At 57.5% G+C, this 57,671-nt stretch carries 51 protein-coding genes; 31 read left to right on the top strand and 20 right to left on the bottom strand.

Annotated features, from left to right (window positions below; translation table 11 throughout):
* Window positions 1-71: 71 nt before the first annotated feature.
* Together Q1K07_RS16910 and Q1K07_RS16905 are read left to right on the top strand one after the other, a co-directional pair.
* Entirely contained in the window at window positions 72-977 is a 906-nt protein-coding gene (locus Q1K07_RS16910) for an NAD(P)-dependent oxidoreductase (RefSeq protein ID WP_300313613.1), read from the top strand.
* Window positions 974-2,566, top strand: a complete 1,593-nt coding sequence (locus Q1K07_RS16905) for an aldehyde dehydrogenase family protein (RefSeq protein WP_300313611.1) — start codon at window positions 974-976, stop codon at window positions 2,564-2,566. The genes Q1K07_RS16910 and Q1K07_RS16905 overlap by 4 nt, the downstream gene beginning before the upstream one ends.
* A gap of 51 nt (window positions 2,567-2,617) precedes the next feature.
* Here Q1K07_RS16905 and Q1K07_RS16900 read toward each other — a convergent pair whose 3' ends face one another.
* Window positions 2,618-3,559 carry a LysR family transcriptional regulator gene (locus Q1K07_RS16900; RefSeq protein WP_300313607.1) on the bottom strand — a complete coding sequence of 314 codons (942 nt, stop codon included), beginning with the start codon at window positions 3,557-3,559 and terminating at the stop codon, window positions 2,618-2,620.
* A gap of 275 nt (window positions 3,560-3,834) precedes the next feature.
* Here Q1K07_RS16900 and Q1K07_RS16895 point away from each other — a divergent pair, with 275 nt between their 5' ends.
* A complete protein-coding gene (locus Q1K07_RS16895; protein WP_300313604.1) occupies window positions 3,835-4,833 on the top strand; it encodes an MBL fold metallo-hydrolase in 999 nt (332 codons plus the stop codon).
* A 26-nt stretch (window positions 4,834-4,859) separates the two neighbouring features.
* Window positions 4,860-5,867 carry an NAD(P)-dependent alcohol dehydrogenase gene (locus tag Q1K07_RS16890; protein ID WP_300313601.1) on the top strand — a complete coding sequence of 336 codons (1,008 nt, stop codon included), beginning with the start codon at window positions 4,860-4,862 and terminating at the stop codon, window positions 5,865-5,867.
* A gap of 111 nt (window positions 5,868-5,978) precedes the next feature.
* On the opposite strand, the gene Q1K07_RS16885 is transcribed toward Q1K07_RS16890, so the two are convergent.
* Window positions 5,979-6,398, bottom strand: coding sequence for a VOC family protein (locus tag Q1K07_RS16885; RefSeq protein ID WP_300313599.1), 420 nt, complete (start codon window positions 6,396-6,398; stop codon window positions 5,979-5,981).
* A 152-nt stretch (window positions 6,399-6,550) separates the two neighbouring features.
* Window positions 6,551-7,300, bottom strand: coding sequence for an NAD(P)H-dependent oxidoreductase (locus Q1K07_RS16880; protein WP_300313598.1), 750 nt, complete (start codon window positions 7,298-7,300; stop codon window positions 6,551-6,553).
* Window positions 7,301-7,655: 355 nt separating this feature from the next.
* Here Q1K07_RS16880 and Q1K07_RS16875 point away from each other — a divergent pair, with 355 nt between their 5' ends.
* From Q1K07_RS16875 to Q1K07_RS16860, 4 genes are read left to right on the top strand one after another with little or no spacing between them, the layout of a single operon-like run.
* Window positions 7,656-8,561, top strand: a complete 906-nt coding sequence (locus tag Q1K07_RS16875; RefSeq protein ID WP_300313597.1) for a LysR family transcriptional regulator — start codon at window positions 7,656-7,658, stop codon at window positions 8,559-8,561.
* A gap of 57 nt (window positions 8,562-8,618) precedes the next feature.
* Window positions 8,619-8,978 carry a YciI family protein gene (locus tag Q1K07_RS16870; RefSeq protein ID WP_300313594.1) on the top strand — a complete coding sequence of 120 codons (360 nt, stop codon included), beginning with the start codon at window positions 8,619-8,621 and terminating at the stop codon, window positions 8,976-8,978.
* A complete protein-coding gene (locus tag Q1K07_RS16865) occupies window positions 8,975-10,183 on the top strand; it encodes an RNA polymerase sigma factor (RefSeq protein WP_300313592.1) in 1,209 nt (402 codons plus the stop codon). The genes Q1K07_RS16870 and Q1K07_RS16865 overlap by 4 nt, the downstream gene beginning before the upstream one ends.
* 55 nt (window positions 10,184-10,238) lie before the next feature.
* Window positions 10,239-11,336: a patatin-like phospholipase family protein gene (locus Q1K07_RS16860; RefSeq protein ID WP_300313590.1), complete on the top strand. Its 1,098-nt coding sequence runs from the start codon at window positions 10,239-10,241 to the stop codon at window positions 11,334-11,336.
* Window positions 11,337-11,382: 46 nt separating this feature from the next.
* Here the strand turns inward: Q1K07_RS16860 and Q1K07_RS16855 are convergent, their stop codons facing one another.
* Window positions 11,383-11,958, bottom strand: a complete 576-nt coding sequence (locus Q1K07_RS16855) for a Smr/MutS family protein (RefSeq protein ID WP_300313587.1) — start codon at window positions 11,956-11,958, stop codon at window positions 11,383-11,385.
* A gap of 199 nt (window positions 11,959-12,157) precedes the next feature.
* Between Q1K07_RS16855 and prmB the strand changes: the two genes are divergently transcribed.
* From prmB to phaC, 5 genes are all read left to right on the top strand, one after another.
* Window positions 12,158-13,111, top strand: coding sequence for a 50S ribosomal protein L3 N(5)-glutamine methyltransferase (gene prmB / locus Q1K07_RS16850; RefSeq protein ID WP_300313585.1), 954 nt, complete (start codon window positions 12,158-12,160; stop codon window positions 13,109-13,111).
* 57 nt (window positions 13,112-13,168) lie between these two features.
* Entirely contained in the window at window positions 13,169-14,254 is a 1,086-nt protein-coding gene (gene aroC, locus Q1K07_RS16845) for a chorismate synthase (protein ID WP_300313582.1), read from the top strand.
* 143 nt (window positions 14,255-14,397) lie between these two features.
* A complete protein-coding gene (locus Q1K07_RS16840) occupies window positions 14,398-14,811 on the top strand; it encodes a hypothetical protein (RefSeq protein WP_300313581.1) in 414 nt (137 codons plus the stop codon).
* 192 nt (window positions 14,812-15,003) lie between these two features.
* Complete coding sequence (locus tag Q1K07_RS16835; protein ID WP_300313576.1) at window positions 15,004-15,480, top strand: phasin family protein; 477 nt, start codon at window positions 15,004-15,006, stop codon at window positions 15,478-15,480.
* A 102-nt stretch (window positions 15,481-15,582) separates the two neighbouring features.
* Entirely contained in the window at window positions 15,583-17,421 is a 1,839-nt protein-coding gene (gene phaC / locus Q1K07_RS16830) for a class I poly(R)-hydroxyalkanoic acid synthase (protein ID WP_300313573.1), read from the top strand.
* Between the two features lie 90 nt (window positions 17,422-17,511).
* Here phaC and lnt read toward each other — a convergent pair whose 3' ends face one another.
* The 5 genes from lnt to miaB form a co-directional block, all read right to left on the bottom strand.
* A complete protein-coding gene (gene lnt / locus Q1K07_RS16825; protein WP_300313570.1) occupies window positions 17,512-19,050 on the bottom strand; it encodes an apolipoprotein N-acyltransferase in 1,539 nt (512 codons plus the stop codon).
* 62 nt (window positions 19,051-19,112) lie between these two features.
* Window positions 19,113-19,979 carry a transporter associated domain-containing protein gene (locus tag Q1K07_RS16820; RefSeq protein WP_300313567.1) on the bottom strand — a complete coding sequence of 289 codons (867 nt, stop codon included), beginning with the start codon at window positions 19,977-19,979 and terminating at the stop codon, window positions 19,113-19,115.
* Entirely contained in the window at window positions 19,976-20,455 is a 480-nt protein-coding gene (gene ybeY / locus Q1K07_RS16815) for an rRNA maturation RNase YbeY (RefSeq protein WP_300313564.1), read from the bottom strand. Before ybeY ends, Q1K07_RS16820 begins: the two co-directional genes overlap by 4 nt.
* Window positions 20,452-21,555, bottom strand: coding sequence for a PhoH family protein (locus tag Q1K07_RS16810; RefSeq protein ID WP_300313560.1), 1,104 nt, complete (start codon window positions 21,553-21,555; stop codon window positions 20,452-20,454). Before Q1K07_RS16810 ends, ybeY begins: the two co-directional genes overlap by 4 nt.
* Before the next feature lie 109 nt (window positions 21,556-21,664).
* Window positions 21,665-23,008 (bottom strand): tRNA (N6-isopentenyl adenosine(37)-C2)-methylthiotransferase MiaB, encoded by a 1,344-nt coding sequence (miaB, locus tag Q1K07_RS16805; RefSeq protein WP_300313557.1) that lies wholly within the window; start codon window positions 23,006-23,008, stop codon window positions 21,665-21,667.
* Window positions 23,009-23,787: 779 nt separating this feature from the next.
* On the opposite strand from miaB, the gene Q1K07_RS16800 reads away from it, so the two are divergent.
* Window positions 23,788-24,363 (top strand): TIGR04211 family SH3 domain-containing protein, encoded by a 576-nt coding sequence (locus Q1K07_RS16800; RefSeq protein ID WP_300313707.1) that lies wholly within the window; start codon window positions 23,788-23,790, stop codon window positions 24,361-24,363.
* Window positions 24,364-24,376: 13 nt separating this feature from the next.
* Window positions 24,377-25,012, top strand: coding sequence for a thiopurine S-methyltransferase (locus Q1K07_RS16795; RefSeq protein WP_300313555.1), 636 nt, complete (start codon window positions 24,377-24,379; stop codon window positions 25,010-25,012).
* Between the two features lie 25 nt (window positions 25,013-25,037).
* Here the strand turns inward: Q1K07_RS16795 and Q1K07_RS16790 are convergent, their stop codons facing one another.
* The 5 genes from Q1K07_RS16790 to cysP form a co-directional block, all read right to left on the bottom strand.
* The gene (locus tag Q1K07_RS16790; protein ID WP_300313552.1) at window positions 25,038-25,625 is read right to left on the bottom strand and encodes a YajG family lipoprotein; all 588 of its coding nucleotides are present in this window, start codon (window positions 25,623-25,625) and stop codon (window positions 25,038-25,040) included.
* A 214-nt stretch (window positions 25,626-25,839) separates the two neighbouring features.
* A complete protein-coding gene (locus tag Q1K07_RS16785; RefSeq protein ID WP_300313549.1) occupies window positions 25,840-26,934 on the bottom strand; it encodes a TOBE-like domain-containing protein in 1,095 nt (364 codons plus the stop codon).
* Window positions 26,931-27,758, bottom strand: coding sequence for a sulfate ABC transporter permease subunit CysW (gene cysW / locus Q1K07_RS16780; protein WP_300313546.1), 828 nt, complete (start codon window positions 27,756-27,758; stop codon window positions 26,931-26,933). Before cysW ends, Q1K07_RS16785 begins: the two co-directional genes overlap by 4 nt.
* Window positions 27,758-28,615, bottom strand: coding sequence for a sulfate ABC transporter permease subunit CysT (gene cysT, locus Q1K07_RS16775; RefSeq protein ID WP_300313544.1), 858 nt, complete (start codon window positions 28,613-28,615; stop codon window positions 27,758-27,760). The genes cysW and cysT overlap by 1 nt, the downstream gene beginning before the upstream one ends.
* 104 nt (window positions 28,616-28,719) lie before the next feature.
* The gene (gene cysP / locus Q1K07_RS16770) at window positions 28,720-29,742 is read right to left on the bottom strand and encodes a thiosulfate ABC transporter substrate-binding protein CysP (protein ID WP_300313541.1); all 1,023 of its coding nucleotides are present in this window, start codon (window positions 29,740-29,742) and stop codon (window positions 28,720-28,722) included.
* A gap of 266 nt (window positions 29,743-30,008) precedes the next feature.
* Between cysP and rpe the strand changes: the two genes are divergently transcribed.
* The 3 genes from rpe to Q1K07_RS16755 all read left to right on the top strand — a co-directional run bounded on the left by rpe (window position 30,009) and on the right by Q1K07_RS16755 (window position 32,040).
* Window positions 30,009-30,707, top strand: a complete 699-nt coding sequence (rpe, locus tag Q1K07_RS16765; protein ID WP_300313539.1) for a ribulose-phosphate 3-epimerase — start codon at window positions 30,009-30,011, stop codon at window positions 30,705-30,707.
* A gap of 62 nt (window positions 30,708-30,769) precedes the next feature.
* Window positions 30,770-31,054 (top strand): GIY-YIG nuclease family protein, encoded by a 285-nt coding sequence (locus Q1K07_RS16760; RefSeq protein WP_300313536.1) that lies wholly within the window; start codon window positions 30,770-30,772, stop codon window positions 31,052-31,054.
* A 122-nt stretch (window positions 31,055-31,176) separates the two neighbouring features.
* Window positions 31,177-32,040, top strand: coding sequence for a mechanosensitive ion channel domain-containing protein (locus tag Q1K07_RS16755; protein WP_300313533.1), 864 nt, complete (start codon window positions 31,177-31,179; stop codon window positions 32,038-32,040).
* A gap of 90 nt (window positions 32,041-32,130) precedes the next feature.
* On the opposite strand, the gene Q1K07_RS16750 is transcribed toward Q1K07_RS16755, so the two are convergent.
* Complete coding sequence (locus tag Q1K07_RS16750) at window positions 32,131-33,432, bottom strand: NAD(P)/FAD-dependent oxidoreductase (RefSeq protein WP_300313530.1); 1,302 nt, start codon at window positions 33,430-33,432, stop codon at window positions 32,131-32,133.
* Between the two features lie 230 nt (window positions 33,433-33,662).
* Between Q1K07_RS16750 and Q1K07_RS16745 the strand changes: the two genes are divergently transcribed.
* From Q1K07_RS16745 to trpC, 5 genes are all read left to right on the top strand, one after another.
* Entirely contained in the window at window positions 33,663-34,328 is a 666-nt protein-coding gene (locus Q1K07_RS16745) for a phosphoglycolate phosphatase (protein WP_300313527.1), read from the top strand.
* A 281-nt stretch (window positions 34,329-34,609) separates the two neighbouring features.
* Window positions 34,610-36,094 (top strand): anthranilate synthase component I, encoded by a 1,485-nt coding sequence (gene trpE, locus Q1K07_RS16740; protein ID WP_300313705.1) that lies wholly within the window; start codon window positions 34,610-34,612, stop codon window positions 36,092-36,094.
* Between the two features lie 341 nt (window positions 36,095-36,435).
* On the top strand, window positions 36,436-37,017 hold the full coding sequence (locus Q1K07_RS16735; protein ID WP_300313524.1) for an aminodeoxychorismate/anthranilate synthase component II: 582 nt from the start codon (window positions 36,436-36,438) through the stop codon (window positions 37,015-37,017).
* Window positions 37,018-37,052: 35 nt separating this feature from the next.
* Window positions 37,053-38,072 (top strand): anthranilate phosphoribosyltransferase, encoded by a 1,020-nt coding sequence (gene trpD / locus Q1K07_RS16730; RefSeq protein WP_300313522.1) that lies wholly within the window; start codon window positions 37,053-37,055, stop codon window positions 38,070-38,072.
* Between the two features lie 89 nt (window positions 38,073-38,161).
* Complete coding sequence (trpC, locus tag Q1K07_RS16725) at window positions 38,162-38,962, top strand: indole-3-glycerol phosphate synthase TrpC (RefSeq protein WP_300313519.1); 801 nt, start codon at window positions 38,162-38,164, stop codon at window positions 38,960-38,962.
* A gap of 115 nt (window positions 38,963-39,077) precedes the next feature.
* Here trpC and Q1K07_RS16720 read toward each other — a convergent pair whose 3' ends face one another.
* Complete coding sequence (locus tag Q1K07_RS16720) at window positions 39,078-42,263, bottom strand: FAD-binding and (Fe-S)-binding domain-containing protein (protein WP_300313702.1); 3,186 nt, start codon at window positions 42,261-42,263, stop codon at window positions 39,078-39,080.
* A 219-nt stretch (window positions 42,264-42,482) separates the two neighbouring features.
* Between Q1K07_RS16720 and serS the strand changes: the two genes are divergently transcribed.
* Window positions 42,483-43,757: a serine--tRNA ligase gene (serS, locus tag Q1K07_RS16715; protein WP_300313516.1), complete on the top strand. Its 1,275-nt coding sequence runs from the start codon at window positions 42,483-42,485 to the stop codon at window positions 43,755-43,757.
* Between the two features lie 83 nt (window positions 43,758-43,840).
* Here serS and Q1K07_RS16710 read toward each other — a convergent pair whose 3' ends face one another.
* Together Q1K07_RS16710 and trxA are read right to left on the bottom strand one after the other, a co-directional pair.
* Entirely contained in the window at window positions 43,841-44,644 is an 804-nt protein-coding gene (locus tag Q1K07_RS16710; RefSeq protein ID WP_300313410.1) for an SIMPL domain-containing protein, read from the bottom strand.
* Window positions 44,645-44,821: 177 nt separating this feature from the next.
* Entirely contained in the window at window positions 44,822-45,145 is a 324-nt protein-coding gene (trxA, locus tag Q1K07_RS16705; protein ID WP_149284054.1) for a thioredoxin, read from the bottom strand.
* A 267-nt stretch (window positions 45,146-45,412) separates the two neighbouring features.
* On the opposite strand from trxA, the gene cysB reads away from it, so the two are divergent.
* A complete protein-coding gene (cysB, locus tag Q1K07_RS16700; protein WP_300313405.1) occupies window positions 45,413-46,384 on the top strand; it encodes an HTH-type transcriptional regulator CysB in 972 nt (323 codons plus the stop codon).
* A gap of 130 nt (window positions 46,385-46,514) precedes the next feature.
* On the opposite strand, the gene Q1K07_RS16695 is transcribed toward cysB, so the two are convergent.
* On the bottom strand, window positions 46,515-47,135 hold the full coding sequence (locus Q1K07_RS16695) for a phosphoadenosine phosphosulfate reductase family protein (protein ID WP_300313402.1): 621 nt from the start codon (window positions 47,133-47,135) through the stop codon (window positions 46,515-46,517).
* Window positions 47,136-47,252: 117 nt separating this feature from the next.
* Window positions 47,253-48,653 (bottom strand): aminodeoxychorismate synthase component I, encoded by a 1,401-nt coding sequence (pabB, locus tag Q1K07_RS16690; RefSeq protein ID WP_300313399.1) that lies wholly within the window; start codon window positions 48,651-48,653, stop codon window positions 47,253-47,255.
* A 207-nt stretch (window positions 48,654-48,860) separates the two neighbouring features.
* On the opposite strand from pabB, the gene Q1K07_RS16685 reads away from it, so the two are divergent.
* The 6 genes from Q1K07_RS16685 to Q1K07_RS16660 all read left to right on the top strand — a co-directional run bounded on the left by Q1K07_RS16685 (window position 48,861) and on the right by Q1K07_RS16660 (window position 57,348).
* Window positions 48,861-49,625 carry a GntR family transcriptional regulator gene (locus Q1K07_RS16685; protein ID WP_300313396.1) on the top strand — a complete coding sequence of 255 codons (765 nt, stop codon included), beginning with the start codon at window positions 48,861-48,863 and terminating at the stop codon, window positions 49,623-49,625.
* A gap of 127 nt (window positions 49,626-49,752) precedes the next feature.
* Window positions 49,753-50,646 (top strand): methylisocitrate lyase, encoded by an 894-nt coding sequence (gene prpB, locus Q1K07_RS16680; protein WP_300313393.1) that lies wholly within the window; start codon window positions 49,753-49,755, stop codon window positions 50,644-50,646.
* Window positions 50,647-50,727: 81 nt separating this feature from the next.
* Window positions 50,728-51,855, top strand: coding sequence for a 2-methylcitrate synthase (gene prpC / locus Q1K07_RS16675; RefSeq protein ID WP_300313389.1), 1,128 nt, complete (start codon window positions 50,728-50,730; stop codon window positions 51,853-51,855).
* Between the two features lie 147 nt (window positions 51,856-52,002).
* Entirely contained in the window at window positions 52,003-54,609 is a 2,607-nt protein-coding gene (acnD, locus tag Q1K07_RS16670; protein ID WP_300313387.1) for a Fe/S-dependent 2-methylisocitrate dehydratase AcnD, read from the top strand.
* Window position 54,610: 1 nt separating this feature from the next.
* Complete coding sequence (gene prpF / locus Q1K07_RS16665; RefSeq protein ID WP_300313384.1) at window positions 54,611-55,813, top strand: 2-methylaconitate cis-trans isomerase PrpF; 1,203 nt, start codon at window positions 54,611-54,613, stop codon at window positions 55,811-55,813.
* Window positions 55,814-55,866: 53 nt separating this feature from the next.
* Complete coding sequence (locus Q1K07_RS16660) at window positions 55,867-57,348, top strand: bifunctional 2-methylcitrate dehydratase/aconitate hydratase (RefSeq protein ID WP_300313381.1); 1,482 nt, start codon at window positions 55,867-55,869, stop codon at window positions 57,346-57,348.
* The last annotated feature ends 323 nt before the right edge of the window (window positions 57,349-57,671 follow it).

Raw genomic sequence — 57,671 nt, 5'->3', positions numbered from 1 at the left:
GGCCTGGGGCCCCTGTGCCTGAATTCCGGCACTGGCGGCTCGCCTCAGACAAGCACAAACCAGGAGTTAGCATGAAGATCGTTGTAATAGGTTTGGGTCAGATGGGCGGTAACATGGCGCTGACGCTGCATGCCGCCGGGTTCGAGGTTCTGGGTACGGATGTCGCGGAGAATGCGCGCAACAGCATGGCATCGCGAGGGCTCGCGGTGATCAGTCCGGAGGATGCGCTGCCAGCGGCGGATGTCTATCTGCTGTCATTACCCACGTCAGCGCATGTTCGAGAGGTGATCGAGTCCTCTCCCGGAATACTGCGGCAGGCGCCGATGGGCAGCGTGATTGTCGATACTTCGACCAGTGATCCGGTGGTCACCCGGGAGCTGGCAGGGAAGGTGATCGAGGCAGGTCTGGCCTGGCTCGATGCCCCGGTCAGCGGAGGGCCGGCAGGGGCTGCAGCGGGAAGCCTCGGCATGCTGTTGGGTGGAGAGGAGGCAACCATCGAACGCGTCGAGCCCATGCTCAAGGTGATGTCTGCGCGCTACACCCATGTGGGCGCAGCGGGTAGCGGGCATGTGGTCAAGCTGGCCAACAACTACCTGTGCGCAGCACATCTGCTGACAACGGCCGAGGCTGTCGCGTTGGCACAACGGGCCGGCGTGGAACCTGAGGCTTGCCTGGCGGGGCTGAATAGTGGCTCGGGGCGCAGCGCTGTCAGCGAAGTCAACTTCCCCAAATGGATTATTTCCGACGCCTTTGACTCTGGTTTCACCACGGGCCTGATGCGCAAGGACCTGCGTCTGGCGCGCGACGCTGCCATTGGCCAGGGGCTGTCGCTGGATCTGCTGAGCCAGGTGGTGGAACGCTGGCACGCCGAGAGCGACGATTTGCCCGACAGTGCTGATTTCAACCATATCACCGATGCGATTCTGCGCCTTGCCGAAGGTAATGAAGCATCATTCCGCCAGGAGGACGTGCAATGAATTCTCCCAGCGATGTTCTTAACAGCGACGTTCTTAACAGCAATACTCTTAACCGCCAGGCAATAGCGCGTGTTTCCGAACTATTGGCTGCACTGGAAATGCAGGCGGAGACGCCGTTGACCAACTGGGTCAATGGGGAACTGGTGGCCGGGCAGGGGGAGGCCATTGAGCTGCTCGATCCTGTGACGGGGCTTCCCCTTGTCGCATATCGTGATGCAGGGAGAGCGGTGGTCGAGCAGGCGGTGGAAGCTGCAGCCCGTGCCCAGCAGGAGTGGATGGCGCTGACAGCCAGTGAGCGTGGACGACGCATGATGGCTGCGGCTGGGGCGTTACTCGGGTATGAGGAGACGCTGGCACGGCTGGAGAGTGTTGTGGCGGGCAAGCCCATCCGTGACTGTCGCGGTGAGGTCAACAAGGTCCGCGAGATGTTCGAATACTATGCCGGCTGGTGCGACAAGCAGCATGGTGAAGTGATTCCGGTACCTACGTCTCATCTCAACTATGTGCGTCCTGTACCTTATGGTGTTGTCGGCCAGATCACGCCTTGGAATGCACCGATGTTCACCTGCGGCTGGCAGCTGGCTCCGGCCATTGCGGCGGGTAATGGAGTGGTGCTCAAGCCCTCTGAGATGACCCCTTTCTCGTCGGTGGTGATTGCTATGCTGCTCGAGCGTAGTGGGTTGCCCAGGGGACTGATCAATATCGTCAATGGTGTGGGACCGACCACAGGGGCCGCGTTGACCGGCAACCCTGGCATCAGCAAGCTGGTCTTTGTCGGTTCGCCGGAGAGCGGTCGCCGTATCGCTCAGGCGGGGGCAGAGCGTCTGGTGCCGAGTGTGCTGGAGCTGGGGGGAAAGTCTGCCAATATCATCTTCGCCGATGCCAGGCTCGACGACGCCGTGGCTGGTGCGCAAGCTGCCATTTTCGCCGCTGCGGGGCAGAGTTGTGTGGCAGGCTCCCGGTTGCTGGTACAGAGGGAAGTCCTCGATGAGGTCTGCAAGCGTCTGGCACGCGCGGCCGGAGAGATAACGATCGGGCTGCCTGGTGATGATGCCACCCTGATGGGGCCGGTGCAGAACGCAAAGCAATATCAGCACATTACCTCAATGCTGGAGACGGCGCAGCGGCAGGGTGCACGAGTACTGTGTGGCGGGAAGCGTCCGGAGACCCTGCCGTCAGAGGCCACTGGCTATTATCTGGCCCCGACCGTGCTTACCGATGTCACCGAAGATATGGCCATTGCTCAGGAAGAAGTCTTTGGTCCAGTGGTGGTAGTCATGCCATTCGATAGCGAGGAAGAGGCAGTACGCCTGGCAAATGCTACTCGCTTTGGGCTGGCCGGGGCGGTATGGACTCAGGATCCCGCTCGCGCCCACCGGGTGGCTGCTCGTCTGCGTGCCGGTACGGTATGGATCAACAGTTACAAGGCGATCAATGTCATGTCACCGTTTGGTGGCTTTGGCGAGAGTGGGTTTGGTCGTTCCAGCGGCGTCGAAGGACTCAGGGAGTACACGGTTGCCCAGAGTGTCTGGGTGGAAACGGCGACATCCGCCAGCGTGGCCATGGGTTATGGCAATGGCGTAGGCTGATGAGTGGTCCTGTAGCCAGGTTCGGTTGACCTGGCTGCAGGTTTGAGCGGATCAGGAGTGTGTGGCGTTGATGCCTGCTTCAGTTCGTGAGTTGAAGGCGCGCATCCAGCGTTCCAGGTGACGCAGCAGTTGCAGCCCTGCCTTGGGCATGCGCCGACCGACTCGTGTGACGATATGGGCATGAGCCTGGAGAAAGCGTTCACAGTCCACGCTACGGGCAACGAGCAGGCCGTCCTCCAGCTCCCTGGCTGCTGCGAACGCGGGCAGTAGCGTGAGAGTCAGTTCGGAACGGGCGGCATGCTTGAGCACGGAAAGTGAGTTGGTCTGCATGCTGACCTGGTGGCGAAGACCGGCTTCCCGGAAGCCTTCCTCGACCAGTTGGCGAACCCCATGGCCAGTACGCCACAGCGCCAGAGGGTGCTCGCTGAGCGTGGTCAGGGACAAGGTGTCGCCTGTTGCTGTCAATGGGTGCGTCGGGGACATCAGCGCCACCAGCGGCTGGCGGCTGGAGTGCCAGAAGCGCAACTTGGGGTGGACTCGCTCGTGGTACATCAGCCCGATATGGGCCTCGTCTTCGACGACGGCATCAATGATTTCACTGGTGCTTCCCGTATTCACATCGAGGCGTACGCCTCGATAACTCTCGGTAAAGGTACGTAGCGGCGTATCGATCAAGTCACCGACGAAGCCTTCGCCGACGGTCAGTGACAGGTGACCGGTTTCCAAGCGTTGGTATGCATCAAGCTCTTCACTGAAGGCGTCATCAAGGGCTGAGCGTTTGCGGCAGTAAGCCAGCAGCATTTCTCCCACTGCCGTCGGAACCACGCCATTGCGTGAGCGCTCCAGTAATGGAGCGCCGAGAGCTGTCTCGATCAACGCGAGCTGGCGGCTGACGGCAGAAGGGGCGATATCCAGGCGTGTTGCGGCCTGACGCACAGACCCCGCCTCGATTGTCACCTGGAAGTAGACCAGCCGTTGGTGGGGAATATCCATGTGATGTTCTCTGATTGCCCAAGCGATGAGTGTACTGGTCTCTTGGTCAGTTTTCCTGATAGGTGATGCTGGCGAGGTGCCTCCGTTCCATCTCACCCGCTTCGTGTGCCATGCCTGTGCAGCTTGCCTGGATAGGGGGGAAGGACAGGCAAGAACAGGAAAACTGTGCTATCCCTTCGCAGGCGAATAAAGGAAACGCGGAATAAATGGCGTGACCTGTTTCTCATGATGTCACTTCTCTCGGTGACACTGAATTCTCTGGACGGGATCCTCCAATGACCAAGCTTCTGATGGATAGGCCTTGTCGTTCCTTGTTGCTGGCAATAAGTGCTGGCTGTGTGACGTCGTCAATGATGGCGGCCTCCGTCGCCAGTGCGGCACCCCCTGAGCAGCGTCATGACCAGGTCGCGGGCTGGTTTCGCATGATGGTCGGTGGAGATGAGATCACGGCGCTATACGACGGCTATGTCGGTATTGATACCGCGCTGCTGTCCGGCCTCGATCAACAGCAGATTCGTGAGCGTCTGGATAGCCTGTTCATCGATAGCGAGAACGGTGTGCAGACGGCGGTCAATGCTTTCCTGGTACACACCGGGGAGCACCTGGTGCTGGTGGATGCCGGGTCTTCGGCGTGCTTTGGGCCGACCCTGGGGCATGTGCCCGACAATCTGCGCGCTTCCGGATACACGCCTGAAGATATCGATACCATCTTGATGACGCACCTGCATCCGGATCATGTCTGTGGCCTGACAGACAGTGAAGGCAATGCCATCTATCCCAATGCTGAATTACGTGTCAGCCAGGCGGATGCAGATTACTGGTTGAGCGAGGAGCAGGCGGCGGCCGCCCCTGAAGATGCTAAAGGCTTCTTTGAGATGGCCCGCAATGCTGTCGCTCCCTATCAACAGGCAGGGAAGCTTGAGACCTTCCAGCCGGGAGACGAACTGATGGACGGTGTGTCGGCACAGGATACTTCTGGACACACTCCTGGGCACACCAGTTTCCTGTTCCAGGACGAAGATGAAGACATGCTGGTATGGGGAGATGTGGTCCACAGTTACGGGGTGCAGTTTTCCGATCCCAGCGTGGCCATCGAATTCGATAGCGACCAGCAGCAGGCGATTGCCGCTCGTCAGGCGGTATTGTCAGCGGCTGCGAAGGATCAGCACTGGGTGGCCGGGGCACATATGCCGTTCCCCGGCATCGGTCATGTGATTCGTGATGGCGAGGGCTATCGTTGGTTACCAGTGGAGTATGGTCCTGTCAGTGAATGACATAGGCATTCAGGGAGAAACGAAGAATGAGAGTCGTGACCCTCAAGGCCCCAGGCGGGCTCGATAATCTGGTGGTGGAAGAGCGTGAGGCTCCGGGAGAGCCGAGGCCTGACGAGATTCGTGTACGTCTGCATGCCAGCTCGCTCAATTTTCATGACTACGGTGTCGCCATTGGTGCCATTCCCACTGCGGATGGTCGTATTCCGATGGCGGATGGAGCCGGGGTCGTCGAGGCAGTGGGTGCAGGCGTGACGGATTTTTCGGTAGGCGATGCCGTGGTGTCGACATTCTTTCCAACATGGTTGGAAGGACCTGCGCGTGTCGGTGATTTTTCCACTACCCCGGGGGATGGCGTCGATGGCTATGCTCTGGAAAGCGTGGTGCGCCCGGCGACCTGGTTCACGCATCAGCCCAAGGGCTATTCCCATGAGGAATCTGCCACGTTGACCACGGCGGGCCTGACCGCATGGCGAGCCCTGGTTGCTGATGGCGGGCTCAAGGCCGGAGACACGGTGCTGGTGCTGGGAACGGGAGGTGTCTCGATCTTTGCTCTGCAGTTCGCAAGGATGATGGGAGCGCGTGTGATCGGCACGTCTTCATCGGAGGAAAAACTAGAGCGGCTCAAGGCCATGGGGGCCGAGCATGTCATCCATTATCGTCAGGAGCCCGAGTGGGGGCGCAAGGTAAAGGAAATCACCGCGGGCGTCGGTGTCGATCATGTGGTCGAGGTGGGGGGCCCTGGAACCTTGCCGCAGTCCATCGAGGCAGTGCGCATTGGTGGGCATATTTCACTGATAGGTGTACTGACAGGGCGGCAAGGAGACATTCCTACCGCCAAGCTGATGGCCAAGCAGGCGCGCTTGCAGGGGCTGATCGTTGGCAGCCGGCGTCAACAGATGGAAATGATCCAGGCCATCGAAGCCTGTGGCATGAAACCACTCATTGATAGCCGCTTTGCTCTGGAAGAAATTGCTGCAGCCTTCCGTCATCAGGAATCTGGCAAGCATTTCGGCAAGATTTGCCTGAGCTGGTGACAGACCGCAGCAATGACAGTGGCTTTCAGCGCCTGGAACACCAGGCGCTGGAAACATGAGGTCAGGGCTTGTCTTGAAAGTCGGTGAGCGTAGGCACCTGTCAGCCAGGCCCTAGGCCTCTTTCTCGCAGTTGACCATCCAGGCAACGCCAAAACGGTCCGTCAGCATACCGAAGCGCTTGGCCCAGAAGGTTTCTTCCAGCGGCATCTGTATGGTGGCGTTGTCGGATAGCGCCTGGAACAGTCGCTCAGCCTCTTCGGGGGTATCGACGCCCAGTGTCAGGCTGATGCCTTTGATGCCTTCGAAGGGAGCAGGACATTCAGGCGCGACATCCGACCCCATCAAGACATGGCCATCGACCACCAACCGGGCATGCATGATCATTTCCCGGGAAGCGACGGATATCTGTTCATCATCGGGGGCCTCTGAATAGGGGAGCATGGCAACGATCTCGCCACCGAGGGTGCGCTGGTAGAACTCGAAGGCTTCGCGACAGTTGCCATCGAAGGTCAGGTAGGCATTGAGCAACATGAGTCTTTCTCCTGAGGTAAATGACATTAGGTAAAGGGCATCTTCATTCGACATCATGATGTCGAATGAAGATGCGTGGATTCGACAACACTCGAAACACGTCCTGTGATATTGCTCAATCGTGTCTACAGAGAAACACAGACTTCCTTGGCTCAAGGGCGCCAGGCCAATGGATGATCCGCATTGAGCACACCATCTTCATCCCAGTCGCTCCAGCCACTGAAAGGAATAGGGGCGTCACTGCCGAGCCGCTTCAGGCGGCGTATCCAGCCTGCCTTCTCATCTTCCAGGTGGGCGCGAAATTCGCTCTCGTCCTGATAGCTGACACCACTGCCCTGTATACCGTAGATGACATGCGGCGGTAGCACCGTCATACCTAGGTAATACAGTGAGCAATGCAGAGGCCACAGCAATGTTGCCATGTCGCCGCCGCGGCCATGACGAGTGAAAGCAGGTGCCGGTGAACCGGCAGTCAGAGAGGCCATCACTCGCTTGCCAGAAAAATAGCCACGGTCGTAACGCATGCTGCCGGAATAGGTGCCGCCATAGACCATGACACGGTCGAACCAGCCCTTGAGCATGGCGGGCAGTCCATGCCACCACAGCGGAAACTGCAGAATCACTAGATCGGCGCGTTCGATACGCTGGAGCTCGCGTTGTACGTCGCTGGGCAGAGTGCCTGCCTGAAATGCCTGGCGTTGTTCGGTCAGGGGCAGGAAACGATCAGGCTCGATGCGTTGTAGATAGTGTGCTGGATGCTCGACAGGATCGAAGCTCTCGGCATAGAGGTCCGATACTTCCACTTGATGGCCGAGATCTTCCAGGGTGGAGACTGCCAACTCTCTCAGGGCGCCGTTGAAGGATTGGGGCTCGGGATGGCAGAACACGATTAGAACCTGCATGACATGACTCCGCTATGGAAACTCTGCATAAATGTCTGCGCTACTCAATCACTGGGCTATAGCCGCCATCCATGGCGGCTACCCTTCGGGCCATCCTGAAGGATGTTCTAATTCGCTCCCGGCGAATTGGTGCGCGGTGCTCACCATCCTCACCTATACCCCATAGGCTCCAGTTGTTGTGCTCCGGGCGCCTTGCGACCCACATGGATGTGGGAAGTGCGATGGTTCGTCGGGAACGAACATAGCCGCTTGAGTATGCTCGTCGATTTATTTAGTGGTTCCCTGAGAATGGTCAGTACAGGCTAAGCTGTGCAGTAAAGAACGGGAATTGCATAGATATGCCAATGGAGTTTGCATGAATGAACAGCTGCGTTGGGACGACTTGCGCATCATTCAGGCCATTGTCTCAACGGGGACGCTGGCCGGAGCAGGACGTCGGCTCGACACCAGTCATGCCACGGTATTCCGGCGCTTGAATGCGATTGAGGCCCGCTTGGGCGTCGCGCTGTTCGAACGTTCCAGGATGGGGTATGTGGCTACTTCTGCAGGGGAGGACCTGTCGGCGGTGGCGGCGCGTGTCGAAACCGAGATCATCGCAGCAGAGCGGCGTGTTGCAGGGCGTGATTTGCGTCTTTCCGGCAGCGTAAGGGTGACGACAACGGACACGCTGATGATGGGGATATTGTCGCCATGTCTCGCGGACTTTCGTGCCGAGCACCCGGATATTGCGCTGGAAGTTGCGATTTCCAATCGGCTGTTCAATCTTTCCCAGCGTGATGCGGATGTAGCGATTCGCCCTTCTGATTCACCACCGGAACACCTGGTTGGGCGCCGGGTCGGACGTATTGCCCAGGCGGTCTATGGCCGAAGGGATCTACCCGCCAAGGATTTCCATGATGCCGACTGGGTTGGCCCGGATCGCCACCTCGGCTATGCCGCGCTGGAGCGCTGGATGACGAGAGCCGGTGTTACCGAGCGTTGCTGTTATCGCGTCGATACCTTGCTTGGCATGCTGGCAGCGGTTCGGGATGGCCAGGGGCTGGCGGTATTGCCTTGCTACCTGGCAGATGCCGAACCATCACTGTGCCGGTTTGGCGAGCCTATCCATGAGCTTGCCACCGATCTGTGGCTATTGACGCACCCTGACTTGCGCCGGGTGGCACGTGTCCGTGCCTTCATGACTTTCATGGCCGATGCTTTGGCAGCCCGGTCGATGCTGCTCGACCTAGATGTCGATTCTCTGGGGCTTCATTCGAAATAACAGTGAGGCACAGCCAAGCTGGGCCAGCTACTTTTCGAATAGCAAGGAGGGATGATCATGCAATACATGCTGATGTGCTGTATTGAGGAATCACTTTGGGAGGCATTGCCAGAGACTGAGCGGGCTGAAGTCATGGAGGATTACAACATCCTGATTCAGGACATGGTGACCAGCGGGACGTATCGCGGTGGTGCGCGTTTGCAGTCGACGGTCAGCGCGACCACTTTGCGCCAGCGCAATGGAGAACTGACGATGGTGGATGGGCCTTTTGTCGAAAGTCGGGAGCAACTGGGTGGCTTTCATGTGGTGGAATGCCGTGATCTTGACGAAGCACTGGCCCTGGCACGGCGTATCCCGCCACTGCGTGTCGGAGGGGCGGTGGAAGTGCGGCCGGTGGATCCGGCGTATCGGCTGTGAACCTGGACACGCTCTACCGGCGTGAGTATGGGCACCTGCTGGCCGGACTGATTCGCCGCTTTGGTGATTTTTCCCTGGCCGAGGATGCGCTGCAGGCTGCCTTTGAGGCGGCAATGGTCCAGTGGCCCAAGGAAGGGCTTCCAACAACGCCGGTATCCTGGCTGTCGGCCACGGCGCGGCATAAAGCGCTGGACCAGTTGCGTCACCGCCAGATGCGCGAGCGCAAGTCGAATGAACTGGTCAGTCATATTGAACTGCTGCTCGCAGGTGACCCTGATGAGCCGGAACCTCTGGACAGCCTGCGGCTGATGTTCACCTGCTGCCATCCAGCTCTGGGGCGACCGGCGCAGGTTGCCTTGACGCTGCGCACACTCGCCGGATTGACCACCGAGGAAATTGCTCGGGCTTTCATGGTGCCAGTGCCGACACTGGCCCAGCGTCTGGTGCGAGCCAAGGCCAAGATTCGCGATGCCGGCATTCCGTTTGACGTGCCCGATGGTGATGCCCTGAGCGAGCGCCTCGACTCGGTATTGGCCGTGATCTACCTGATATTCAACGAGGGCTACGCCGCCAGCCAGGGGGAGCGCGTGGTGCGGGATGACCTGTGCCGACAAGCGATAGAGCTGGGGCGCCAACTGGTAGGGTGGCTGCCGGCAGAAAGCGAGCCGCGTGGCCTGCTGGCCTTGATGCTGTTGCACCACTCGCGGCGGGATACTCGGACCGATGAGGCAGGGGATCTGGTACTGCTGGAGGATCAGGACCGGTCACGCTGGGATAGCGAAGCAATCGAGGAAGGCATGGCCCAGATCGGCCTGGCAATGCACAGCGCCGTTCTGGGGCCCTATACATTGCAAGCGGCCATCGTTTCTCATCATGCCAGGGCAGCAACGGCGGAGGAAACGGATTGGCGGCGTATTGCAGCGCTCTACAGCCTGCTTTATGGCATGCAGCCGAGCCCTGTTGTGGCACTCAATCGTGCTGTGGCAGTGGCCATGGCCGATGGCCTGGAGCAGGGGCTGGCTCTGCTCGATCAGGTTCATTTGACAGACTATCACCTGCTGCCGGCCACCCGCGCTGATCTGCTGCGTCGTCTTGGGCGTTTGCCTGAGGCCGCCGAACAATATCGTCAAGCCCTGAGCCTAGTGACTCAGGAGCCAGAGCGACGTTTCCTTGAGCGGCGCTTGGCGGAAGTCACGGGAGGCTGAGAGAATGATTGGACTAGCCTGATAAGCAGGTCTGATTGCGATCAAGGAGGATGGAATGATCCAGGTACATCGGCAGAGCTATCCTTCTTCGGTTTCCGGCAAGCGTATTGCGCTGACCCTGGGGAGTGGTGGCGCACGTGGCTATGCCCACATAGGCGTGATCGAAGAACTGCTGGCACGGGGCTATGAGATCACCGCGATCGCCGGTTGTTCCATGGGCGCGCTGATCGGGGGGATCTATGCCGCCGGACAGCTTGAAGCCTATCGCCAATGGTCGGAGGAACTGAGTACCTTCGGCGTGCTGCGCCTGCTGGATGTGACCTTCGGTTCCATGGGAGCCATGCATGGCAAGAAGGTCATGGGCAAGATCGAGTCATTCATCGGCGATATCCAGATCGAGGACCTGCCGATTCCTTTCACTGCTGTTGCCACTGATCTGGTGCGCCAGCGTGAGGTGTGGTTTCAGCGAGGTTCCCTGCTCAAGGCTATCCGAGCATCCATTGCCATCCCCGGGGTGTTCACGCCGGTAGAAGATGAGGCTCGTTTTCTGGTGGACGGAGGATTGCTCAATCCCCTGCCGATCCTGTCCACGGTATCTGAAGAAGCCGACCTGATGATGGCCGTCAATGCGACAGCCATCAATGCAGCGAATGTGACGCTTCGGGATTTACTGCCCGAAGAAAATGCCGAGGCTGAATCCAGCTCAAATTCCCGTTCAAGGTCATTTGCAAAGTCCAGTGCAAAGCGCCTGTTTCTTGGAGAGCTTCGTCGAAGTGGGCGGCATGACCCCTTGAAGGAGGCGAGTGATGATGTCGAGGCGCATGAGCTAAATGATGATGAGAAGGAAGAAGCCACCCATCGGCTATTGGCTTCGGTGCGTCGTACCGCTGAGGCTGACCGTGCCGAACGCGGCGTAGTGGCGTTGGGCAAGAAGGAGTGGAGTCGGTTGGCGATGATTCTGATGTCCTTCGATGTCACCCAGGCTGCGCTGGCACGCTACAAGATCGCTGGGTGTCCGCCGGATATTCTGGTGGAGATACCCAAATCAGTATGTGGATCCTTTGAATTCCATCGTGCCCATGACCTGATTCGCCTGGGACGCCACTTGACCAGCCAGGCGTTGGATCGCCTGGAGCGCTATACGGACGGTTGATGGAAGTGTGCCTGATAAGCAAGCGTCAGTTCGCTGGACTGATGGCTTACCGGGTTGAGCGGCGCAGCAATATGTATACCGCACCTGTGCCGCCGTCAGCATCGGTAGCGGAGCAGAAGGCGAGAACGCTGGGCCACTCCCGCAACCACGCATTGACATGGCTCTTGATCACCGGGTAATCGGTGGTGGCCCCCCAGGCCTTGCCATGTACCACCAGCACACAGCGCTGCCCTGATGCATAGCTATCACGCAGGAAACTTTCGAGCTCGACGCGTGCCTCCTCCAGGGTATAGCCATGCAGGTCGAGTCCTGCTTCCCAGGAAATTTCACCGCGCTTGAGCTGACTGCGGGTGCGATAAGGCAGATCGGGCAGGGCGAAGTCGAGATATTCCGATGGGCGCACGGCTTCAACACGCCCATCGGAAGTACGACCTGTGACGCTGTTGTCAGCACTGAGGGCAGCGGCACGACGTGCCGCTGCTGCGGGATCCTGCTCACCATCGGCACGGCGGCGCTTGCCAGTATCAGCCTGGTTGGTCTTGATGCGTCGTACGCCAGCCTGTTTCAGGGCCTGACGAAAGGCATTGATGTCATCATCGGGCGGAGGCTGGTGTCGACTCATGGGCAATGCTGAACTGGGTTTTGGCAGGGCTGCACAGTATAACGTGGCAAGGTGGCGGCGATAACCGCTTCTTTGCGGACTCTTCCGTTCGTACAGATTGCGTACGAGAACAGCAATCGTGCAGGGTTTTCGCTACAATCTCGAACGCGGTCGGGCTAGCTGATCGCTTATCGTTAACCCTATCGACAGGATTGCCCCCTTGGCCGATACCGCTTCCAATGCCTCTACGCTGGTGCTCGATGACAAAGCCCTGGCCGAAGGCCTGATCACTCTGCGCGATTGCTTACGCTGGGCCACCAGTGAATTCCATCTGGCCGGCCTGACATATAGCCATGGTACGGACTCTGCCTGGGACGAAGCTGTCGCCTTGATACTCGGTGCCCTGCACTTGCCCTGGGACGTGGATCCCAGCGTGCAGGAAGCGCGTCTGTTGCCGATGGAGCGGGAGCGTATCGTCTCCCTGGTTCGCGCACGTATCAGCGACCGTCGACCGCTACCCTACCTGCTGGGCGAGGCATTCTTTGCTGGCTTGAGCTTTGCGGTGGATGAACGCGTGCTGATTCCGCGCTCGCCCATTGCCGAACTGATCGAAGATGGCTTCCAGGCCTGGTTTCCCGAGGAGCCGCCGGCACGCATTCTGGACCTGTGCACGGGTTCTGGCTGTATCGGTATCGCCGCGGCCCATTACTTGGCGACAGCTGAATTGGACCTGGCGGATATCAGCCAGGATGCGCTGGCCGTGGCCCGGGCCAATATCTCCCGCCATGATGTAGGACGCCGAGTACGTGCAGTGCATAGCGATGTCTTCGATGGCCTGCAAGGGCAGCGTTATGACCTGATCGTATCCAACCCCCCGTATGTCGATGCGCGTGATCTGGCCAACATGCCGGCAGAATTTCGTCATGAACCAGGGCTGGCGTTGGGGGCAGGAGATGATGGCTTGGATATTGTGCGTCGCATCCTGCGCGAGGCTCGTGAGCACCTTACGGATCGTGGTGTGCTTATCGTCGAGGTGGGCAATTCCGACCACCACCTGGAAAAGGCCTTTCCTGAAGTGCCTTTCCTGTGGCTCGAATTCGAGCGTGGCGGCCAAGGGGTGTTTGCCCTTACCGCTGATGAACTCGACGCCCATGAGGCGTCCTTTGCTTCCTGAAATGGCTCCCTGAAACCTGTTGATGAGAAATTCAGGCCGAACGACTGAGGAACGCCCATGTCTGGCAATACTTTCGGCAAGCTGTTCACTGTAACCACCTTCGGCGAAAGCCATGGTCCTGCACTGGGGGCTATCGTCGATGGTTGTCCCCCGGGCATGCCTCTGTGTGAGGAAGACCTGCAGCATGACCTGGATCGCCGTCGTCCGGGAACATCCCGTCATACCACTCAGCGTCGCGAACCGGATCAGGTAAGGATTCTGTCTGGCGTATTCGAAGGTGTCACCACCGGCACACCGATTGGCCTGCTGATCGAGAATACCGATCAGCGCTCCAAGGATTACGGCAAGATCAAGGACCAGTTCCGGCCAGCGCATGCGGACTATACCTATCATCACAAGTACGGTATCCGTGATTACCGAGGCGGAGGGCGTTCGAGTGCCCGGGAGACTGCCATGCGTGTGGCAGCTGGAGCCATCGCCAAGAAGTACCTGGCTGCCCAGGGCATCCAGGTGCGTGGTTACATGAGCCAGCTGGGTGACATTGCCATCGAGTTGCGTGACTGGGAGGCGGTGGATAGTAATCCCTTCTTCTGCCCTGATCCTGACAAGCTGCCGGAACTCGAGGCCTACATGGATCAACTGCGGCGTGATCAGGATTCGGTAGGGGCTCGCGTGACTGTCGTAGCCGAGGGCCTGCCGCCTGGGTTGGGTGAGCCGATCTTTGATCGCCTGGATGCTGAGTTGGCCCATGGGTTGATGAGCATCAATGCAGTGAAAGGCGTCGAGTTCGGCGATGGCTTTGGTGTCGTGACTCAGCGCGGCAGTGAGCATCGCGATGAGATGACCCCTGAAGGCTTCCTGTCCAACCATGCTGGCGGTGTGCTGGGGGGAATTTCCAGTGGTCAGACGCTTATCGCTCATCTGGCGCTCAAGCCAACTTCCAGCATCACCATTCCCGGACGTTCCATCGACGTGCATGGAAATCCCGTGGAAGTGGTCACCAAAGGTCGCCATGATCCCTGCGTTGGCATTCGTGCCACTCCCATCGCCGAAGCGATGATGGCGTTGACCCTGATGGATCATCTACTGCGTCATAGAGCACAGAATCTGGAGGTAGAAGTGTCGACTCCGCGCCTACGCTAGGTCATTCTGAAGACGAGTCATTCCAGATACGCAGTCAGTCTTGCCAGACTGGCTGTAATGGACTGCTACACTCAGGGTACCGGGATACAAGTCCAGATGGCCGGTACTATAGACCGGTACCATAGGTAGATGAAGAGGCCGCCATGAAGATCAATGTCGAGTTCGACCTCACCCCCGAGGAGTTTCGCCAGGCGCTGGGCCTGCCCAACATCGAGGCATTCCAGCAGGATCTGCTTGACCGGATTCAACGCCAGATGGAATCCGGAGTGGAAGGCTATGATCCAATGAGCCTGATGCAGCCTTTTCTCCAACAGCCCGCATTGCAGCAAGGGCTTTCCCAAGGGCTGGCCAGCTTTGGCAACTATCAGAAAATGATGCTCGATATGCTCACCCAGGCAGCCAGTCGTGCCCGTACGAGCAGTCACGAAAACCATGAGGATGATACTGCCACAGACGACAGTGCCGCCAAGGCAGCATCGGCGAGCCGATCCTCAGCCTCGGCCAGTTCTCGCACCAAGCGCAGCAGCTCGACACGTAGCAGGAGCAGCAAGTCCTGATACGCAAACTGGCAGTGATATGGAGGCTGTCAAGGAAGGGCTCGGGATTTGGCTCCTGTCATGGAATTGTCATTGCGGGTATGCCAGACTGAAGTTTGCTGCGATGCAGCACAATCATTTCCCTGATGGTTCACGACTTGACCGATTGCAATCCCACAGGCCATTACCACTTGATATCAGGAGGATAAGGCCATGCAAGACAAGGTATTCGAAAACTTCAATGAGCAGACCCGTCAGTTCTTCGAGCCGATGCGCAAGCTCAATTCCCTGATGCTCGACAATATGGAAAAGTTGTCGCAGCACCAGATGGAATCAATGAAGCGCTATAGCCAGATGGGCACCGAGCGCATGCGCGATGCGACAGAAATTGCCGATACTGAGGGACTGCGCGACTTCACTACCCGCCAGGCTGAGATGCTCAACGAGCTGTCCTCGCAGATGCTGGAAGATGCACGCACCATGAGTGAGATGAGCCTGGAGTTCAAGGCTCAGCTCGAAGCCTTGCTTGCCGAGTCCGGCCAGGCGTTTGTCGATCAGGTTTCCCAGATGGGCAATCAGGCCAGCGAGGTCGCCCAGCAGATGGGAGAGCAGGCCAGTGAAGCCGTCCAGAAGGCAGCCCCGAAATCCAGCCCTGCACGCGCTTCCAGTCGTCGCAAGACATCTTCCTGAGCACAATTTCTGACTCGCAGGCAGAACCGATGCGACAGGGAGGTTGCGTCGCGCAGAATTCCATCAACAAGAACCCAGCTTTCGTGTGTGCAGGAGGTGGCAATGTTGTCTGGTGACCCGAAGATGTCACAGGATGCAGCTCAGGAGTGGAGCGACCAGTTATCTGCCTTTGGTGAGCAGTATCAGGCACTGATGGAAGACATGCTGGGCCGCATGATTCCCAGTGAAGCAGCCGATGCCGTACTGGAAGATATCCGCAACAGCTTTCAGGCGGGGGCAGAGTCGCTGATGAACAATCCGACTCTGCTGTGGGAAACACAAACCAAGCTACTGCAGGACCAACTGGCGCTGTGGCAGCAATCCATGCAAGTGGCTAATGGGGAAAGCGCTGGAGTATCCCTGGCACAGCCACCGAAGGGAGATCGTCGTTTCAAGGATGAGGCCTGGACCACCGAGCCTGCTTACAACGCCATCATGCAGCAGTATCTGCTGTTCTCCGAGACAGTGGAAAGGCTGGTCGGACGCCTGGAAGGCATGACGCCGGGCGACAAGCGCAATCTGTCGTTCTATGTGCGGCAGATGGTCAATGCCATGTCGCCCACCAACTTCGTTTCCACCAACCCGGAAGTCATGCGCAAGACGCTGGAGACACGAGGCCAGAACCTGGTCGATGGCCTGGCACGCCTGCGGGAAGACCTGGCCAACTCCGCAGAAGGCCTCAACGTTACCATGACCGACCGCAAGGCCTTCGAAGTCGGCAGGAATATCGCCATCAGCCCTGGTGCGGTGGTGATGGAAAATGAATTGATTCAGCTGATCCAGTACACACCGAGTACCGAGAAAGTCTTCAAGACGCCATTGCTGATCATCCCGCCGTGGATCAACAAGTACTATGTGCTGGACCTGCGCCCCGAGAATTCCATGGTCAAGTGGCTGGTTGACCAGGGGCACACCGTATTCCTGATTTCCTGGCGCAATCCGGGACCTGCCCAGAGTGACCTGACCTGGGCAGACTATATGCAGTTTGGCCCTATTGCGGCGCTGGAAGGTATTGAGCAGGCGACAGGCGAGAAATCGGCCAATTTCCTGTCCTACTGCATTGGTGGAACCCTGGCGGCTTCTACTCTGGCTTATCTGACCAGTACTCGTCGTGGACGCAAGGTCAAGTCCGTGACCTATATGGCGACGCTGCAGGATTTTCGCGACCCGGGCGAGATTGGTGTCTTTCTCAGCGAGCCTGTATTGCAGGGTATCGAGTCCAAGCTGGAGAGGGATGGCTACCTGGATGGGCGGGTGATGGCCTATTCCTTCAATCTGTTGCGCGAGAATGATCTGTTCTGGTCGTTCTATGTCAGTAACTATCTCAAGGGGGAAGAGCCGGCAGCCTTCGATCTGCTGTACTGGAATACCGATGGCACCAATCTGCCGGCAGGAACCCACGGTTGGTACCTGCGCCACCTGTACCAGGAAAATCGCCTGGTCGAGCCGGGTGGTGTGGAGCTTGATGGGGTCAAGATCGATCTGCGCAAGGTCTCTACCCCAAGCTACTTCGTTGCGACCCGGGAAGACCATATTGCCAAATGGAACAGCAGTTACTACGGTGCATTGCTGCCTAAGGGGCCGGTCACGTTTGTCCTTGGAGGATCCGGTCACATTGCCGGAATCGTCAACCCTCCGCACAAGAACAAGTATGGCTACTGGACCAATGATGAGCTGCCGGAGAGCCACGAGGCATGGATGGCGGGAGCCGAAGCCCATGAAGGGTCCTGGTGGCCACACTGGCAGGAATGGATGATCGGTAACGGCTATGTCGATGCAGACAAGATGGTGGATGCCCGCCAGCTGGGGGATGGGGAGCTTCCGCTGCTGGAGCCTGCCCCTGGTCGTTACGTCAAGCAGAGCATTCCTGACGTGTTGGGGGAATCAACGCAGAACGGGTGAATTTGACGCATAACAAAGCCCGGACTCTGGTAGCCAGAGTCCGGGCTTTTTACGTTGGGACCAGTCAGAAGTCCGTCGATGGATTTGGCTTCAGGGCTTGTCGTATCCGGACGGAGGTTGTGCTGATGAACCGGTCTTGGCAGTACCAGAGCGGCGGTAGATCAATCCCGGCAGCACCATCAGGGCCGCGAGGAGCCACACTGGCCAACTCCCGGTGCGAGTGAAAGGCGTCAGTCCTTGCATGGCCTGTACCTGACCGTCGAGGCGGGCAGTTTCGAACTGGGGCGCCTGGTCGAGGATATTGCCCTGGTCGTCGATGATGGCGGTGATGCCATTGCTGGTGCCACGAATGACGTAACGACCATTTTCCAGTGCGCGCAGGCGAGCCATTTCTAAGTGCTGGTGAGGGCCAAGGGAGTCACCGAACCAACTGTCGTTGGACACGGTGAGCAGAATGTCTGACTGACGAGCACGGCTGGCCACCAAGTCGGAGTAGATGATCTCGTAACAGATGGCGTTGCCGAGGGTGTAGCCTGCAGCATGAATCGGCGCTTGTTCGCCTCTTTCCGGGGTCATGGCTGGCATGGGCAGGTCGAAGAAGGCAATGGCCCCGCGCAGCAGATTCTCCAGTGGCAGGTATTCACCGAAAGGCACCAGGTGGGCCTTGCGGTAGTGGCCACTGGCATTACCCATGCCTACCACGGCGTTATAGAAATTGCCGTTCTCGTCACGCTGCAGGATGCCGGTGATCAGGGCGGTATCCGGGGACAGTGCCGCCTGGGCACGAGCCAGGACGGGTTCGGCCTGGTCCTCGAACATGGGCAGGGCGGCTTCGGGCCATATCACCATGTCTGGAGTGTTGCCGTTCCTGTCTCCCTTGACACCGAGCTGGGTGGTCAGGCCGAGATAGGTATTGACGGCCTCGCGCTGGCCCTCGGCACTCCATTTGATTTCCTGTGGCAGATTGCCTTGCAGCAGGCTGACCTTGAGGGGCTCGCCCTTGTCGGTGGTCCAGTGGTTCGGCAGCGCCAGGGGAATCAACCACGCGACGGCCAGTGGGGCGAGAGCCAGCCAACGGCCACGACACGCTTGTACGAACAGGGCACCGCTCAGGGCGACAACCAGAGAAAGCAGGTAGACACCACCAATGGGAGCCAGGCTGGCCAGAGGTGAGTTTACCTGGCTGGTGCCAAGCAGCAGCCAGGGAAAGCCGGTGAACAGCCAGGTACGCAGCCACTCCATCAGCACCCAAGCGCCGGCAAAGGTGAGCACGCTGAGACGTTGGCCGCAGAAGCGACGATACAGGCCGAGGGGGACTGCAATGAACAGTGCCATGCAGACCACGAACAGGCTGGTCAGGAAGAAGGCCAGGGGTGCGCTGGTGTAGCCGTACTCGTGGATCGAGACGTATACCCAGGATGCCCCGGTGCCGAACAGGCCCAGGCCGTACATCCAGCCGCGTAAGAAGGCTTGACGACCGTTTTGGCGAGAGAGACCTGCATACATCAGGGCAGCTGCAACAGGAGCCAGCCACCAGTGGGAAAAGGGGGCAGAAGCCAGGGTTGTCAGGCCACCGGCAATGATGGCGGCGGCGTAACTGGTCCGGCCGCTGAACAGACGCTCCAGCATGTGGATCCATCCTCAAGAAAGTGGGGCGAGTGAGAATAGACCGTCACCTGGACGGTCTTGGGTCATTCGTCGTCGGCGGGAGCTGCAGGCTCCATCTCGAGTAGACGAATGCGACGATTATCGGCGTTGAGCACAGTGAAGCGCCAGTTGCCGATGGTGGCGTGTTCGCCTCGGCTGGGCAGATGGCCGAAACGCTGCATGACCAGGCCGCCGAGGGTATCAAACTCATCGTCGGGGAAGTGAGTGTTGAAGCGCTCGTTGAAATCCTCGATGGGCGTCAGGGCGCGGACGGCATAGCGATTGTCGCCCAGATCGCGGATATCCACTTCCTCATCGATATCGTGTTCATCTTCAATGTCGCCAACGATTTCTTCGAGGATGTCTTCAATGGTAATGATGCCCGCGGTGCCACCGTACTCATCCACCACAATGGCCATGTGATTGCGAGTATCGCGGAATTCCTTGAGCAGACTGTTGAGGCGCTTGGATTCCGGCACGAACATGGCCGGACGCAGGACTTCTTCGAGCTTGAAAGGAAGGGCGTTGTCTTTGTTATGGAGCAGTGGAAGGAGGTCCTTGACCAGCAGGATACCTTTGACTTCATCCAGGTTCTCGCCAATGACCGGATAACGAGAATGCGCCGTTTCCAGGATGATCGGAAGGTAGTCTTCCAGAGGCTGGTCGATTTCGATGGCGGTGACCTGGGAGCGTGGGATCAGGACTTCACGAACCTGCTGATCGCTGATGTTGAGCGCGCCCTCGATGATGGTCAAGGCATCCTGTTCAAGCTTCAGCCGGTTGGCAGCTTCGCGCAGGAAGTCACGGAGCTCATCACGCGAGCTGGGTTCATCACTGTCGCTGGAAAGGGCGCTGAAGAGTTTTTCGAGCCAGGACCTGCTGCCCTGGCTACTCGATCGGTCTTCGCTCATGCGTTGGTTCTCTCGTCCTCACTTGCATAGGGGTCGGCGATGCCTAAGCCGGCCAGGATCTCTCGTTCAAGGCCTTCCATGTGCTCGGCCTCGTCGTCCTCGATATGGTCATACCCCAGCAGATGCAGGGTGCCATGTATTACCATATGAGCGTAGTGCTGAGTCAGGGTCTTGTCTTGTTCCGTGGCCTCCAGGGCAACCACTGAATGACAGATGATCAGATCGCCGAGCAGTGGCAGTTCCAGACCTTCAGGTGCTTCAAAGGGGAATGACAGCACATTGGTTGGCTTGTCCTTGCCACGATAGTCGCGGTTCAGGCTCTGGCTCTCATCATTGTCCACGAAACGTATCGTAAGTTCTGCATCCTGCTGATCCGGGTGTCGGGTGAGCACAGCATTGACCCAACGCTCCAGGCTAGCCTGGTCCGGCAAATCGGTCGCAGCAGTGGCGACCTGGCGGTCGACCGTCGCACTCACGATGATGCTTCCCTGGATGAGTTGCTGGCCTGTTCCTGGCGCTCGTTTCTCTTCTCTTGGGCCGCAGCGGCACGCTGTTGTTCCCGAGCCTCTCGCCGGGTGCGTTCCTCGGCTTCCTGGTCGGCTTCGAACAGCTCGTAGGCCTCGATGATGCGCTGAACCAGTGGGTGGCGCACAACATCCTTGGAAGCAAAGTGAGTGACTCCGATGCCAGAGGTATCCTTGAGCACGTCGAGTACCTGGATCAGTCCTGAGTGTTGTCCACGAGGCAAGTCCACCTGGGTGACGTCACCGGTGATCACGGCTGTGGAGCCGAAGCCGATGCGGGTCAGGAACATCTTCATTTGCTCGCGTGTGGTGTTCTGGCTTTCGTCGAGAATAATGAATGAGTCGTTGAGCGTACGCCCGCGCATGTAGGCCAGCGGGGCGATCTCGATCACTTGGCGTTCGATCAGCTTGCCGACCTGCTCGAAGCCGATCATTTCATAGAGAGCGTCGTACAGCGGCCGCAGATAAGGGTCAATCTTCTGTGCCAGGTCTCCGGGCAGGAAACCCAGTTTTTCGCCGGCTTCCACTGCCGGGCGTACCAGAAGAATGCGACGTACCTGCTGCTGGTTGAGCGCTTCTACTGCGGCAGCCACGGCCAGGTACGTCTTGCCAGTGCCCGCGGGACCGATACCGAAATTGATATCGTATTGGCGGATATTGGCGACATAACCTTGCTGGTTGAACCCGCGAGGCTTGACCACCAGGCGTGGAGTACGAATCAGTACCTCGCCGGCAGTCTCGTTGCCATTATCCTCGTCCAGCGACTCAAGTCCGGCCTCCTGCAAGAATAGATGCACGCTATCTGGCGTCAACTCAGAGGTTTCAGCCTCGCGATACAGCTGCTCGACCACGTTGGCAGCAGCCTTGACCTGGGATGTAGGACCGGCGAGCTGGAAGATATTACCGCGGTTTCTCAGGGTCACGCCGAGTCGTTCTTCGATCAGCTTGAGATGTTCGTCACGTTGACCACAGAGGTTGGCCAAGCGACGTGGCTCGTTGGGTTCGAGATTGAGCGTGATGATGCGATTGGCCTGGGAAGATGGCTGGCTCAAGGCAGAGGGGTCCATGCGTTGGTGGTAGGTAATTGGCGTCAGCTGTCAGATTACTGCCCTGACCTAGGCCAGGGCAATGCTATAGCAGGGCGATCTTGGTCTGACTTGATCAGAAACGCTCAGCAGAGGCAAGTTCTCCGCGCAGGGAGTTGGGCAGTGCCTCGGTAATCTCCACATCAACGAAGTAGCCGATAAGTTCGGTCGGATTGGCCGCCCGGAAGTTGACCACTCGGTTGTTCTCTGTGCGGCCAGACAGCTGCCCAGGATCCTTGGATGAGAAACCGGTGACCAGAATACGCTGGGTGGTGCCGACCATGCGACGGCTGATCTGCATGGCTTGCTGGTTGATGCGTTCCTGCAGTATAGCCAGGCGCTGCTTCTTTATTTCCTCTGGTGTATCGTCCGGCAAACTTGCTGCTGGAGTCCCCGGGCGAGCGGAATAAACGAAGCTGAAAGAGGCATCGAAGCCAATACGATGGATCAGGTCCATGGTGGACAGGAAGTCTTCTTCCGTTTCCCCTGGAAAGCCGATGATGAAGTCAGAGGAAAAACTGATGTCCGGACGCAGGGTTCGGATGCGCTCCATCTTGTCGACATACTCTTCGACTGTGTGGCCGCGCTTCATTGCTGCCAGGATTCGATCTGAGCCGGCCTGTACCGGCAGGTGCAGGTGACTGACCAATTCGGGAATCTCGCCGTAGGCTTCGATCAGGCTGTCGCTGAACTCCACGGGGTGAGAAGTGGTGAAGCGGATGCGATCAATGCCGTCCACTGTGGCGATGCAGGCAATCAGTTCCGCCAGATCGATTTCATCGCCATCTTCGTTGATACCACGATAGGCATTGACGTTCTGACCCAGCAGGTTGATTTCGCGTACGCCTTGGTCGGCCAGGTGAAAGACCTCGTCCATCACGGCTTCGAAAGGGCGTGACACTTCTTCACCACGGGTGTAGGGAACAACGCAGAAGGTGCAATATTTGGAGCAGCCTTCCATGACCGAGACGAAGGCTGTTGCGCCATCTGAACTTGGTTTGGGCAGGTGATCGAACTTCTCGATTTCCGGGAAGGTGACATCGACCACGGATATCTGGTTGTCACGGCTGGCATCAAGCATGGACGGCACGCGGTGCAGCGTCTGAGGGCCGAAGACCATGTCCACATGCGGTGCTCGTTTGCGGATGGCCTCGCCTTCCTGGCTGGCCACACAACCCCCTACGCCAATCACCAGGTCGGGATTGGCTTCCTTGAGCTTTTTCCAGCGGCCGAGTTGATGGAATACCTTTTCCTGGGCCTTTTCACGGATAGAGCAGGTGTTGAGCAGAATGACATCCGCATCCTGCTCGTTGTCAGTCAGCTCCATCTGATGAGACTCACCGAGCAGATCCGCCATGCGTGCGGAGTCATACTCGTTCATCTGGCAGCCGTGGGTCTTGATGAATAGTTTCTTCGTCATGGGATTCTGGAAAACACCGGAGGTGCGTATCGACGGAGGTGAATGGCTTGCGAGTGCGAGAAACGTTGCCGTTGCTGGCGTCATGAACGATCGCCGAGAAACAGCGATATATCGCGAGTGGCAAATGAATACTGTGGTTAGACAGGCACCACCAAGGAAACACTGCATGAATGCCCGCACTTCAGGCGATCTGTGCCGGGCATGCTCGTCGAATCGATTCGTTCAGTATTTCCCTGACGCCGCGGCGACCGTCGGCGGAGTTTCTCGATGGGCCAATGTATCTGGTGGCGCATTATACTCGCCGGATGAGATAGGGGCCAGCATCGGTAGAAACAGACGCTGATCATTATGGTAGTCTTGCCCATCGAGATGACAGGTCTGGCGAATGCTGCTGGCGATAAAGCCTGGTCAGATAATGACCGATTTGTGCTCAGGGCAGGGCTTCCGCCGCTCTTGTCGTGGTTTCCAGCGGTTTTCCCGATAGTTGTCCACAGAAGTTGTGGAATACTTGGTTATGGAATACCTGAATGCGATGGCAAGGTATGACTCTCGCTGGTCAAGGCAAGGAAATGGCCAGTGTGAGAAGGCTGCACTTGAGCGAGCAGGCTGAGCGGTCGAGTTGGATAGATCGGTCTTGAAAGACTAGTGTGAAAAATTTTGTAGGAAAGGTTTCGCATGGGTAGCTTGGAAAGGCAGTTGCCATTCGAGCCTAGGATAGCCAGGAACAGGGCATGAAAACGATTCTCAAGACTTTGACACTGGGTACAGTGCTCTCCGCCATGGCCATGCCGGTGGTGGCTCAACAGGACGATGCCAGCCGTTGGGTATCGGATGAACTGTCTACCTTTGTGCGCAGTGGGCCGACCGACCGTTATCGCATCGTGGGCACGTTGACAGCCGGACAACCGGTGACGCTGCTTTCCACCAATGGTGACTACTCCGAGGTGCGTAGCGAAAGCGGTGATGTGGTCTGGGTACAGAGCAAGGAACTGCAAGAGGAACCCAGCGCTCAGGATCAGCTTCCCGAGTTGCAGGATCAGGTCAAGGCACTGACCAGTGAGCTCGACGGCATCAACGATACCTGGGAAAAGCGCACCAGCGCCATGCGCGACAACCTGGCAGCGCGTGAACAGCGTATCAATGAACTGGAGACGCGAAACCAGGAGCTGGAAAGTGCCAATGCTGCCATTGGCCAGGCCAATCGGAAGCTCGAGGCTCGTCTTGATACTCAGAAAGAAGACCTGCTGATGCGCTACTTCATGTATGGCGGTGGTGTCGCTGGAGCCGGGTTGGTGGTTGGCCTGCTGGTGCCTCATCTGCCACGGCGTCGTCGCAAGCGCGATCGCTGGTTCTGATACGGGGCTTGTGATGCAGGAAGATTGGCTCAAGCGCTGGGAAGAAGGCCGCATCGGTTTTCATCGGGATAGCGTCCATCCAACCTTGGTGCGGCATTGGCCAACGTTGGGTGTGGCACCTGGCTCCAAGGTGCTGGTGCCAATGTGCGGCAAGAGCCTGGACATGCGTTGGCTTGCCGAGAAACAGCACCCGGTTCTTGGCATCGAGCTTTCGATGCTGGCGCTGGAGCAGTTTGTATCCGAGGGCTCAGGAGATGTGGCGCGCTATCAACATACGGGTTTCTCGGTCATGCGCCAGGGAAACATCGAATTGTGGTGTGGTGACTTTTTTCACTTCCATATCCAGCAGGCTGCAGAAGTTGGTGCCTTCTATGACCGTGCGGCCCTGATTGCGTTGCCCGAGGCAACGCGTCAGCGTTATGCCTTTCACATGGCCCAGCTGGTACCGCCGGGAACGCCAGGCCTGTTGATCAGCCTGGCGCGTCCTGAACCTCATGGACCTCCTTTCAATGTGACGCCCGATGAAGTACAGCGCCTGTTCGCGCCTAACTTCACCATCACGCACCTGGGCGATGGTGAAGTCGAACCTAATGGCTTCCAGGAAAGTGCATGGGCCCTAGTGCGTCGGGGGCCCATCGAATCACGATGATAGCCTGGCGGTTATCACCCGCGATTCACTTGCCCAGCATCTGACCCAGGGCTGGATCGGAGAAGGCGCGGTTGAGAGCATCGGAGAGCAGCTCTGTGACCATGCTGGTGTTGGCGGCCTTGTTAGGCGCGACGGCAAAGCTTTGATTGCGCAGTGAAGTATATTTGCCCGTATAGGTTTCTCCACCATTCTGAGCCTGCACTTCGATGACCCCTTTCAGTTGGGCTTCCGGCAGTACGACCTGGCTGGCGCCACGCAGATAATTCAGTTCCTTCAGCGTCAGGGTCAAGGATGGGGCGCCCTCGACCGGGGCGGCCGTTGGAGTGAAGCCCATGTCATGTACCGCGCGCTCGGCTTCAGCCTGTAGCTGGGGCACGATCTCGTGTGCATTGACCCGGATTTCAGCGGTGGAATTGGCTACACCACTACGGGTTCCAAGGACATCGGAGGAACGGCCATCCACTGCAATGACTGACACCTGCTGTCCTTGACCGGCAGTGGCGACAGGAATGCTGCGCTTAGGTTCGGGAAGCAAGCTCTGAGGGGCTGCGCAGGCGCTCAGTACGAGTGCGGCTGCCAATGCTGAAGCAGTCAGGTACATGCGACGAAGCATTCCATTTCTCCTGTCAGGAAACGATTCAACTCGTTGTTCAAGATGCTGTATTTGGGCATCATTCTATCGTCTGGACAGGCCGTCAGGCGGTATGTCCAGGTTGTGTGTCAGATACATGAAGGTAACGGGAAGTTCCGTTCTGGAACTTCCACCCTCTTTCTCCCCATGCCTTGGCAGTGCATGGTATTACCGCCAATGGGCGCCGTCACCAACCTCAGGCGGGTTGTGCAGCGCCTTGCGCTGCGGCACTTGTACCCTGTGGATAATGGTGCCAGCTCAGAGGGCGGGCATAGACCTTCTTGCCCCTGGACAGGCCGAGGGTGCTGGCTTCCTGATGCCGCACGGTAGCCAGCCAGGGCTGGTCCATCCATTCTGCGGTGAGTTCAACGCGTATTTCAGCCCCTACCGGTACCACTGAGGTAACAATGGCAGGTAGATGGGCAATCTCGTCGGCGCTGGTGGAAAGAGTGACCTCATGTGGACGCAGCAGGATCTCCTGATGGCCTTCCGGCAGTTCCACATGCAACTTGGCATCGCCACAGGTCAACACGCCTTCACGTACTTCGCCTTCCATATGGTTGACATCACCCAGGAACTCGAAGACGAATCGATTGGCCGGGTTGCGATATAGCTGGTCCGGTGTGTCGACCTGTTCTATGCGGCCGTTGCTCATCACCACAACTCGATCGGAGAGTTCAAGAGCCTCTTCCTGGTCATGGGTGACGAATACGCTGGTAAAGCCCAACTCGTCGTGCAGATGGCGTAGCCAGCGGCGCAGGTCCTGGCGCACCTTGGCATCCAGGGCACCGAAGGGCTCGTCAAGCAGCAGGACTTCGGGCTTGAGGGCCAATGCGCGGGCCAAGGACACACGCTGCTGCTGTCCGCCGGAAAGCTGTGCGGGATAGCGGGCGGCAAGGTGCTCGAGCTGGACCATTTCCAGCAATCGATAGACCTGGGCACGGATCTCGCCACTGCTTGGCCGAGAACGGCGCGGTAGAACGGTCAGACCAAAGGCCACATTGTCGAACACGCTCATGTGACGGAACAGAGCATAATGCTGGAACACGAAGCCGATACGACGATCGCGGACATGGACACGAGTCACATCACGTTCGCCGAACAGAATACGGGGGCCGACCTCGGCATCCGGACTTTCCAGACCTGCGATGATGCGCAACAGGGTTGTCTTGCCCGAACCGGAAGGTCCCAGCAGACCGATCAATTCGCCATTGTCGATATGCAGGTTGGTCGGTGTCAGTGCCTGAGAGCGTCCGAAGTGTTTCTGAATATTTTCGAGACGAATGCTCATGCGGCAACCTCCTGGCGCGATACGCGCCATTCGAGCAGGGCCTTGGCGGCCAGAGTGAACAAGGCGATCAGTGCAAGCAGAGCGGCGCTGGCAAAGGCGCCGACGGTGTTGTAGTCCTGATAAAGCAGTTGTACGTGCAATGGCAGTGTATTGGTTTCACCGCGGATGGCGCCGGAGACAACAGAAACCGCACCAAACTCGCCAACCGCACGTGCGTTGGTCAGGATCACCCCATACAGCAGTGCCCAACGGATGTTGGGCAGGGTGACACGGCGAAACAGGGTGAACCCCTTGGCGCCAAGGGTGACGGCTGCTTCTTCTTCCCGGGAGCCCTGGGCCTGCATCAGCGGGATCAGTTCCCGGGCGACAAAGGGGCTGGTCACGAAAATGGTCACCATCAAGATACCCGGCCATGCGAACATCAGTTGTATGTCATGGCTATCGAGCCAACCGCCGATCCAGCCATTGCGCCCGTAAAGCATCAGGTAGACAAGCCCAGCCACTACGGGGGAAATGGCAAAGGGGATATCGATCAGGGTCTGCAGCAAACGACGCCCGGGGAAGGCGAAACGGGTCACGAGCCAGGCCAGTGCCACGCCAAACGCCAGATTGACCGGAATGGTCAGTATCGTCACCAATACGGTCAGGCCAATGGCGGCGAGAGTATAGTGCTCGGTGACATTGGCAATGAACGTACTCCATCCGCTGGCAAAGGCTTGGGCAAAGATCGCCACCAGAGGCAAGAGCAGGAATAGCGCCGAGAACGCCACGGCAGCGCTGATCAGGCTGTAGCGAACCCAGCGGGCATCTCCGATACGTTGCATCAGCGACCTCCATGCAGACGGCGGATGAATCGGCCTTGCCATAAGTTGATGGCCAGCAGCAGCAGCAAGGACACAGCCAGGACTATGGAAGCGATGGCCGAGGCGCCCGCATAGTCATACTCCTGCAGCTTGACGAAGATCATCAGCGAGGTGATTTCCGTCTCGTAAGGCATATTGCCAGCGATGAAGATGACTGCGCCGAACTCCCCGAGTGAGCGTACGAATGCCAGTCCTGTTCCCGTGACCAGAGCTGGCCACAAGTGCGGAAGGATGACGCGGCGAAATGCGACGCCATCTCTGGCACCAAGTGCCATGGCGGCTTCGTCGACTTCAGCAGGCAGGTCCTCCAATACCGGTTGCACGGTACGAACCACGAAGGGAATGCTGGTAAAGGCCATGGCCAAAGCAATGCCGACCCAGGAGTAGGAAACTTTCCAACCTAGCGGCTCCAGCAACTGGCCCATCCAGCCATTGGAAGAGTACAGCGTCGCCAGGGTAATGCCGGCCACGGCGGTGGGAAGTGCGAAGGGCAGGTCCATCAAGGCATCGAGCAAGCGCTTGCCCGGGAAATCATAGCGTACCAGTACCCAGGCCAGCAGGAGGCCAAAAGCGGCATTGATCACTGCTGCCACCGCAGCACCACTGATGGTAGTGACGTAGCTGGCGACCACTCTGGGCTCAGTGATGATGGCCCAGTACTGGGACAGGGACATTCCCTTGAGCTCACCGACCAGGCCTGTCAATGGCAACAGCAGTACCAGCGACACGAAGGTCAGGCTGATTCCCAGGGAAAGGCCAAAGCCTGGCAACACACGTTGCTGGGATTGCCAGGGAAGTCGGAATGACAAGGCGCTCATGATGTTTCCTGTATGCGTGCTATCTCTATGCGTATTATCTCTATGCGCACTATCCGCATGCGTATCAACTGCATGCGTGCCAAATGATGAACCGCCTGTCGGCCTTAACGGCGTTGAAGCTGATCCAGCATGCCGCCGGATGCAAAATGGGTCTGCATGGCATCATCCCAACTGCCGAAGACGTCTTCTACCCGGAAAAGCTCGGTCTCGGGGAATTGGTCGGAGAACTCTGTTGTTACTGTTTCGTCATGCACACGGTAGTTGAAGTTGGCCAGTATGCGTTGTGCTTCCTCGGTGTAAAGGAAGGTCAGATAATCCTCGGCAATATCCAGATTGCCATTGCGTTCTGCGCTGTCTTCTACCACGGCCACCGGGAATTCAGCGAGAATGTCCACGGGAGGCACGATCACTTCGTAGTCATCACTGCCATATTCCTGGCGGATATTGTTGACCTCTGACTCGAAGCTGATCAGCACATCGCCGATACCACGTTCAATGAAGGTAGTGGTGGCACCACGGCCGCCGGTATCGAAGACTTTCACATTGCCCAGGAAGTCGCGCATGAAGTCCTGGATCTTCTCTTCATCTCCGTTGAACTGCTGCTCTGCAGCTCCCCAGGCAGCCAGGTAGGTATAACGACCATTTCCAGAGGTCTTGGGGTTGGGGAAGACGATCTCTACACCGTCGGCCGCCAGGTCTTCCCAGCTATGTATGCCCTTGGGATTGTCCTTGCGCACGAGAAACGCCGTCGTGGAATAGTACGGTGATGCATTATTGGGCAGTTGGCTTTGCCAGTCTTCGGCAACCAGGCCGGCATCGGCCAGTACTTGCACGTCTGTGACCTGGTTATAGGTCACGACATCAGCCTTGAGCCCCTGCAGAATGGCTCGGGCCTGGGCGGAAGACCCCCCGTGAGACTGCTTGATGGTCAGGGTGTCGCCATGTTCTGCCTGCCAGTGTTCCTTGAACGCAGGATTGATGGTGGCAAACAACTCGCGCGCAATGTCGTAGGAAGAGTTCAACAGCTCGCGCTCTTCCGCCATGGCGGGCATTGCCATGCCGGCTCCGACGCCAGTGGCCAAGGCCAGGGACAGGGTGGTTCGACGCAGAAACGCGGGCACAATCATGGATGACTCCCTGAGCAAAAGTGGGATTGCGGGTATTGTGTGCAGACTAATGGTTGCTTAAAGGAATTACAATTGTGCTTGTTATGATTTATGGGAATAACGATGCGTCATAGTGGCGTGCCGCCTGTAGCATCTAGAGTGGGTGTTGAGGCGGTCGGGGGGCTCGTTGTGTAGATTTTGTCCCCATGGAGTGCCACACAGACCCCCAAGCTCGTCGGCAACTGCTAGAATGCGGACTTTCTATGCCTTAATCCGCGACTGCGACCATGACAGCGACTTCCGATTTTCAGATTGCTCCTTCGATTCTTTCCGCCAACTTCGCCAAGCTTGGCGAGGAAGTGGACGACGTGCTGGCTTCCGGTGCCGATATCGTTCATTTCGATGTGATGGACAACCATTTCGTACCCAATCTGACGATTGGTCCCATGGTCTGTGAAGCCTTGCGCAAGCATGGCGTTACCGCGCCCATTGATGTGCACCTGATGGTCAAGCCAGTGGATCGTGTGATTGGTGACTTCATCGATGCCGGTGCCACCTATATCACCTTTCACCCCGAAGCCTCCGAACATATCGACCGTTCCCTGCAGTTGATTCGCGATGGCGGTTGCAAGGCCGGACTGGTGTTCAACCCAGCGACACCGCTGTCTTATCTCGACTATGTGATGGACAAGGTCGATATGGTGTTGTTGATGAGCGTCAACCCAGGTTTTGGTGGCCAATCCTTCATTCCTTCTACACTGAACAAGTTGCGCCAGGCGCGTCAGCGTATTGATGAAAGTGGCCTGGATATCCGCTTGGAAGTCGACGGCGGTGTCAAGATCGACAACATTGCGGAAATTGCCCGTGCGGGTGCCGATACCTTCGTTGCGGGTTCTGCTGTGTTCGGGGCGCGCCAGGAGTCCGATTTGCACCGTTACGATACGGTGATTGGCCGTTTCCGCGAACAGTTATCGCAGTTGACCTGATGATATTGTGACTTGGGTATATGGTGAGTGGTGATGCCGACAATAAGTGTGTCAAATCAGGCATGAGTGATGAAGGTTGTCACCGTCAGGAAGTGCGTATTTGGCACCTTTATGTCATTGAAACAGCGGCAGGTGCGCTCTACACCGGTATTACCACGGATGTGGAAAGGCGCCTTGATGAGCACCGCAAAGGCCGTGGTGCCAAGGCGTTGCGTGGCAAGGGGCCGATGACACTCGTCTATCAGGAATGCATTGGTGGACACGGTGATGCCTTGCGCCGAGAGGCTGCTTTCAAGCGCTTGTCGGCAACGGCCAAACGACAGTGGCTGAAGGATCAGGGCTATTAAGGGGGCTGTGTCTCCGTTTACAGGTAATATTGCCACCGTAACGCAAGGGAAGGCACTGGTGCGTGGAAAGGCTGGTGCTTGGTAGTTGACGTCTTTGATGGCTCGAAAACAAGGAGTTCCGTATGGAGTCAATGGAAAATGTGAATGTAGATGCATTGGTCGAATTCGCATCGACCACTGGACTACAGTTCTTGATCAATCTGGTGGCGGCCGCCGCTATTTTCATTATTGGTCGTTGGGTCGCGAAAGCGATTCATCGCCTCGTGGTCAAGGGGATGGAGCGGGCCAAGCTGGAGCCGCTGCTGGTCAAGTTTCTGGGTAATATCGTTTATACGCTGTTACTGCTGTTCGTGATTCTGGCAACCATCAGCAAACTTGGAATTCAGACCGCTTCATTGATTGCGGTGATCGGTGCCGCAGGTCTGGCGGTGGGGCTGGCGCTGCAGGGGTCCCTGGCCAACTTCGCTTCCGGTGTCATGGTCATCATCTTTCGTCCGTATCGCATCGGTGATTATGTCGAGGCGGGTGGTGTCAGTGGTACTGTGCAGGACGTGCAGATCTTCACCACTGAACTGACTACGCCGGACAACCGTAAAGTCATCGTGCCCAATGGCCAGATGATGGCCGGGGCCATCACCAACTATTCCGCCCATGCCACCCGGCGTGTGGATCTGGTCGTGGGCGTTGGCTATGAAGACGATATCGATACCGTGCGTCGTGTACTGGAAAGTGCAGTAGCTGATGACTCTCGTGTCCTGGAAGTACCTGAATCGACAATTCGTATCGGTGCCATGAACGAATCCAGTGTCGACTGGATCGTGCGTCCCTGGGTAAAAGCTGAAGATTACTGGGATGTATATTGGGGCCTGACCGAAGAGATCAAGCGGCGCTTCGACAAGGAAGGCATCAGCATTCCGTTTCCGCAGCGTGATGTTCATGTCTACCATCATGGTGACAATGCTTCGGGTCTGGATAAGCAAGAGTAATGATGGCCTGTTCTTCAGGTCTGCTTTAAACGAAGAAGGTCGCCCTTGGGCGACCTTCTTCGTTTGCTGAGCAGTTGTTTACGGCATGGTTCAGTGGAGCTTCATGCGTGGTTTGAGGTAACGGTTGATGCCATCGACCACTACCATCATGCCGGTCTTGAAAGTACCGTGAATAGCACGCTGGTGCATGCGATACAGCGAGGCGTAGAAGAACCTTGCTAGGTTGCCTTCGATGAATAGACTGCGGGCTGATGCTGCACGCATCAGGCTGCCGACAGCATCGAAATGAGCCAGCGAAATCAGTGAGCCGCGATCACGGAACTTGAAGTTCTTGAGTGGCTTGTTGTCCATCATGGCCACAAGATTCTTGTAAAGCACCTCAGCTTGCTGGTGGGCCGCCTGGGCACGGGGTGGAACCACGGTGCCATCTTCCTGGGGACAACTGGCACAATCACCGAAAGCAAAGATATGTGAGTCATCCACGCTCTGCATGGTCGGCTGCACCTTGATACGGTTATTGCGCTCGACCGATAGCCCGAGCTCGGAAAGAAACCCAGGGGCCTTGATGCCTGCTGACCAGACACCGAGATCAATCTCGATGTTGCCTTCATCGGCTGTATGAATCGCTTCGGCATCGACCTTGGTCACTCGGGTGTTTACATGCACCTGGACACCGAGCTTTTCAAGCTCTCGATGCACTGCCTGGCTGATACGCTCAGGAAGGGCAGGAAGAATCTTGGGTGCAGCTTCGATCAAGTGCACCTTGAGATGTTCGCGACCCTTGGCAGAGAATCCATAACTCTTGAGCATGCGTGAGGCATCGTGGAGTTCGGCCGCCAATTCTACGCCAGTGGCACCAGCACCGATGATGCCAATAGAGATGAATGGATGATCTTCATTGCTGTCCTGGCTGCTGTAGCGCAGGAAGGTATTGAGCATGGCCTTGCGGAACTCTTCGGCCTGCGCAGTGCTATCGAGGAAGTGACAATGTTCACGGACGCCCTCGGTGCCGAAATCATTACTGACGCTGCCGATGGATAGCACCAGGTAATCGTAGTGCAGTTGGCGTGCCGGCAGCACTTCATTGCTGTCCTCATCGAGGATCGGAGCCAGCGTCAGTGTACGGGCCTCACGGTCCAGGCCGCACAGGGTGCCACGCTGGAAACGATAGCCGTTGGCAGCGGAATGGCCCTGGTAGGAAATGCTGTCGATGCTGGAGTCGATGACGCCAGTGGCAACTTCATGCAACAGCGGTTTCCAGATGTGCGTAGTATCACGGTCGACCAGAATGATGTCTGCCTTGTCCTTTTTGCCGAGCTTCCGTCCGAGCCGGGTGACGAGCTCCAGGCCGCCGGCGCCTCCGCCGACAACTACAATGGTGGGTTTGCTCATGTTGATGAGCTCCTGAAAATGAGTGGAGCCCTCATCATATGCGCAGGAAGGGAACCTTGCTATCTTTTGCACTGCACAATCCTTTGCATTGCATAATGCAGCGTATCGCATAGCCATGCTGTTCCCATTATGGTCTTGCCGGTAACATATGGCCTGCTTGATTTCTGGCACGAACAGGTAGCCATAGTACTGTTGCTGGCCGTGATCCTTGACGATAGAGAGACCCGTGAATGCACCCATTGCTGACCGATATTCGCCTGGTGGCTTTCGACCTTGATGGCACTCTGGTGGATTCTGTACCGGATATGGCCGCAGCAGTGGATGCGGCACTCATCGATGTGGAATTACCCTTGGCAGGCGAGGATAAGGTGCGTCATTGGGTAGGCAATGGTGCCAAGGTCTTGCTGGAACGTGCCCTCGAGGATGCACTTGGTGAAGCCCCTAGCCATGGCCTGACCGAGACGGCCCTTGAGCGTTTTATGGAGCATTATCACCATGCTCCTTGTGCTCGAACACGCCTTTATCGCGGTGTTCGTGAAGCCTTGGAAGGACTTCATGGCTCTGGCCGGACGCTATGTCTGGTAACCAACAAGCCTGAGGCGTTTATCGCTCCAATACTGAGTGCGCTGGATATAGAGACGTTTTTCTCGGCCTTTCTCGGAGGGGACTCGCTCCCCAGGCGCAAGCCGGACCCCATGCCACTCATGCACCTATGCCAGCGCTTTGATGTTTCACCGAGTGAATGCCTGATGGTGGGGGACTCTCGTCATGATGTCGCTGCGGGCAAGGCCGCTGGTTTTCGCACATTGGCGGTACCCTATGGATACAACCACGGCGAGCCGGTGGAACAGAGTGATCCCGATGCAGTGGTTGAATCGCTGGCCCAACTCCTTTAGGTTGATACCGAGTCGGCACCCTGTTTGCCGATGGTCATTGTTCTGGACTCGCTGCGATGGACAGCCCCATGCACAGCCCCTTCATGCGTACAGCGCTATTCCTTTCGCTTTCGGCCAGCATGCCGAAGGTCTGCCTGATTCCTGCACAAGCTCCCAGCCTCAACGGCTCTTGGCGATGGTGAAGCTTCGCCATTGAAGTGCCGTGCTGGCGCTTCGCCCTGCAACCATCATATTTCCAGCATTTTCTGCGTATCGCTTATTTTCTCGAGGATTCGGGCATGATGACCCCTGAGCGCTTCAACGACCTGGCCGCGGCTGGCTATAACCGTATTCCCGTCACCCGTGAGGTTTTGGCAGATCTGGACACCCCGTTGTCCACTTATCTGAAGCTGGCTGACGCCCCCTGGACTTTCTTGCTGGAATCGGTCACAGGAGGGGAGAAGTGGGGACGCTATTCCATCATCGGCCTGCCGTGCCGTGAACGTATCGAGGTACGTGGCCATACCGTGACTCACCTGGTCGATGGGGAGGCCCTGGGTGTTTCTGAGGTGGCAGATCCGCTGCAATGGATCGAGAACTTCCATGCTCGCTTCAAGGTGCCGCAACTGGACGATCAACCACGCTTTGATGGTGGCCTGGTGGGGTATTTCGGTTACGACACCATCCGTTATATTGAGCCGCGCCTGGCAGGTGTGGAAAAGCCGGATCCCATTGGCGTGCCGGATATTCTGTTGATGGTTTCCGATGAACTGGTGGTGTTCGATAACCTCTATGGCCGCCTGACATTATGGACTCACGCCGATCCAGCTGATACCGATGCGTTGCAGCGGGCTGAAGGACGCCTGGCAGAGTTGGAGGAGCGACTGCGCAACCCCTTGGCCATATCGCCGTCGCCGATTCGCACTGATCGTCCTCCGGTGGAAGAAGGCCACTTCACTTCCGGCTTCACCGAGGAGGGCTTCAAGGCGGCAGTGGAAAAGATCAAGGAATATGTGCTGGCGGGTGATGTCATGCAATGTGTGCCATCACAGCGCATGTCGATTCCTTTTACTGCAGCTCCGTTGGACCTGTACCGTGCCTTGCGTAGCCTCAATCCATCGCCCTACATGTTCTTCCTGCACCTGGAGGATCACCATGTCGTCGGTTCGTCCCCGGAAATTCTCACGCGCCTGGAAGATGGCATGGTCACCGTGCGCCCCATTGCAGGCACTCGTGTTCGCGGCAAGACAGAAGCCGAAGACAAGGCGCTGGAGGAAGACCTGCTCAGTGATCCGAAGGAAGTTGCCGAGCACCTGATGTTGATCGATCTGGGACGCAACGATGTGGGGCGTATCAGCGAGACGGGAAGCGTCGAAGTGACCGACCAGATGACTGTCGAACGTTATTCCCATGTCATGCATATCGTGTCCAATGTCACTGGCCGCTTGAAGCCAGGTTACAGCGCCATGGATGTGCTGCGTGCAACCTTCCCTGCCGGTACCCTGTCCGGGGCGCCGAAGGTCCGTGCGCTGGAGATTATCGATGAGCTGGAACCGGTCAAGCGTGGCGTCTATTCCGGGGCGGTGGGCTATCTGTCCTGGCACGGCAACATGGACACCGCAATTGCCATTCGTACTGCCGTGATCAAGGACGGTCAGCTGCATGTGCAATGCGGGGCTGGCATTGTCGCGGATTCAGTACCCGAGATGGAATGGCAGGAAACGTTGAACAAGGGACGGGCACTGTTCCGTGCTGTTGCGATGGCAGAGCGTGGCCTGGGTGCCTGAAAGCAGCCATTGTGGCCTGGTCGTAGCAATTGTGGATAGCGATGCCTTGACAGGCCCTGGGCCGAGACACACTATAGACGCCATGATGACTCAGACTGCTTTCTTCGCCATTTCTGCCCCTGCCCTGGTTGCTATCCAGTGGTGGCGTCCTTTCTTCTGAAGGGGCGGTAGGCTCGTGTGCGAGTCTGGTCTGGAAAATGCCGCCCACCGAGGCGGCATTTTTGTGTGTGTCATAGGCCAAGGTGCTGCACTTCGACGATGACAGTGTCGATGAATCGGTGGGTTACACTCATGACATCACCAAGGTGATGAAATAAGAAAATCAAGAGGTTATTTCAAGAATGATCTTGATGCTGGATAACTACGACAGCTTTACCTTCAACATCGTCCAGTACCTGGGCGAGCTGGGGGCCGACGTTGTCACCCATCGTAACGATGCTATCACCCTCGATGAAATCGAGGCGTTGTCGCCGACCCACCTCGTCATCTCCCCGGGACCCTGTACGCCCAATGAGGCTGGGATTTCCCTGGATGTGATCCGCCATTTTGCCGGCAAGCTGCCCATTCTCGGCGTATGCCTTGGACATCAGGCCATTGGCCAGGTATTCGGCGGCAAGGTCGTGCGTGCTCCACAGGTCATGCATGGCAAGACGTCGGACATCCGACACACTGGCCAGGGCGTATTCACCGGCCTGGATGATCCACTGCCCGTGACCCGTTACCATTCCCTGGTGGTGGAACGCGACAGCTTGCCGGAGTGCCTGGAGATCACGGCCTGGACAGACGATGATGATGTGACTCCGGGACTGATCATGGGGTTGCGCCATAAAGAACTGGATATTGAAGGAGTGCAGTTCCACCCTGAATCCATTCTTTCGCGCCAGGGCCACGAGATGCTGGCCAATTTCATCAAACGCCGCTGAAGGTCGGTGTTGACCCAGAATACAGGAGCCTAAGTATGCAGATGTCAGCAGCGATCAGTGCGGTGATGCGCCGGGAAGATCTGAGTTTCGAGCAGGCCTATAGCGTCATGCATACCATCATGACGGGCGAAGCCTCTGATGCCCAGATTGCCGCCTTCTTGATGGGGATGGCAATGAAGGGGGAAACGGCTCAGGAAATCAGCGGTTGCGCCAAGGTGATGCGTGACTTGATGAAGCCGGTAACGCTGCGCTCGGAAAATGTCGTGGACATCGTCGGCACGGGTGGCGATGGCGCCAACCTGTTCAATGTCTCCACGGCTTCCAGTTTTGTCGTGGCTGCTGCCGGAGCCCATGTGGCCAAGCATGGTAATCGCGGGGTGTCGTCCTCTTCCGGCAGTGCTGATCTGTTTCAGATTGCGGGCATCGAACTAAACCTCGATGCTGAACAGACTGCCCGATGCATTGATGAAGTCGGAGTCGGTTTCATGTTTGCCCCCAATCATCATCCTTCCATGCGGCATGCCATCGGCCCACGTCGTGAAATGGGAGTGCGTACGCTATTCAATATCCTGGGCCCGCTGACCAATCCAGCCGGTGCTGCCAATCAACTGCTGGGTGTCTATGCACCAGAGCTGCTTGTGCTGATGGCTGAGGTGTTGAAGCGTCTGGGAAGCCACCATGTACTGGTCGCCAATGCCGAAGACGGGCTCGATGAAATCTCTCTGGCGAGCCCGACACGCATTGCCGAACTCAAGGATGGTGAAATCACCACTTATACGATTACCCCCGAGGATCTAGGCATTGAGCGGCAGTCATTGGCGCCACTCAAGGTCAAGACCGCGGAAGAGAGCTTGCGTCTGGTGGAAAAGGCGCTGATTGGAGACGGGCCGGCAGCGGATATCGTATCGCTCAATGCCGGTGCCGCACTGTATGCTGCTGATGTGGCCGATAGTCTCAAGGAAGGCGTGATGATGGCCCAGGATGCCCAGTCGACCAAGATGGCTCTGGAAAAAATGAAAGAGTTGGCGAATTTTACTCGGGTATTCCAGCAGTAAATTCACTTGCCACATCAGATCACCAAGTAGTACCAAACGAACAGCCTGCCAAATAAAGCTGCCATATAAAAGAAAGGGACGTAAGCATCATGGCCACTGATACCCCCACCATCCTGACTCAGATTCTTGAGCGCAAGGACGAAGAAGTTGCTGCACGGAGTGCTCTGGTATCGGAGCAGGAGCTGCTCTCACGCGCCGCGCAACAGGATGCGCCACGTGGCTTTGTGGCGGCCCTGGAAAGCCGCATTGCTGATAGCGACCCCGCCGTGATCGCCGAGATCAAGAAGGCATCTCCATCCAAAGGGCTCATTCGTGAGGACTTTCGTCCTGGTGAGATTGCAGCTCAGTACCAGGAGGGGGGAGCCACATGCCTTTCCGTTCTGACCGATGCCGACTTCTTCCAGGGGCATGAGGACTACCTGATCGAAGCCCGTGGTGCCTGCGAATTGCCAGTGATTCGAAAGGATTTCATCGTTCATGGTTATCAGGTCAGTGAAGCCAGGGCCATTGGTGCCGATTGTATCCTGCTGATTGCCGCTGCTCTGGACGATACTCGCATGAAGGACTTGTACCAGCAGGGCTGTGGTCTTGGCCTGGATGTGCTGGTCGAGGTTCACGACCTCCATGAGCTGGAACGTGCCATGGCATTGGACCTGAATCTGGTGGGTATCAACAATCGTGACCTGCATACCTTCAATACGCGCCTTGAAACGACGCTTGAGTTGCTGCCGAGGATTCCGGCCGGTGTTACTGTCGTGACCGAATCAGGTATTCACACTCAGGAAGATGTCTTGCGCATGCGTGAGAATGGTGTCGATGCTTTCCTCGTTGGTGAGGCTTTCATGCGTGAGGACGATCCGGGCGAAGGTCTGCGTAGGTTGTTCTTCTGAATACACGGCAAGCTGCTCCGGAATGGCAGGCAGCATTTGCAGGCAACATGAACAAGCCGGTCACAATAGTGACCGGCTTGTTTGTTCATTCACGACGCGCAATCACTGGCTTTGGTCAGCTCGCTCGGCGAATGGCGCCAAGCAGCGCCTGCAACGGGTGAGGCAATCGGGTATCAGAGAGTCGCTTGGCCTGGCTGCGGCAGGAATAACCCGTGGCCAGTAGTCTCCCCTTGGCACCATGGGCTTCGACCATCGGCTGCCACGACTGAGCATAAATCGTCTTGGATGTCTCCAGGTTTCGCGCCTCATGACCGTAGGTACCGGACATGCCGCAGCAGCCACTGGCGAGGGTGTCGAGGGTCAGGCCAAATTGCTCGAACAGCTGCTGCCAGGCTCTGGGGCTGCCGGGGCTCTGGGTCTTTTCAGTACAGTGGCTCAGCAGGGAGAAGGGCGCTTCGCCGCTCAGGTCGAGAGTCGATGGCATCAGGCGCGGGCCCAGGGAAAGCAGCCATTCCTGCAACATCAATACCTGAGGCACGGCATCGCTGCCCAGGGCCTTCACGTACTCCTGGCGATAGATCAGGGTCATGGCTGGGTCGATACCGACCAAGGGGACACCGCTCTCGGCAAGCGCCTTGAGCTGTCTGGCCTGGCGCTTGGCGGTGCGCTCGAAGGCACCAAGGAAGCCTTGTACGTGCAGAGGCTTGCCATTGGGGCGGAATGGTGTGACGAACACGCGAATGTCGAGGCGTGACAGCAGTTCCACCACATCCGCTACCAGTTGTGCCTCGAAGTGACTGGTAAAGGCATCCTGCACCAGGATCACGCTGGCGGCTTTCTGACGCTCGGTAAGCCGACCAAGGGTGACGGGGGTGGCTTCGGCCACGCCCCAGGCGTTGAGCAGTGTCTTGAGCCGCGAGCGAGAAAGCCGGGGACTGTCGACCATGCCCAGGCCCTTGTCCATCAGGCGATCCACCAGACGATTGCCCAGGGCAGCGTTATACAGCGGCGCCACGGGGGCCAGGTAGGGCAGCATGAATTCCAGCCCCCCGATCAGATAGTCGCGCAACGGGCGCAGATAACGTCCGTGGTAGATTTCGAGGAACTGGGAACGGAAGGTCGGCACATTGACCTTTACCGGGCACTGGCCGGCACAGGACTTGCAGGCCAGGCAGCCGGCCATGGCGTCATAGACCTGGTGAGAGAAGTCATCCTTGTGGCGTACGCTGTTCCGTGTTCTGGCGGGCAGGTGGCGCAGGAAGCCGAGGACACCTTCCTGCTTCTTCTTGCGTGATTCTTCGATCACATCGATACCGGCCTGGCCCTGCAGGCGCAGCCATTCGCGCATCAGGCTGGCACGCCCCTTGGGAGAATGAATGCGGTCTCGGGTGGCTTTCCACGACGGGCACATGGCGTCGTTGGGGTCATAGTTGTAGCAGGCTCCATTGCCATTGCAGTACACCGCATCGGCATGAGCCTGCCATACGCGCTCGTCGATCTGCCGATCAAAGTCACCGCGCATGGGCACGCCATCGATGGCCAGCAGCCCCGGGTCGACGCTCATCACCGCAGAGGTGTTGCTGTCGGTGGCAATATTCTGGGGGGCAACGCTACCCGCGGCATTGGGTGGGGAAAGCGAAATACCCGCGGCATCGGGCGGGGTCACAAGCGGTGTGGCGATCTTGCCGGGATTGAGCTGATTGTGGGGGTCAAAGGCTCCCTTGAGTCGACGCAAGCTGGGATACAGCTCGCCAAAGAACTTGGGCGCATATTCGGAGCGTACCCCCTTGCCGTGCTCTCCCCACAGCAGGCCGTGATACTTGTGGGTAAGCTCTGCCACGGCATCGGATATTTCACGAATCATGGCCTGTTGTGCGGGATCCTTCATATCCAGGGCCGGACGCACGTGGAGGACACCGGCATCCACGTGGCCGAACATGCCGTAATACAGGCCACGGTCATCGAGCAGAGCACGAAACTCTGCGATGTAATCGGCCAGGTGTTCTGGGGGAACGGCAGTATCTTCGACAAAGGGGAGTGGCCGTTTCTCCCCCTGGATATTGCCCAGCAGGCCGACAGAGCGCTTGCGCATGGCATACACACGGCCGATAGCGGCCCGCCCCTCGGCCAGGGTGAAACCGAGGCGATCGACGCTGGTGTCCTGCTCCAGGTGGGCGCAGAAATGCTCGACACGCTCCTTCAGGCGCTGAGGGTCGTCGTCATTGAACTCGATCAGGTTGATACCGCCGATGGCGGGGCTGTCGGCCGCACCTGCGGGGAAGAATTCCGCGACGCTATCCCAGACAAAATCTTCCATGGCGAGGTTGAGCACCATGTCATCCACCGTTTCGATGGATGTCGGCTGCGTCTCGCCGGTCATGAGTGCCTTGGCGTCACGCAAGGCGTCCATGAAGCCGGCATAGCGGACATTGACCAGGGTCGAGTGCTTGGGAATCGGCAGCACATTGAGCACGGCCTCATTGGTCAGGGCCAGGGAACCTTCGGCGCCACACAGCACGCTGTTGAGGTTGAAGCGGCCATCTTCATCACGTAGGTGCGCCAGGTCGTAACCGGTCAGGCAGCGGTTCAAGGGCGGGAAGGTGGCGGCAATGGCGTCGCGCTGAGTATCAATGATCTCGCGTGCGACTCGGTAGGCGCGTCCGGCGGTGCTGTCTTCGTTGCAGCATTGGCTCAGTTCGTCCTCGTCCAGCGCCTGGGTGATGAGGCGCTCTCCACCGATCAGTACACTGTCCAGTTCCAGGACATGATCGCGCGTCTTGCCGTATTCACAGCTGCCTTGGCCACTGGCATCGGTCGCGATCATGCCACCAATGGTGGCACGATTGGAGGTGGACAGCTCCGGAGCGAAAAACAAGCCATGAGGCTTGAGGGCAGCGTTGAGCTGATCCTTGACGACTCCGGCCTGGACGCGGACCCGACGTTTCTCGACATCGATGTCGAGAATCTGGTTCATATGGCGGGACACATCGACCACGATGCCATCGGTGAGCGACTGACCATTGGTGCCCGTGCCACCACCGCGAGGCGCAAGGATGACCTGGCGAAATTCCTCGCGACCTGCGAGGGTTGCCAGGCAGACCAGGTCCTCGGCATGGCGCGGGAAGACCGCGGCCTGGGGCAGGCGTTGGTAAAGCGAATTGTCAGTGGCCAGTACTGTGCGGCTGGCATAGTCCGGGGCAATGTCTCCTTTGAACCCAGCCTTGTTCAAGGCCTCAAGAAAACGCAGATAGATAGGGTTCTGTACAGTCACAGCATCGTCAGCGGGCAGTCGTGCGATCATGGTCTCGGTCGATAGTCGCCTACGCTTGGTCATGTGCAGGCATTGTCATGGGCAGGAGCTACCACTTTAACGCGTCAGAGGGCTCTGGTGCATCCCATCAGGCGACAAGGATTTATACCGATGACGTTGGCTGATGGCTGTAGCGCATAGCATGGTGGAAAGCTTTTGCCTACAATGAGCGTCTTTTATTGGACCTCAGACTCGACGGACCCCGATCCCATGCTCGACCCAAAACTGCTGCGCAGCGACCTTGAAGCCGTCGCTCAACGACTGGCCACCCGTGGTTACACGCTGGATATCGAGCGGCTTTCCTCATTGGAATCCCGCCGTCGCGAGCTGCAGGCTGACACCGAGCGCCTGCAAAATGAGCGTAATACCCGTTCCAAGTCCATTGGTCAGGCCAAGGCCAAAGGAGAAGACATCCAGCCGCTGCTTGATGAAGTCAGCGATCTGGGGGATCGCCTGGGAGCGGCCAAGGCGGCACTAGACGAAGTTCAGTCTGAGTGGGACGACATCGTGGCCGGCATTCCTAATCTGCCTCATCACAGTGTTCCTCCGGGCAAGGATGAGGAGGATAACGTCGAAGTAGCACGTTGGGGTGAGCCGAATCAGTTCGACTTCGAGGTCAAGGACCACGTTGACCTGGGCGCCAAGAATGGCGATCTGGATTTCGAGCTGGCTGCCAAGCTTACTGGTGCTCGCTTCGCGGTAATGCGTGGACCAGTGGCTCGCCTGCATCGAGCCTTGACGCAGTTCATGCTCGACAAGCAGACCCTGGAGCATGGGTATGAAGAATGCTATGTACCCTATATGGTCAATCGTGACTCCTTGTTCGGCACCGGGCAGTTGCCCAAGTTTGGCGAGGATCTGTTCCAGCTCGATGACGAGCGTGGCTTCCACCTGATTCCTACTGCCGAAGTACCGCTGACCAATTTAATGCGTGGTGACATTGTCGAGGCCAAGCAACTGCCACTCAAGCTCACTGCTCATACACCATGCTTCCGTAGCGAGGCAGGATCCCATGGCCGGGATACGCGCGGCATGATTCGTCAGCACCAGTTCGACAAGGTTGAAATGGTGCAACTGGTCGATCCGACTGTCAGCTATGAAGCCCTCGAAGAAATGCGTGGCCATGCCGAGGCTATCCTGCAGGCCCTTGAACTGCCTTATCGTGTGGTGACGCTGTGCACTGGCGACATGGGCTTCTCTGCAGCCAAGACCTATGATCTGGAAGTATGGCTGCCAAGCCAGAACACTTATCGCGAGATATCTTCCGTTTCCAACTGCGAAGACTTTCAGGCCCGCCGCATGCAGACGCGTTTCCGAGCAGCAGGCGAGAAGAAGCCTCAACTGCTGCATACCTTGAATGGTTCGGGACTGGCAGTGGGCCGTTGCCTGATCGCCGTGATGGAAAATCACCAAAACGAGGATGGTTCGATCAACGTGCCGACAGTGCTACGCCCCTATATGGGCGGTGTTGATAGGATCAACTGATCCGCCGTCTGGCATGTCTGAACTTAAAACCCCCGGGTGGCGACACCTCGGGGGTTTTGTTTGCATGAGACTTGGTCAGGGTGTCATTTCTGTTCGATTTCCCAGCGCACATTGACCCCGGCATCGATCGTGATGGTACCTGGGCGATACTCAGCAGGTGAACGTGCTCCTCCTGCTTCGGCACGCATGGCCATCATTTTCGGCTGGAAACCAGGTGTTGCCGTTTCGCTGATGCTGATCACATCACCTAGCTCGACATTCAGGCTTTGGGCCATCAACTCAGCCTTCTGTCGTGCTCGTGAGAGCGCCTTGCCTAACGCTTCATCCTCGGCCGCATTGCTATCGGCCAGGCTATAGCTGACACCATCCAAGGCATTGACGCCTGCCTCGGTGAGTGCATCGAGAATAACCGGCAGACTGGATAGATCACTGATGGATAACGTGATGGGGCGCTCCAGGCGCGTGCGCACCATGGGTTCTGCCGGAGAGTCATCTCCCCGCTGGGGGCGCTGAATGAATTCTTGATTCACCTGCAGGGAGCCAGCTCGGATGGCGTCACGCTTCAAGCCTGCCTTTTCCAGCGTAGTGACAAGCGTCGCGGCACGTTTTTCAAGGCGCTGACGGGCATCTGACAAGGCTTGACCTGAATCGCCGCTATCGTCTTCTTGTGCGATGGCGGGAGTCAGTTCCCACAGGCGGGCATTCAGTGTGGCTTCATCGGGTGCGACTTCCAGTTGAGCTTGTGCCTGGACGTCCAGATAGCGAGAGGTATCCTGATTGTTGGCCAGTACTGGCGTACTGAACAGAATGGGGCTCAGCGCGGTGGCCAGGGCTACAGGCACAAGTGAGCGCCGAGAGGGGAGCCAGCGTGAATGGAACAGTGGCATGAGGCAAGAACCTCCATGTCTAGAATGCGTTGGATGAGAAGAAGGCCGCGCATGGCAGCGCTCCAACTCATTGAGATATCTCTTGTTCCCGGAAGGTTCCCAAAAAAAGCCCGCACCGGAAAGTTGGTGCGGGCTTGTTCATCTCAACTGAGCATCGACCCAAGAGGTACGTTGGCCTCAGGAATTCTGGTCAATGAACTGGTTCAACTGAGATTTGGACTGGGCACCGACCAGGGATGCTACCTTGGTGCCAGACTTGAACAGCATGACGGTGGGGACGCCACGTACGCCTTGCTCGGCGGCAATCTCAGGAGCATCGTCAACATTGATGCTGACAACCTTCAGAGAGCCATCGCGCTCCTCGGCGACTTCGTCGACCACCGGAGCCATCACCTTGCAAGGGCCGCACCAAGGGGCCCAGAACTTCAGCAGAACTGGAGAATCCGATTCCAGTACTTCCTGCTTGAAGTTGGCAGTGGTGACATCGACGTTGTTGGCCATGTGAATCTCCGTTTACGTTACGCTTCTATCGAGCGGAATGGGGGACACGTGAGCCATGTCCGGTGGGACGATGTTATCTGGCGTCCTGGTAGCTGGCAAATATTGGGTCGATAGTTTTTTGCCAAATTTCACGCTCGTCTCGGGTTAGTCTTATATGCTATAAGGTAATCACTGCAAAAGTTTTTATTGCGAACTGGCATTGCGTCGCGCTGGCAGGCTACCTCTGACAATGCGACATGGGTATCACTCTTGGTATGCGAGTAGGTCATGAAATTACAGCAGCTGCGCTATATCTGGGAAGTCTCGCGTCACAATCTCAATGTGTCAGCCACTGCTCAGAGCCTGTTCACTTCTCAGCCTGGTATTTCCAAACAGATCCGGCTGCTGGAGGATGAGCTGGGCGTCGAGATCTTTGCGCGCAGTGGTAAACACCTGACCCGTGTGACACCCGCAGGAGAGGCTATCATTGAACTGGCTGGTCAGATTCTGCGCTTGACCTCCAACATCAAGGATGTCGCCCAGGAACACAGCGATGAACGCCGTGGCAGCCTTTCCATTGCGACGACGCATACCCAGGCGCGCTATTGCCTACCACAGGTGATTCATACCTTTACTCAGCGTTATCCAGATGTAGCGCTGCACATGCAGCAGGGCACACCCAAGCAGATCGCCCAGATGGTCAGTGATGGTCAAGCGGATTTCGCCATTGCCACGGAATCCTTGGAACTGTTCAACGATCTGGTTCTGTTGCCTTGCTATCGCTGGAACCGTTGTGTACTGGTGCCACGAGATCATCCCTTGGCGCAGTCTTCACGATTGACGCTGGAAGAGTTGGCCAAATATCCCATTGTCACTTATGTATTCGGCTTCACCGGCCGTTCTCAATTGGATGATGCCTTCCGCGCGCAGGCATTGACCCCGAATGTTGTGCTGACAGCGGCTGATGCGGATGTCATCAAGACGTATGTACGTCTTGGCATGGGGGTGGGGATCGTTGCCCATATGGCCGTGGATGAAAACGTGGACACGGATCTGGTTGCCCTGGATGCCAGTCACCTATTCGAGAGTTCCACGACCAAAATCGGTATTCGTCGTGGAACCTTCATGCGTGGCTACATGTATGATTTCCTGGAAGGCTTCGCCAGCCACCTGGATCGCGACGTCGTGGATGCGGCGTTAGCCGCAGGCCCGCGCCATGAGCATACGCTGTTTGATGGTGTGGAGTTGCCCATACGCTGATGGCTTTTTGTTCGCTGAAGGCCCTTGCCACAACGACACAGCCCGTCCAGATGGACGGGCTGTGTCGTTTGCGGCTTTGACTACTGGTTCGTGATCTTTGCCAGTCGTCTCATTTCTGCTTCTGCGGTACTCAATGCTGCAGATGGAGTCCGCACTCGCGCTTGGCCTCGACTTTGGTAGGGTCGAAGTAGTCGAACTCATTGGGCAGATCATGGGTCTGCAGGTACTGGTAAAGGTCACGGGCTGTCCAGTGGAGCAATGGAGCAACCTTGAGCAAACCGTCGCCATTGCGCGAGACAGGCTGCATGCGAGAGCGTTCCGGAGTGTCTTCGGCACGAAGTGCAGTGAACCAGACATCCGGGGCCAACTCACGTAGTGCCCGGTTGAAGGGCTCCAGCTTGACCTCTTCGGTGAAGGCTACGTGACGTGGATCATCAATACCCGGAGTTGGTCCCTCGACAGCTTCGCGGTGAGCTCGGGTACGCAGCGGCAGGTAGCTGATCAGGTTCAGGTTGAGACGTTTGACCAGAGCATCTGCAAAGCGATAGGTCGCCTCTGTGTTGTAGCCATGATCCATCCATACCACAGGGATATCCGGCCGCTGCGATGCCACCATATGCAGGATGACCGCTTCGAACGGACGGAAGTTGGTGGTGACAATGGGGCGGCTGCCCTGTTCGAGCGACCAGCGAATCAGGGCGGCGGGATCTTGGCCCAGGTCCCGATTGATAATGTCGAGTTGCTGTTCCATTTGGAAACTCCGGAATGATGCCATTCGATATGCCGCTACCCTACCAGAGCCATGACAGGCTTCCCCAATATCGATTTATGGGTTGGTTATTCCTGCTGGTTTTAATAGCCGCCTTTCTTATTGCTTGCAATGCTGCCCAGGCCCACTGATCAAGGCATCCATCAGATGGCGAATCTTGGTCAGAGTCTCGGCATATTCTTCGTTGGCATCGGAGTCGGCCACGAGGCCTCCGCCTCCCCATACGTGCAGTTGGCCAGCATCGGCCACCAGTGTGCGAATAGCGATGGAGGTATCCATATGGCCACGTACATCGATATAGCCGAGACTGCCGCAATAGGCACTGCGTTGGTCAGGCTCCAGTTCGTCGATGATCTGCATGGCGCGGACCTTGGGAGCTCCAGTGATGGAGCCTCCTGGGAAGGCGGCTTCCAGAAGCTGAAGCGGAGAGAGCCCCGTCATGAGTTGGCCGCGAATCACGCTCACCAGATGGTGCACATTGGCATAACTTTCGAGCCCGCATAGCTGGGGTACCGAGACGCTACCTGGGCGACAGACTCGGCCCAGATCATTGCGCAGCAAGTCCACAATCATCACGTTCTCGGCACGGTCCTTGATGCTTGTGCTGAGTGTTTCTGCCATGGCACGGTCTTCATCAGGAGTGTTGCCACGAGGGCGCGTGCCTTTTATGGGGCGTGCTTCCACCTGCCCGTCACAGGCCTCGATGAAGCGCTCGGGAGACAGTGAGAGAATGGCTTGCTGGCATCTATCTGACTGTCTTTCCCAGGCCATGAAGCCTGCAAAAGGCGTTGGCGTGGCTCGACGAAGATATTGATAGGCCTGCCAGAGATCTCCTTCGTAACGGGCGCTGAAGCGTTGGGCAAGGTTGATCTGGTAACAGTCGCCGGCGTGGATATAACGTTTCACGGCTTCAAAGCGCTGCTGGTATTCCGCTTGTGTCAGATTGGCATTGAACTCGGAAGTCAACGCAAACTCGCCTGTTGGACGTTTCGTGCCCAGCCACTGTTCTACCTGACGGCGTCTCTCTGCGCTTGCGACCAGCCAGCTTTGGCACTGATCGTGGTCCTGTATCAGCGCCCAGTCATAAAGGCCGAGCCGAACCAGTGGCAAGGAGGTAACCACTTTGGCCCTGTTGCCCACTGGTTCCAGATGGCGTCCCAGTTCGTATCCCCAGTAACCGATCAAGCCTCCAACAAAGGGAAGCTCGCAGTCGCGGCACGGACTGTCGGCGGAGAGCGCAGGAAGTTGCTCCAATAGCTGCTGTTGAGCCTCGAAAGGATGTTGGCTGGTCACTTGTCCATTACGTGTCGTTGCAACCCCATCGGCCGCCACCTCAAGGATATCGAGGGGGTCGCTGGACATGATGTCAAAGCGCCCGCCGGGCGCCTCGGGACGACCGCTATCCAGCAGTACGGCATCCGGACGCTGAAGTAACGCCTGGAAATACTCGAGGGGATTGTCGTGATAGGTGACGGGATAGATATCTAACACTGGAGTCATGCCGGGCCTTGGGTGAAACAACACGCCATTCTACGAACCTTGCAGCGCTTTGTCGCTGAAATACCGTCAACGCAGGAGAGGCCTCGAGAAAACCCTGTTGCCACATTGTCTACAACAAAAGGTGTATGCGTGATACTTTCCCCATCATTGACCTAGATAAATGACTGCTTTACATTTCCTTCAAGCCTATATTGTCGACAATCAATCATGACCTTCTATGACTCCGACACATCCGTGATACCCGAAGTCCGCACTCTGGCTGAGCGGGTCTTTCATCAGTTGCAGGATGCCATCGTGCGTGGGGAGCTGCCTCCGGGTAGCAAGATCACTGAACCGGGTCTGTCCAAGACCTACGGCATTTCCCGCGGCCCTCTGCGTGAGGCAATGCGTCGGTTGGAGGCGCATCGCTTGATCGAAAGAGTTCCCCATGTAGGGGCGAGAGTGGTCAAGCTGTCGATGAAGGAACTGATGGAGTTGTTCGATGTGCGTGAAGCACTGGAGAGCATGGCGGCGCGTATTGCGGCAGAAAACATGACGGCTGCTGAAATTGCAGGCTTGCGTGAAGTGCTGGCAGTGCATGAACAGCAGGCGGACCTGGCTCGCGGCGAAGCCTACTATCAGCGCGAAGGTGATCTCGATTTCCACTACCGCATTGTTCAGGGAAGCCACAATCGCATGCTGATGGCGTTGCTGTGCGATGACCTCTATTACCTGGTGCGCATGTACCGGACCCAGTTCAGTGCCAGTGGTAGCCGCCCTCAAAGGGCCTTTGTCGAGCACCATCGTATCGTCGATGCCATAGAAGCGGGCGACGCGGAGTTGGCAGAGCTGCTGATGCGACGTCACGTCAGTGCCTCAAGGGAAAACGTGATGGCGCGTTATGCCGCTTCTCTGGAAGGTCGCGATGAACCTAGCGTTGTTACACGTAGCGTTCCAGAGCTGAGTGGCGCTGAACAGGGCAGGCCCGAGTAATTGAACGAGGGCCAGTTGAATGAAGATCCGTTGAACGAGAATGCATCGAACTGAGTAGTGGGGGCCCGCGGGACCCATCACTCAGTCCGAAATCAACCCAACCCCATTTCCTCTGCGGAGAGACAAGATGACAATCGCTACCCCCGGCGCCCGTTTCCGCGCTGCATTGGATGCCAATCGACCACTGCCCATCGTTGGCACCATCAATGCCTACACCGCCATGCTTGCTGAGCGTGCGGGCCATCAGGCGATCTATCTCTCCGGCGGTGGCGTGGCCAATGCTTCCTTTGGCTTGCCGGACCTGGGCATGACGACCATGAATGATGTGGTCGAGGACGCTCATCGTATCTGTGGTGCCAGTGACCTGCCGTTGCTGGTGGATATCGATACTGGCTGGGGCGGTGCTTTCAATATCGCGCGTACCGTGAAGGAGATGCAGCGGGCAGGCGTGGCAGCGGTTCACCTGGAGGATCAGGTGGCCCAGAAGCGCTGCGGCCATCGTCCGAACAAGGCCATCGTATCCCAGCAGGAGATGGTGGACCGGGTAAAAGCGGCTGCGGATGCGCGCATCGATCCCGATTTCTATCTGATTGCACGCACGGATGCTTTCCAGAAGGAAGGCCTGAATGCAGCCATTGAACGTGCCAATGCCTGTATTGAAGCTGGCGCCGATGCCATCTTCGCAGAGGCAGTACACTCGCTGGATGACTACAAAGCCTTCTGTAATCAGACCAATGCCCCGATTCTGGCCAACATCACAGAGTTCGGTGCCACTCCGCTGTTCTCTCAGCAGGAATTGGCCGAGGTAGGGTGCCGCATGGTGCTTTATCCATTGTCGGCTTTCCGTGCGATGAGTGCCGCAGCTCTCAAGGTCTATCAAAGCATCCAGCAAAACGGGCATCAGCGCGATGTGGTCGAGTCGATGCAGACTCGGGAAGAGCTATACGACGTACTCGGCTATCACGCATTTGAGCAAAAGCTCGATGCATTGTTTGCCGAGAACAGCGGTCAGCAAGACTGAGCTACGAGCTACGAGCTACGAGCTACGAGCTGGAGAGAGCTTGTAGTTGAAGTTAACCACAATAAGTACAGGAGTTACGCCATGGTTGATAAACCCCTGGGAGGTGCAGGTCTACGTGGTCAGAGTGCCGGATCCACAGCCTTGTGTACGGTAGGCAAGACGGGCTCCGGATTAACCTACCGAGGCTATGATATCGCCGAGCTGGCCGAGAAAGCGCATTTCGAAGAAGTCGCTTATCTGCTGCTCAAGGGTAAATTGCCGAACCAGGCCGAGCTGGATGCCTATATCACCAAACTCAAGGGATTGCGTGGCTTGCCTGTGGCATTGAAGACGGTGCTTGAGCAGATTCCAGCCGATGCTCATCCCATGGATGTCATGCGCACGGGCGCTTCCATGCTCGGCAACCTGGAAACCGAGCACAGCTTCGACCAGCAGTCGGATGTCGCTGACCGCTTGCTGGCAGTACTGCCGTCGATCATCTGTTACTGGTACCGCTTCAGCCATGATGGCGTGCGCATCGATACCGAGACGGATGATGAGTCCATCGGTGGCCACTTCCTGCATATGCTGCGCGATGAACCTGCATCAGAGCTGCATGCACGGGTGATGAATGTCTCGTTGATCCTGTATGCCGAGCACGAGTTCAATGCCTCGACCTTTACGGCTCGTGTCTGTGCTTCGACGCTGTCTGATATGCACTCTTGCGTCACTGGGGCCATCGGCTCCTTGCGTGGCCCATTGCATGGTGGCGCCAACGAAGCCGCCATGGACATGATTCAGGACTGGAAGTCGCCGGAAGAAGCGGAGCGTGAAATTCTCGGCATGCTCGAGCGCAAGGAAAAGATCATGGGCTTTGGTCATGCCATCTACCGTGAATCTGATCCACGTAATGCCATCATCAAGCAATGGTCGAAGAAGCTGGCCGAAGATGTGGGCGACAACACGCTCTACCCGGTTTCTGAGCGTGTCGAGGCCGTGATGTGGCGCGAGAAGAAGCTATTCTGCAATGCTGATTTCTTCCATGCCAGTGCTTACCACTTCATGGATATTCCGACCAAGCTGTTTACCCCTATCTTTGTCTGCTCTCGGGTGACAGGCTGGTGTGCTCACGTGTTCGAACAGCGCGAGAATAATCGCATCATTCGTCCCAGTGCCGACTACACAGGCCCCGAGCACAGCGAGTGGGTGCCAATCGAGCAACGCCGCTAGGCTGCTCCGCAGCACCCGCCGACTGGCGCTGGCATGAGTGCCGGCGTCAGTCGCGAGGTGCGAATACCAGGACATTTCCTGTCCGATCATAATGCCAATGCCGCAGCCTCCCTAGGCTTGCAGCACCTGACTCCGTGACACGCCGACATGAATACTGACTATCGCAAACCCCTGCCTGGCACAGAACTCGACTATTTCGATACCCGAGAGGCGGTGGAGGCTGTTTCTCCTGGCGCCTACGAGCGTCTGCCCTATGTCTCGCGTGTATTGGGCGAACAGCTGGTACGCCGTTGTGCTCCAGAGCTGCTGGTTGATGCACTCAAGCAATTGATCGAACGTAAACGGGACCTGGATTTTCCCTGGTATCCGGCCCGCGTCGTATGCCATGACATTCTTGGCCAGACGGCTCTGGTCGACCTGGCTGGTCTGCGTGATGCCATTGCCGAGAAGGGGGGAGATCCGGCCAAGGTCAATCCGGTGGTGCCAACGCAATTGATCGTCGATCATTCCCTGGCGGTGGAACATGCAGGCTCTGATCCAGAGGCTTTCGACAAGAATCGTGCCATCGAGGATCGGCGCAACGAAGATCGCTTCCACTTCATCGACTGGACCCGTACGGCGTTCAAGAATGTCGATGTGATTCCGGCTGGTAATGGGATCATGCATCAGATCAACCTGGAGAAGATGTCGCCGGTGATTCAGTCTCGGGATGGTGTGGCCTTTCCGGATACCTGTGTCGGTACCGATAGCCATACGCCGCATATCGATGCACTGGGGGTGATAGCCGTGGGTGTCGGGGGGCTGGAAGCCGAAAGTGTCATGCTGGGACGGGCATCGATGATGCGCCTGCCCGACATTGTCGGTGTCGAGTTGACCGGCAAGCGTCAGCCGGGTATTACCGCCACTGACATTGTACTGGCACTGACCGAGTTCCTGCGTCAGCAGCGAGTGGTGGGAGCCTGGCTGGAGTTCTTTGGTGAAGGCGCGTCCAGTCTGACCATCGGCGATCGTGCCACCATCTCCAACATGACTCCGGAATACGGTGCCACGGCAGCGATGTTCTATATCGATGATCAGACCATCGATTATCTCAAGCTGACCGGACGTGAACCCGAGCAGGTCGCACTGGTCGAGAACTACGCAAGGCGCTCGGGGCTGTGGGCCGATAGTCTGGAACAGGCCGAGTACGAAAGGGTGCTGACCTTCGACCTGTCCTCGGTCGAACGCAACCTGGCGGGTCCTTCCAACCCGCATCGCCGCTTGCCGACGGCAGCGCTTGGCGAACGCGGCATTGCGGTCGATCTGGACAAGGCGCTGGCAGAAGAGGATGCGGGCAAGATGCCTGATGGTGCCGTGATCATTGCGGCTATCACCAGCTGTACCAATACATCCAACCCTCGCAATGTGGTGGCAGCCGGTTTGTTGGCGAAGAAGGCGAATGCGTTGGGCCTGGTCCGCAAGCCTTGGGTCAAGTCGTCTTTTGCCCCGGGCTCCAAGGTCGCACGTCTATACCTGGAAGAGGCAGGGTTGTTGCCGGAACTGGAGAAACTCGGCTTTGGCATCGTTGCCTATGCCTGTACGACATGCAATGGCATGTCCGGTGCTCTGGACCCGACGATTCAGCAGGAGATCATCGAACGAGACCTCTATACCACGGCGGTATTGTCCGGTAATCGCAACTTTGATGGCCGTATCCACCCATACGCCAAGCAGGCTTTCCTGGCTTCGCCTCCGCTGGTGGTGGCTTATGCCATTGCCGGTACGGTGCGCTTCGATATCGAGAAGGACACACTAGGTCATGATGCCGAGGGCAACGCCATCACGCTCAAGGATCTGTGGCCATCGGATGAAGAGATTGACGCCATCGTTGGCCAATACGTCAAGCCGGAGCAGTTCAAGCAGGTCTATATCCCGATGTTCGACCTGGACGCCGTGGAAGAGGCCAAGAGTCCTCTCTATGAATGGCGTCCAATGAGTACCTATATCCGCCGTCCTCCATACTGGGAAGGCAACATGGCCAAGGAACGTGCACTCAAGGGGATGCGTCCACTGGCTATCCTGCCTGACAACATCACCACGGACCACCTGTCGCCATCCAATGCAATTCTGGCGTCAAGTGCGGCAGGTGAATACCTGTCCAGGATGGGAGTGCCGGAAGAAGACTTCAATTCCTACGCCACACACCGAGGGGATCATCTCACCGCGCAGCGTGCGACCCTGGCCAATCCCAAGCTGTTCAATGAAATGGTGCGGGACGAGCAAGGCAATGTGAGACAGGGGTCTCTGGCGCGTATTGAGCCGGAGGGCAAGGTCACGCGCATGTGGGAAGCCATTGAAACCTATATGGAGCGCGGCCAGCCACTCATCATCATTGCCGGAGCCGATTATGGCCAGGGTTCGTCACGTGATTGGGCGGCCAAGGGCGTTGCCCTGGCAGGTGTCGAGGCGATCGTTGCCGAAGGTTTCGAGCGCATTCACCGTACCAACCTGATTGGCATGGGAGTGGTGCCGCTGCAGTTTGAAGAGGGAACAACGCGTATCTCTCTTGATCTGAAGGGCACGGAAACGTATGACGTCGAGGGCAAACCAGCGCCTGGAGCAAGGCTTACCCTGGTGATTCATCGAGCAGATGGGAGCTCCGAAAGAGTGCCTGTGATCTGTCGACTAGACACCTTCGAGGAGGTTTCCATCTATTCGGCAGGCGGTGTGCTGCAGCGTTTTGCTCAGGATTTCCTTGAATCGGAGGTGGCTTGAGATGAGAGCGCCTTCCGCCCCACAGTTGCGTATCCCTGCTATCTACATGCGAGGTGGGACCAGTAAAGGGGTGTTCTTCCGTCTCGAAGATCTTCCTGAAGCGGCCCAGGTCCCAGGGCCGGTGAGAGATGCCTTGCTGATGCGGATAGTGGGCAGTCCCGATCCGTATGCTAAGCATACCGATGGCATGGGAGGCGCGACTTCCAGTACCAGCAAGGTGGTCATTCTCAGTAAAAGCGTGTCGCCGGATCATGATGTGGATTACCTGTTCGGGCAGGTGGCCATCGACAAGCCCTTCATCGACTGGAGTGGTAACTGCGGCAATCTGTCAGCAGCAGTGGGTCCTTGCGCACTTGAGCTGGGGCTGATTGATCCTGAGCGTATTCCACAGAATGGGGAAGTCGAAGTACGCATTTGGCAGGCTAATATTGCCAAGACCATCATTGGGCGCGTACCGATCACGAACGGCCAGATTCAGGAAACAGGTGACTTCGAGCTGGATGGGGTCGCGTTCCCTGCTGCGGAGGTCGCTCTGGCTTTCCGGGACCCTGCCGATGGTGAAGGAACCATGTTCCCCACGGGGGCGGTGGTCGATGAACTGGACGTGCCTGAAGAGATAGTGGCGGGCGGTCGGATCTGTGCCACTTTGATCAATGCCGGTATTCCAACGATCTTCGTCAATGCGCAAGACCTAGGATATAGCGGAACTGAGTTGCAGGAAGATATCAATTCGGACCCTCGCGCTCTGGCACGTTTTGAAGCTCTGCGTGCTCATGGGGCACTGCGTATGGGGCTGATTTCACGGTTGGATGAAGCAGCCTCCCGTCAGCACACGCCCAAGGTTGCCTTCGTGGCGCCCCCAAAGTCCTATACTGCTTCAAGTGGCAAGGAAATTGATGCGACCAGCATTGATCTGGTGGTGCGTGCGCTTTCCATGGGCAAGCTGCATCACGCCATGATGGGGACGGCTGCGGTGGCCATTGGTGTCGCGGCGGCAGTGCCGGGCACGTTGGTCAACCTTGCAGCAGGAGGAGGGGAGACACGGACCTCTGTGGTCTTCGGACATCCTTCTGGGACATTACGTGTCGGTGCTCGAGTTGAGCAGGCTGACGAGCGCTGGGTCGCGACCGAGGCCACCATGAGCCGAAGTGCCAGGATATTGATGGAGGGAAAGGTCAGAGTTCCTGCCGAAGTCCTTGCATGATGACTGCGACGCCACCCTCCGGGGTGGCGTTTTTCGTTCCGATGGAGGCCAGCATGAGCAACGTCGAGAGCAATATCCGTCCTGATTATGATCAGGAGCTCCAGCGTATTGCAGACTACATTCTGGAGTTCGAGATAGAGAGTGATGAAGCCTTCGATACAGCGCGCCATTGCTTGATGGATAGCCTTGGCTGTGGGCTGCTGGCGCTGCGTTTTCCTGAGTGCCTGAAGCATCTGGGGCCGTTGGTCGAGGGGACATGGGTACCGCATGGTGCACGAGTACCGGGCACTGCCTTTCGGCTGGACCCGGTCAAGGCGGCCTGGGACATCGGGGCCTGTATCCGTTGGCTGGACTATAACGATACCTGGCTGGCTGCCGAGTGGGGCCATCCATCGGACAACCTTGGCGCTATCCTCGCTGTTGCGGATCATCTTTCGCAGCAGAGAGTGGCGCGAGGGGAGACTGCGCTGACCATACGCGATGTGCTTGATGCGATGATTCGGGCGCATGAGGTCCAGGGGGTGCTGGCGCTGGACAACTCCTTCAACCGTGTGGGACTGGACCACGTTCTACTGGTCAAGGTGGCATCCACTGCCGCCATTGCCCGACTGATGGGGACGAGTCGGGAGCAACTGCTGTCGGCGTTGTCGCATGCCTGGGTCGATGGGCAGAGCCTGCGAACCTATCGCCATGCTCCCAATGCCGGCTCGCGCAAGAGCTGGGCGGCGGGAGATGCCTCCTCGCGCGCTGTGAGGCTGGTCGATATCGCCATGCGTGGAGAAATGGGGATTCCCGGAGTACTCAGTGCGCCTCAATGGGGGTTCTATGATGTCAGTTTTAGCCACTTCAACAGCAACTTGTCACTCAAGCCTGAGGCCCTGCGCCGACTGAGTTTCCAGCGTGACTTTGGCAGTTATGTCATGGAAAACGTACTGTTCAAGCTAGCGTTTCCTGCCGAGTTCCATGCCCAAACGGCCTGTGAAGCGGCGGTCACATTGCACCCAGAGGTCAAAGATCGGCTGGGTGAGATAGAGCGTATCGAGCTGACGACCCATGAGTCGGCAATACGTATCATCTCCAAGCAGGGGGATCTGGCCAACCCGGCCGATCGTGATCACTGCCTGCAGTACATGACGGCAGTCCCGCTGGCTTTTGGCGAGTTGCAGGCCGAGCACTATGAAGATGGTTTTCATCGTGACCATCCGGTCATCGACCAACTGCGTGACAGGATGGTGGTACAGGAGGACCCGGCATACAGCCGCGATTATCTGGACCCGAGCAAACGTTCCATCGCCAACGCGATACAGGTCTTCTTTACCGATGGCAGCGCCACCGACAAGGTGGTGGTGGAGTACCCCATCGGTCACCGCCGTCGTCGGAATGAAGGTATGCCGGTGCTGATCGACAAATTTGCCCGCCATCTGGCGACGCGGTTTCCCACTCAGCGCTGCGAGGAGATCATGACCCTGTGTCGCGATCGGCAACGACTCGAAGCCTGTGCTGTAGATCGTTTCATGGAACTGTGGACGATTTGAGTACGAGCTGACGTCTGACACTGCTCGGAGCTCGCGACTCGAAGCTTCGGAAATTTTTTACAGAAAGTCCTTGCAGGGCTCCGGTGAAATCCGTAAAGTACGCATCCGCTGCCGGGGACGAGACAACGTCACCAGCGGTAAGAGGTGGTAAAAGCAATTGATTTGAAAAGACTTTTTAAGTGCTCGGTAAAATCTTTCGCTTGACGGACAGGCTGGAATCAGTAGAATGTCCGCCACTTCGAAACGAGTCGCTGATGAGGTGCTCGTTCAGACTTTCGCTCTGACTGTTTCATCGAAACAGCGCCTTGAAAAATAGGCACTTG

It is taken from the genome of Halomonas sp. (assembly GCF_029263665.1).
Lineage (GTDB): Bacteria > Pseudomonadota > Gammaproteobacteria > Pseudomonadales > Halomonadaceae > Halomonas.
The sequence above is the reverse complement of the archived record's forward strand: the minus strand, read 5'-3'. Positions and strand labels throughout refer to the sequence as shown.

Bases quoted from the DNA above. Each gene is read 5' to 3' on its own strand.
- Q1K07_RS16910 (WP_300313613.1), top strand. From the start codon at position 72: ATGAAGATCGTTGTAATAGGTTTGGGTCAGATGGGCGGTAACATGGCG.
- Q1K07_RS16905 (WP_300313611.1), top strand. From the start codon at position 974: ATGAATTCTCCCAGCGATGTTCTTAACAGCGACGTTCTTAACAGCAAT.
- Q1K07_RS16900 (WP_300313607.1), bottom strand. From the start codon at position 3,559: ATGGATATTCCCCACCAACGGCTGGTCTACTTCCAGGTGACAATCGAG.
- Q1K07_RS16895 (WP_300313604.1), top strand. From the start codon at position 3,835: ATGACCAAGCTTCTGATGGATAGGCCTTGTCGTTCCTTGTTGCTGGCA.
- Q1K07_RS16890 (WP_300313601.1), top strand. From the start codon at position 4,860: ATGAGAGTCGTGACCCTCAAGGCCCCAGGCGGGCTCGATAATCTGGTG.
- Q1K07_RS16885 (WP_300313599.1), bottom strand. From the start codon at position 6,398: ATGTTGCTCAATGCCTACCTGACCTTCGATGGCAACTGTCGCGAAGCC.
- Q1K07_RS16880 (WP_300313598.1), bottom strand. From the start codon at position 7,300: ATGCAGGTTCTAATCGTGTTCTGCCATCCCGAGCCCCAATCCTTCAAC.
- Q1K07_RS16875 (WP_300313597.1), top strand. From the start codon at position 7,656: ATGAATGAACAGCTGCGTTGGGACGACTTGCGCATCATTCAGGCCATT.
- Q1K07_RS16870 (WP_300313594.1), top strand. From the start codon at position 8,619: ATGCAATACATGCTGATGTGCTGTATTGAGGAATCACTTTGGGAGGCA.
- Q1K07_RS16860 (WP_300313590.1), top strand. From the start codon at position 10,239: ATGATCCAGGTACATCGGCAGAGCTATCCTTCTTCGGTTTCCGGCAAG.
- Q1K07_RS16855 (WP_300313587.1), bottom strand. From the start codon at position 11,958: ATGAGTCGACACCAGCCTCCGCCCGATGATGACATCAATGCCTTTCGT.
- aroC (WP_300313582.1), top strand. From the start codon at position 13,169: ATGTCTGGCAATACTTTCGGCAAGCTGTTCACTGTAACCACCTTCGGC.
- Q1K07_RS16840 (WP_300313581.1), top strand. From the start codon at position 14,398: ATGAAGATCAATGTCGAGTTCGACCTCACCCCCGAGGAGTTTCGCCAG.
- Q1K07_RS16835 (WP_300313576.1), top strand. From the start codon at position 15,004: ATGCAAGACAAGGTATTCGAAAACTTCAATGAGCAGACCCGTCAGTTC.
- phaC (WP_300313573.1), top strand. From the start codon at position 15,583: ATGTTGTCTGGTGACCCGAAGATGTCACAGGATGCAGCTCAGGAGTGG.
- lnt (WP_300313570.1), bottom strand. From the start codon at position 19,050: ATGCTGGAGCGTCTGTTCAGCGGCCGGACCAGTTACGCCGCCGCCATC.
- Q1K07_RS16820 (WP_300313567.1), bottom strand. From the start codon at position 19,979: ATGAGCGAAGACCGATCGAGTAGCCAGGGCAGCAGGTCCTGGCTCGAA.
- miaB (WP_300313557.1), bottom strand. From the start codon at position 23,008: ATGACGAAGAAACTATTCATCAAGACCCACGGCTGCCAGATGAACGAG.
- Q1K07_RS16800 (WP_300313707.1), top strand. From the start codon at position 23,788: ATGGCCATGCCGGTGGTGGCTCAACAGGACGATGCCAGCCGTTGGGTA.
- Q1K07_RS16795 (WP_300313555.1), top strand. From the start codon at position 24,377: ATGCAGGAAGATTGGCTCAAGCGCTGGGAAGAAGGCCGCATCGGTTTT.
- Q1K07_RS16790 (WP_300313552.1), bottom strand. From the start codon at position 25,625: ATGCTTCGTCGCATGTACCTGACTGCTTCAGCATTGGCAGCCGCACTC.
- Q1K07_RS16785 (WP_300313549.1), bottom strand. From the start codon at position 26,934: ATGAGCATTCGTCTCGAAAATATTCAGAAACACTTCGGACGCTCTCAG.
- cysW (WP_300313546.1), bottom strand. From the start codon at position 27,758: ATGCAACGTATCGGAGATGCCCGCTGGGTTCGCTACAGCCTGATCAGC.
- cysT (WP_300313544.1), bottom strand. From the start codon at position 28,615: ATGAGCGCCTTGTCATTCCGACTTCCCTGGCAATCCCAGCAACGTGTG.
- cysP (WP_300313541.1), bottom strand. From the start codon at position 29,742: ATGATTGTGCCCGCGTTTCTGCGTCGAACCACCCTGTCCCTGGCCTTG.
- rpe (WP_300313539.1), top strand. From the start codon at position 30,009: ATGACAGCGACTTCCGATTTTCAGATTGCTCCTTCGATTCTTTCCGCC.
- Q1K07_RS16760 (WP_300313536.1), top strand. From the start codon at position 30,770: ATGAGTGATGAAGGTTGTCACCGTCAGGAAGTGCGTATTTGGCACCTT.
- Q1K07_RS16755 (WP_300313533.1), top strand. From the start codon at position 31,177: ATGGAGTCAATGGAAAATGTGAATGTAGATGCATTGGTCGAATTCGCA.
- Q1K07_RS16750 (WP_300313530.1), bottom strand. From the start codon at position 33,432: ATGAGCAAACCCACCATTGTAGTTGTCGGCGGAGGCGCCGGCGGCCTG.
- Q1K07_RS16745 (WP_300313527.1), top strand. From the start codon at position 33,663: ATGCACCCATTGCTGACCGATATTCGCCTGGTGGCTTTCGACCTTGAT.
- trpE (WP_300313705.1), top strand. From the start codon at position 34,610: ATGACCCCTGAGCGCTTCAACGACCTGGCCGCGGCTGGCTATAACCGT.
- Q1K07_RS16735 (WP_300313524.1), top strand. From the start codon at position 36,436: ATGATCTTGATGCTGGATAACTACGACAGCTTTACCTTCAACATCGTC.
- trpD (WP_300313522.1), top strand. From the start codon at position 37,053: ATGCAGATGTCAGCAGCGATCAGTGCGGTGATGCGCCGGGAAGATCTG.
- trpC (WP_300313519.1), top strand. From the start codon at position 38,162: ATGGCCACTGATACCCCCACCATCCTGACTCAGATTCTTGAGCGCAAG.
- Q1K07_RS16720 (WP_300313702.1), bottom strand. From the start codon at position 42,263: ATGATCGCACGACTGCCCGCTGACGATGCTGTGACTGTACAGAACCCT.
- serS (WP_300313516.1), top strand. From the start codon at position 42,483: ATGCTCGACCCAAAACTGCTGCGCAGCGACCTTGAAGCCGTCGCTCAA.
- Q1K07_RS16710 (WP_300313410.1), bottom strand. From the start codon at position 44,644: ATGCCACTGTTCCATTCACGCTGGCTCCCCTCTCGGCGCTCACTTGTG.
- trxA (WP_149284054.1), bottom strand. From the start codon at position 45,145: ATGGCCAACAACGTCGATGTCACCACTGCCAACTTCAAGCAGGAAGTA.
- cysB (WP_300313405.1), top strand. From the start codon at position 45,413: ATGAAATTACAGCAGCTGCGCTATATCTGGGAAGTCTCGCGTCACAAT.
- Q1K07_RS16695 (WP_300313402.1), bottom strand. From the start codon at position 47,135: ATGGAACAGCAACTCGACATTATCAATCGGGACCTGGGCCAAGATCCC.
- pabB (WP_300313399.1), bottom strand. From the start codon at position 48,653: ATGACTCCAGTGTTAGATATCTATCCCGTCACCTATCACGACAATCCC.
- Q1K07_RS16685 (WP_300313396.1), top strand. From the start codon at position 48,861: ATGACCTTCTATGACTCCGACACATCCGTGATACCCGAAGTCCGCACT.
- prpB (WP_300313393.1), top strand. From the start codon at position 49,753: ATGACAATCGCTACCCCCGGCGCCCGTTTCCGCGCTGCATTGGATGCC.
- prpC (WP_300313389.1), top strand. From the start codon at position 50,728: ATGGTTGATAAACCCCTGGGAGGTGCAGGTCTACGTGGTCAGAGTGCC.
- acnD (WP_300313387.1), top strand. From the start codon at position 52,003: ATGAATACTGACTATCGCAAACCCCTGCCTGGCACAGAACTCGACTAT.
- prpF (WP_300313384.1), top strand. From the start codon at position 54,611: ATGAGAGCGCCTTCCGCCCCACAGTTGCGTATCCCTGCTATCTACATG.
- Q1K07_RS16660 (WP_300313381.1), top strand. From the start codon at position 55,867: ATGAGCAACGTCGAGAGCAATATCCGTCCTGATTATGATCAGGAGCTC.